Annotated in this window: 33 protein-coding genes and 1 pseudogene (1 of these 34 cut by a window edge); 15 read left to right on the top strand and 19 right to left on the bottom strand. The window is 46.6% G+C overall.

What is annotated here, in order from left to right; genetic code table 11:
- Nucleotides 1-73: 73 nt before the first annotated feature.
- The 3 genes and pseudogenes from AC2204_RS00635 to AC2204_RS00625 all read right to left on the bottom strand — a co-directional run.
- On the bottom strand, nucleotides 74-1,759 hold the full coding sequence (locus AC2204_RS00635) for an L-lactate permease (protein ID WP_318923366.1): 1,686 nt from the start codon (nucleotides 1,757-1,759) through the stop codon (nucleotides 74-76).
- Between the two features lie 726 nt (nucleotides 1,760-2,485).
- Complete coding sequence (locus AC2204_RS00630) at nucleotides 2,486-2,821, bottom strand: PBPRA1643 family SWIM/SEC-C metal-binding motif protein (protein WP_318923364.1); 336 nt, start codon at nucleotides 2,819-2,821, stop codon at nucleotides 2,486-2,488.
- 230 nt (nucleotides 2,822-3,051) lie between these two features.
- Nucleotides 3,052-3,368, bottom strand: a pseudogene (locus AC2204_RS00625) (transposase); the annotation flags it as partial.
- A 203-nt stretch (nucleotides 3,369-3,571) separates the two neighbouring features.
- Here AC2204_RS00625 and AC2204_RS00620 point away from each other — a divergent pair.
- Nucleotides 3,572-3,757, top strand: a complete 186-nt coding sequence (locus tag AC2204_RS00620; RefSeq protein ID WP_318923362.1) for a hypothetical protein — start codon at nucleotides 3,572-3,574, stop codon at nucleotides 3,755-3,757.
- A 525-nt stretch (nucleotides 3,758-4,282) separates the two neighbouring features.
- Nucleotides 4,283-5,257 (top strand): LysR family transcriptional regulator, encoded by a 975-nt coding sequence (locus tag AC2204_RS00615; RefSeq protein WP_318923359.1) that lies wholly within the window; start codon nucleotides 4,283-4,285, stop codon nucleotides 5,255-5,257.
- Here AC2204_RS00615 and AC2204_RS00610 read toward each other — a convergent pair.
- The gene (locus AC2204_RS00610; protein ID WP_318923358.1) at nucleotides 5,227-6,432 is read right to left on the bottom strand and encodes a cyanate transporter; all 1,206 of its coding nucleotides are present in this window, start codon (nucleotides 6,430-6,432) and stop codon (nucleotides 5,227-5,229) included. The genes AC2204_RS00615 and AC2204_RS00610 overlap by 31 nt on opposite strands.
- 154 nt (nucleotides 6,433-6,586) lie before the next feature.
- Between AC2204_RS00610 and AC2204_RS00605 the strand changes: the two genes are divergently transcribed.
- On the top strand, nucleotides 6,587-6,892 hold the full coding sequence (locus AC2204_RS00605; RefSeq protein WP_318923356.1) for an AMP-binding protein: 306 nt from the start codon (nucleotides 6,587-6,589) through the stop codon (nucleotides 6,890-6,892).
- Between the two features lie 291 nt (nucleotides 6,893-7,183).
- Here AC2204_RS00605 and AC2204_RS00600 read toward each other — a convergent pair whose 3' ends face one another.
- Entirely contained in the window at nucleotides 7,184-10,105 is a 2,922-nt protein-coding gene (locus AC2204_RS00600) for a ligand-binding sensor domain-containing protein (protein ID WP_318923355.1), read from the bottom strand.
- A 321-nt stretch (nucleotides 10,106-10,426) separates the two neighbouring features.
- Between AC2204_RS00600 and AC2204_RS00595 the strand changes: the two genes are divergently transcribed.
- From AC2204_RS00595 to AC2204_RS00570, 6 genes are all read left to right on the top strand, one after another.
- The gene (locus tag AC2204_RS00595; protein ID WP_318923354.1) at nucleotides 10,427-12,241 is read left to right on the top strand and encodes an extracellular solute-binding protein; all 1,815 of its coding nucleotides are present in this window, start codon (nucleotides 10,427-10,429) and stop codon (nucleotides 12,239-12,241) included.
- Between the two features lie 85 nt (nucleotides 12,242-12,326).
- A complete protein-coding gene (locus AC2204_RS00590) occupies nucleotides 12,327-13,412 on the top strand; it encodes a microcin C ABC transporter permease YejB (protein WP_318923353.1) in 1,086 nt (361 codons plus the stop codon).
- 2 nt (nucleotides 13,413-13,414) lie between these two features.
- Complete coding sequence (locus AC2204_RS00585) at nucleotides 13,415-14,431, top strand: ABC transporter permease (RefSeq protein ID WP_318923351.1); 1,017 nt, start codon at nucleotides 13,415-13,417, stop codon at nucleotides 14,429-14,431.
- Nucleotides 14,432-14,446: 15 nt separating this feature from the next.
- On the top strand, nucleotides 14,447-16,039 hold the full coding sequence (locus AC2204_RS00580) for an ABC transporter ATP-binding protein (RefSeq protein ID WP_318923349.1): 1,593 nt from the start codon (nucleotides 14,447-14,449) through the stop codon (nucleotides 16,037-16,039).
- A gap of 247 nt (nucleotides 16,040-16,286) precedes the next feature.
- Entirely contained in the window at nucleotides 16,287-17,831 is a 1,545-nt protein-coding gene (locus tag AC2204_RS00575; RefSeq protein WP_318923348.1) for an alanine/glycine:cation symporter family protein, read from the top strand.
- 200 nt (nucleotides 17,832-18,031) lie between these two features.
- A complete protein-coding gene (locus AC2204_RS00570; protein WP_318923347.1) occupies nucleotides 18,032-20,290 on the top strand; it encodes a peptidase U32 family protein in 2,259 nt (752 codons plus the stop codon).
- A 214-nt stretch (nucleotides 20,291-20,504) separates the two neighbouring features.
- Here AC2204_RS00570 and AC2204_RS00565 read toward each other — a convergent pair whose 3' ends face one another.
- Nucleotides 20,505-21,185, bottom strand: coding sequence for a response regulator (locus AC2204_RS00565; protein WP_318923346.1), 681 nt, complete (start codon nucleotides 21,183-21,185; stop codon nucleotides 20,505-20,507).
- A complete protein-coding gene (locus tag AC2204_RS00560) occupies nucleotides 21,178-22,782 on the bottom strand; it encodes a sensor histidine kinase (RefSeq protein ID WP_318923345.1) in 1,605 nt (534 codons plus the stop codon). Before AC2204_RS00560 ends, AC2204_RS00565 begins: the two co-directional genes overlap by 8 nt.
- 299 nt (nucleotides 22,783-23,081) lie before the next feature.
- Between AC2204_RS00560 and AC2204_RS00555 the strand changes: the two genes are divergently transcribed.
- Nucleotides 23,082-24,404 carry an anaerobic C4-dicarboxylate transporter gene (locus AC2204_RS00555; protein ID WP_318923343.1) on the top strand — a complete coding sequence of 441 codons (1,323 nt, stop codon included), beginning with the start codon at nucleotides 23,082-23,084 and terminating at the stop codon, nucleotides 24,402-24,404.
- 98 nt (nucleotides 24,405-24,502) lie between these two features.
- Here the strand turns inward: AC2204_RS00555 and pfaD are convergent, their stop codons facing one another.
- The 4 genes from pfaD to AC2204_RS00535 are packed head-to-tail and all read right to left on the bottom strand — an operon-like array spanning nucleotide 24,503 to nucleotide 41,640.
- On the bottom strand, nucleotides 24,503-26,140 hold the full coding sequence (gene pfaD, locus AC2204_RS00550; RefSeq protein WP_318923342.1) for an eicosapentaenoate synthase subunit PfaD: 1,638 nt from the start codon (nucleotides 26,138-26,140) through the stop codon (nucleotides 24,503-24,505).
- A 16-nt stretch (nucleotides 26,141-26,156) separates the two neighbouring features.
- Nucleotides 26,157-31,916 carry a hotdog fold thioesterase gene (locus tag AC2204_RS00545; protein WP_318923341.1) on the bottom strand — a complete coding sequence of 1,920 codons (5,760 nt, stop codon included), beginning with the start codon at nucleotides 31,914-31,916 and terminating at the stop codon, nucleotides 26,157-26,159.
- Complete coding sequence (locus AC2204_RS00540; RefSeq protein WP_318923339.1) at nucleotides 31,913-33,955, bottom strand: PfaB family protein; 2,043 nt, start codon at nucleotides 33,953-33,955, stop codon at nucleotides 31,913-31,915. Before AC2204_RS00540 ends, AC2204_RS00545 begins: the two co-directional genes overlap by 4 nt.
- Nucleotides 33,955-41,640: a phosphopantetheine-binding protein gene (locus tag AC2204_RS00535; RefSeq protein ID WP_318923338.1), complete on the bottom strand. Its 7,686-nt coding sequence runs from the start codon at nucleotides 41,638-41,640 to the stop codon at nucleotides 33,955-33,957. Before AC2204_RS00535 ends, AC2204_RS00540 begins: the two co-directional genes overlap by 1 nt.
- Nucleotides 41,641-42,395: 755 nt before the next feature.
- Here AC2204_RS00535 and AC2204_RS00530 point away from each other — a divergent pair.
- Entirely contained in the window at nucleotides 42,396-43,250 is an 855-nt protein-coding gene (locus AC2204_RS00530) for a 4'-phosphopantetheinyl transferase family protein (RefSeq protein ID WP_318923337.1), read from the top strand.
- Between the two features lie 73 nt (nucleotides 43,251-43,323).
- Here AC2204_RS00530 and AC2204_RS00525 read toward each other — a convergent pair whose 3' ends face one another.
- Nucleotides 43,324-43,725, bottom strand: coding sequence for a thioesterase family protein (locus AC2204_RS00525; protein ID WP_318923336.1), 402 nt, complete (start codon nucleotides 43,723-43,725; stop codon nucleotides 43,324-43,326).
- Between the two features lie 429 nt (nucleotides 43,726-44,154).
- On the opposite strand from AC2204_RS00525, the gene AC2204_RS00520 reads away from it, so the two are divergent.
- From AC2204_RS00520 to oleD, 4 genes are all read left to right on the top strand, one after another.
- On the top strand, nucleotides 44,155-45,204 hold the full coding sequence (locus AC2204_RS00520; protein ID WP_318923335.1) for a 3-oxoacyl-ACP synthase III: 1,050 nt from the start codon (nucleotides 44,155-44,157) through the stop codon (nucleotides 45,202-45,204).
- Nucleotides 45,205-45,389: 185 nt separating this feature from the next.
- The gene (locus tag AC2204_RS00515) at nucleotides 45,390-46,292 is read left to right on the top strand and encodes an alpha/beta fold hydrolase (protein ID WP_318923333.1); all 903 of its coding nucleotides are present in this window, start codon (nucleotides 45,390-45,392) and stop codon (nucleotides 46,290-46,292) included.
- Nucleotides 46,293-46,345: 53 nt separating this feature from the next.
- The gene (oleC, locus tag AC2204_RS00510; protein WP_318923331.1) at nucleotides 46,346-48,112 is read left to right on the top strand and encodes an olefin beta-lactone synthetase; all 1,767 of its coding nucleotides are present in this window, start codon (nucleotides 46,346-46,348) and stop codon (nucleotides 48,110-48,112) included.
- Complete coding sequence (oleD, locus tag AC2204_RS00505) at nucleotides 48,102-49,244, top strand: 2-alkyl-3-oxoalkanoate reductase (protein WP_318923330.1); 1,143 nt, start codon at nucleotides 48,102-48,104, stop codon at nucleotides 49,242-49,244. Before oleC ends, oleD begins: the two co-directional genes overlap by 11 nt.
- Nucleotides 49,245-49,351: 107 nt before the next feature.
- On the opposite strand, the gene purC is transcribed toward oleD, so the two are convergent.
- The 7 genes from purC to AC2204_RS00470 all read right to left on the bottom strand — a co-directional run.
- The gene (gene purC, locus AC2204_RS00500; RefSeq protein WP_318923329.1) at nucleotides 49,352-50,455 is read right to left on the bottom strand and encodes a phosphoribosylaminoimidazolesuccinocarboxamide synthase; all 1,104 of its coding nucleotides are present in this window, start codon (nucleotides 50,453-50,455) and stop codon (nucleotides 49,352-49,354) included.
- A 259-nt stretch (nucleotides 50,456-50,714) separates the two neighbouring features.
- Entirely contained in the window at nucleotides 50,715-51,863 is a 1,149-nt protein-coding gene (locus AC2204_RS00495; protein WP_318923328.1) for a flavohemoglobin expression-modulating QEGLA motif protein, read from the bottom strand.
- A gap of 96 nt (nucleotides 51,864-51,959) precedes the next feature.
- On the bottom strand, nucleotides 51,960-52,574 hold the full coding sequence (locus tag AC2204_RS00490; RefSeq protein ID WP_318923326.1) for a trimeric intracellular cation channel family protein: 615 nt from the start codon (nucleotides 52,572-52,574) through the stop codon (nucleotides 51,960-51,962).
- A gap of 230 nt (nucleotides 52,575-52,804) precedes the next feature.
- Nucleotides 52,805-55,267: a trimethylamine-N-oxide reductase TorA gene (gene torA, locus AC2204_RS00485; RefSeq protein ID WP_318923324.1), complete on the bottom strand. Its 2,463-nt coding sequence runs from the start codon at nucleotides 55,265-55,267 to the stop codon at nucleotides 52,805-52,807.
- A gap of 23 nt (nucleotides 55,268-55,290) precedes the next feature.
- The gene (gene torC / locus AC2204_RS00480) at nucleotides 55,291-56,475 is read right to left on the bottom strand and encodes a pentaheme c-type cytochrome TorC (RefSeq protein WP_318923322.1); all 1,185 of its coding nucleotides are present in this window, start codon (nucleotides 56,473-56,475) and stop codon (nucleotides 55,291-55,293) included.
- 49 nt (nucleotides 56,476-56,524) lie between these two features.
- Nucleotides 56,525-56,698, bottom strand: a complete 174-nt coding sequence (torE, locus tag AC2204_RS00475) for a trimethylamine N-oxide reductase system protein TorE (protein ID WP_318923320.1) — start codon at nucleotides 56,696-56,698, stop codon at nucleotides 56,525-56,527.
- Between the two features lie 371 nt (nucleotides 56,699-57,069).
- On the bottom strand, nucleotides 57,070-57,671 hold the 3' end of the coding sequence (locus AC2204_RS00470; protein WP_318923318.1) for a methyl-accepting chemotaxis protein. The gene runs 1,267 nt beyond the window's last position; 602 of the gene's 1,869 nt are visible here — the last part of the coding sequence; its start codon lies beyond the right edge, outside the window; the stop codon is at nucleotides 57,070-57,072.

Here is a 57,671-nt window from a genome sequence, read left to right as displayed (position 1 = left end):
ATGATTACAACGTTAATTTGAAGGCGTTCCTTTACAGGTCAACTCAAAATTCTGTTTTATTTATACGCATCAATCAAACCAGAGTACTCATGATTGCCGCCACAATACCGTACATAATCATAGGAACAACGGTACGCTTGATAATGAAGCCTTCTTTGTTGGCAATGCCCAGGATGGTTGAAACCGCAATGATATTATTGATACACACCATATTACCCATCGCGCCACCGACAGACTGAAGGGCAAGGATTGTCGTTTGTGGTAAGCCAACATTGATAGCAATGGTCTGCTGGATTGCTCCAAAGGTCAAGTTTGATACCGTTGCAGAACCAGAGAAGAAGGCGCCTAATGCACCCAGATAGGCCGCGACATACTGCCAGCTGGTGCCCATTAAATCAGAGAAGGCTTGTCCAGTGGTCATAATTGGCGAGTTTTCACCGCCGGTCATCATTAATTTCACCATGATCAATGCACCAACCAGCGCAATGAATGGCATTTTTATGCGGCTTCCAGTTTCGGCAAACATCTGCTTTACAAGATTGCCCCGTAATTTAAACAGCGGGATTGAGATCAGTACAACCAGCAAGAACGGGATCAGCGCCGGAACATAAAGGGTTTTATAAGCCCAAGTAACATCAGTACCCAAAATATGGCTTAGCTTAAGGATCAGTGCCTGGCTGATACTGAACTCGCCAAGCGGCCCCAGCGAGACACTGAACATTTCAGTACCATCGGTAAGCATCGCCTTAATACCAAATTGCTTAATGCGGGTGATAATCAAAATAGCGATAAGCAAAATGGTTGGGGTCATCGCTTTGAATATTTCAAATCCAGTCACCTTTTCGTCAGCAGAAGCAGAAGCTGTTGATGGCTTATCCTGGGTATTACTCACCGCCATGTTAAAGGCTTGATTATCAGCCAGCAGTGCTGCTTCGCCAGCAACTGCGGTTTGTCTTATGGCGACTGGGTCTTTCTTAGTCAGGCCAAGGTTAAGGCGGGCAAATACCACTGATAATGTCAGTCCAATAGCACCGCCGACAAGGGCTGGGAACTCATAATTCACTTGCGCTAAAAGGAAATAAGGCACAGTACATGAGAGAGTACTAAGTAATACGAATAAGTAGTTACGGCGGATATCTCCCCAGCTGACAATAAAGCGTAAGGCCATAGGAGGAATAATAAATGCTGCGACAAAGTGAATTAAAGCGGTAATTCTACCCGTTTCGAGCAGTGTTGCGTTATCCAGCCCGAGGTTAGAAAAACCGAACCAGGTTGGTGTACCAACAGCGCCGAATGAAACCGGCACCGAGTTCATCACTAACGCCAGCATTGCAACTTTGAGTGGATTAAAGCCTAAGCCAACCAGAATCGGGGCTGCAATGGCGGCAGGAGTACCAAAACCGGAAGCACCTTCAAGCATGAATGCAAATGCCCAACCGATAATCATCAGCTGGGAAACCTGGTTGCGGCTGATCCCTTCCAGCCAGCGGCGAATAACATCTTCGGCACCAGAAAGGTAAGTCATACGGTTAAGTAAAATAGCACCGGCAACGATTGAAATTGGGGTGATAGCAGAGAGGATGCCGGCTACGATATTGGCGTTAATTAAGGTGATATCAGTATTGAAATAAAACAGTTGTAATACACCGACCATCAGAGCGGTGATCGGTAAAGCAATATGTGATGGCACGCCGTTTTTTTTCGTCATCATCCAAATGAGGATGATAATCGGCGTTACAGATACAAATAGGGACGTCATTGGTATACCCACTCCGTGTGTTGAGGCCTGCTTCCAGATCACCATCAAGTGCAATGAACTTGTTGGGTTAAGCGGCCTTGCTATCGTTATTGTCGTTTTAGTTACATCGTCAGAAACTGAAGTTGTTTACTGACAAGCTGTTTTCTGTGGGGAAGACATTCTAAAGCGCAATTTCTATAAGGCTATTCCTCTTCAGAGGCCGAAGATTTAAAAAGATGTTGTAATTGTTGTGTTAACACAGATGTTAAATTTTGCCGTTTTCAATAACTTTATATAAAACATATAAATAGAGGTTTGTGTGATGAGGGGGCGTGTTTGGATTGGGTGACGAATGGAAACAGTTATTTTCACAATAGAAGCCAATGGGGTGGGTGGAATATGACCAATCTTCGGCCGTAAACGGCTTGGTTTAGAGTACTGTGAAAGATATGCGGCAATAACGTGAGGTAATATAACTACATTTTTCGACATGTTTCTATTTTTATGCTTTTTTGTGTTATTTACTTACAAGGTAGTGGGCAAGGAGATAATGCTGAAAGAGAGAGCCAGCAGAGATAATGAAGGTGAATAAAAGAGAGACGAAATTTAATCAATGTTACCGGTTTGTTTTATTGTATTTGAAAAAAATGTAGATGATTAGTGTGAAAATCTGCGAGTACCTCGTCATAAGGGGTTTACTGTATAACGAGGTACTCTGGTGGTCTTTGCAATAAGTAACGGGCGGTTTTATTTACCGCAACACTTCTTGAATTTTTTACCGCTACCACAAGAGCAAGGATCGTTGCGGTTTGGTGTTTTATCAAACGTCGTCGTTTTAGGCTTATTCAGAAGCGCTTCCAGATCGACGATATTTTCTTCCACATCAGCATTGACTTCGATGTTAGCAAAAATGCTGTTCTCTTCCAGAATCGCTTCAACTTCAGCTTTTCGTTCTTCACTAGCAACGATCAGAGATAATGGAAAGTCTTCAGAACCAGGCTTAGCAGCACGGTTAGTGTTGAAGCCATAGCTTGAGTGTTTTGGCTTCTTCTCGATACGACCTTTGAAGAAAAATTTAGACATGACGAGTTCCTGTATACCTTGAAGGGACCTAAACGCTTAACATCAAACGAGTTGGGTCACTGAAGTAAGGTGTTAATAGAAAAAGCCTGCGTTGTGGGCAGGCTTTTATAAATTAGGGGAATGAAGCACAGTATCCACTAAATGACATTATAATAGTGGCGCTGTATTTTGCTCATTACCAGAATTGTGCTGAATGGTAGCGGTAACGCCTGTTTCTAGCAAGTGTTTGGTTGCACCTCGACAGTCTTAGCTCGTTTACTGATACAGGTGTAATCAGGCGAGCTAAGAGGCACATTCATAAGCTTTAAAATGGAATTGATAAAACCTTGCAGAGCGCGCAGTGGAAGAGAATAAATCCCTTTAATCATTAAAGCTGTTTCAATAGCAGTATCCGTATACTGAAACCCACGACCACGCTTCCGTGATGTTCGGTGCATATCCAAGAGTCGATAGCAGAGTCATCAACCCAGAATGTAATTGAACCGAGTTGCTCCAGTGCCTTGTTGTACTGCTTCCAGTTTGTGATTTTGTTCTTTAACTTGCCCACTGCTGACACCTGAAACATCTGTGATAGATGATCTGATCACTGATAGCAAAAGAGTTCACTGATTTAGTCAACAACGCTTGTTGAACCTACTGACTAGCTAACAGGTTGTGAAAAACAAAAAGGGTGCCGATGAATGTGTTTTATCGGCATTCTTTTAAGTGGTTTCAATGTTGTTTGTCATACGATATTGGGAAGTTAGCAGTATGGAACGCGATTTCGAAACTGAAATCGTAGGTGTAGAGGAACAACTGAGAGTGGCAATGCTCCACTCAGATATGAATGCACTGAGCAATTTATTGGCGGAAGGATTGGTTTTTATCAGATTGGACCAGCCAATAGAGGCCCACCAGCAACTTCACCTCCCTAGAAATCTGACTGGCCCTGAATAAGGTCACCAGTACACAACCCCACCACCAAGAACCATATGTCTGCAGATTTGTTCCATCAGTCTCCTACCAGATGTCGTTGGAATCGATAAAGTGTGCTGTGTTGCGTCTTGTCCATTCAAAAGATTGCGATAATCTTGTTTGTGGTGGTGCTCATTAAGCAGTCAGCCTGAATTTGGGTCGTTTAAAAAAGAGCAAACCATTCGAAGCCGATCTGTTGTTAAAAGTGGTTTAACTTGAGTGCGGCTTAAAGAGAGCAGATGCAGCATATGATTGAAATTAAATCAGTTATTTCACGCAGACCAATTAAGTTTTAGTTGAAATATGAGGGAATCATTCAGGTTTGGATGTGGATTTGTGTAATAAACTAGCGCTCGCAAAAATTGTTTATTTGAAAATAGTTTCAAAGTAAAAGTTTCTAGCTGCGCATAATGTAATTAAATATTCTTTCAATTTTCTTGGTGAATGAACTCTTGAGTTGTATTGATTACGTTATGGGTTTATCAGGTTTTTTCAGGACGTAAATGTATGACTATGGCAAAAAAAACAGCTCTTCGACAGAAGCTAAGAAAGCTAGACTTTCAGGCACTTGAGGTATTCTACAATATGTACACTTATCAAAGTGTTACTGAGGTTTCAGAGGTCTTGTCACTAAGCCAGTCAACTATCAGTTATAGCCTGAATCGTTTAAGGACGGCTTTTGATGACCAGCTCTTTGTTAGTTCAAGAGTTGGAATGAAGCCGACCTATAAAGCCACTCTTTTAATAGAGAGTATAGGTGAGATTTTAGATAAGATTTCTACCTGTGGCGCCGAAAATCAATCATTTTCACCACACGAAACCAATACGGTATTTACTATTTTTTCTCCAGAGTATTTCGAAATACTCGTAATTCCAATGCTGTTAAAAAAAATCAATGACGAAGACCTTAAAATAAGTATTGAAGTCATTCGGCCAGAAGATAAAGTGCCGTTTGAATCAATAGCAGATCAAAAGATTGATGTTGGAGTTGTCCTTAGTCAGGGTTATTACCCGCATAGCCTCCAACACCAGACAGTTCTCAATGATAAACTGGTGGCTGTTTTTGATGGAAAGGAAAAGGAAAGCGGCAGTTCGGTATTGTCGCTGGAAGAGTTCTCAGAGAGAAAACAGATTTTCCCTTCTCCTTGGCTTAACAGCAACTGCATGATCGACACTTGGCTAAACAAGCAAGACCTTCAGAGAACCATTGCGGTTAAAGCTAACGGTTACTATTCGGGCATAAAAATGCTGACGGGCTCGAAAATGATGATGATGCTGCCAGAGAAAGTTTATAAAAAACTATCGCAGCAACACACTACCTTGCATGCAAGGCAAGCCCCGAAGGGCTTGCCAGGTTTTAGCCTAGATATTATTTGGAGTCCTTCTTCTTCGGATACCCTTGCAAATATCTGGCTACGAGAGCAAATCATGATTGCCTGTAAAGAGATCAATCAGGAGCAAGTGTCCACGTTTTTAAAGTGAATTTCGTATTCCGCGGGTTTGAATCTGATTGCCATAAAGATCATCAGCGCGGCGACAGAAGCTAGAATCGCCCATGCATTAGCAAAACTTGATGAGCTGTCTTTTATGTAACCAGCCACTAGAGGTGACATGGCGGCTATCATATAGCCAATACCTTGTACGAATGAGGTTAGTTTGCCTGCCTGAGACGGATTGTCGACATGATCCATGGTTACAATGAGGCTCATAGGGAAAAGGCCACCAATGCCCAAACCTAGGAGTGTCGCCCATACTAGGGCCAAAGATTTTGGCAGAGTGATTAACCCGCAGAACCCGACGATAATGCAAACGAGCAAAAAGATTAATATACCGCGTCGGTCTATGTTTCTGCTCGCGATGGCAGGAATCAATAGGCCAGCAACAACTTCAATAGATGTTAAAAAGGCGAGGATCAGGCCTGATTCTTTGTTTTCCCAACCAAGGTCAAAATAGTATGGAGGTAGCCAAGCAAGAACACAGGTATAGGCAGAAGTGCCTAGTCCGAAAAATATGCCTAGCAGCCATGCCCTTGGCGTTTTATGAATAGCCTCCTGATTCTTTGTATCTACATCCTGGCCAACTTGATCTTCTGTGTAGGCTCTGACTCCAAACCAAGAAATGAAAGCAACAATCGCTAATCCACCCCAAATAGAAAGCCCGAATCGCCAATTGCTGCTGAACTCTACGATATAGGGTGACGCAGAAGCTGATAGAGCTGCACCGCCCATGATGGCCGTAACATAAACGCCCATAAACAGTTCAATAGAGTTGGAGAAGTGGGTTTTGATGATTTTTGGAATCAAAGCTTGTATCAATGCGATCCCGATACCGGCAACAGTTGCGGTAATCAGTAAGTCAGCTGGATTTTGAGCGTAGTAGCGGTACGACGTAGCAACAGAGATAAGCAGCAAAGAGTATGCAATTAAACGATGTTCCCCTACTTTTTTCCCAAGCCTGATCCCGACAAACATTGCTAGACCCATGGTAAAGACCGGTAACATGGTCAGTAAAGACACCATGGTGAACGACAATGGAATGTCAGAACGAATGGAGCTAAGCACAGGGCCTATAGAGGCCATTGAAGGTCTGAGGTTTAACCCCACCAATATTAGTGCTACTAATATTAGTAACCTGCCTTTGTTTGTTATTTTAGTCAAAATCTTATCTTCCTTATTATAAAAGCCAGCTGCATTAAACCTCATCTTAAGATTAAAGGGTATTTAATTATTAGATAAGCACTTTTAAAATTTGATTTGCGAATTCCATAATTTAAATCAGATAATTCCACTGATTTAATAAGGAATGTTAAGCATGAATTTTCAATTGAACCTTCAGAGCTTATTTTTTGATAGTATGAAGAAAAACAAGGAAAGCTTTGTAGTATATAAAATCGCTTCCAGATATAGCTATGACGAATTAAAAGAACGAGTAACAAGATTGTCATCTTCACTTACTACAATAGGTGTTAAAAAAGGCGATGTTGTAGCAATAGCAGACTGGGATAGCCATAGATACTTAGAGCTCTACTTTTTTGTACCTATGATTGGAGCAACCCTGATGATGTGTAATATCAGTCTTTCCAAGGAAAACATTGAATACACCCTTAATCATAGTTAAGCGAAGTTTTTATTTGTGAATTCGGATTTTAATGAATCCATCGAGAATTCAAGGGAAATATTTTCAAATCTAAAAGACTATATTCTAATTGATGAATTTAACCACAACGCAGGCTTTTATAAATTAGGGGAATGAAGCACAGTATCCACTAAATGACATTATAATAGTGGCGCTGTATTTTGCTCATTACCAGAATTGTGCTGAATGGTAGCGGTAACGCCTGTTACTAGCAAGTATTTGGTTGCTGCTGTTTTCCTGGCGTTAGAATAGAAGATAAGCTCAAGGCATTCATTAAGAAGTCACTAGGGCCTGCTTATTAGACTCATGAACAAAAATCCCATCGCGACCTGCTTTTTTAACCTCAAATAATGCCTTATCGGCACAGCGAAGCAGCTGAGCAAAATCGTATGAAGTATCAGAATTTACGACTCCGATACTTATAGTGACCGATAAATCCTCTGCAATTCGACTGTAGTCTTGCTCTTTAACTAATAAGTTGATTTTTTCACATAAAGAGTACACGTGATGTGGCTGCCAACCAATAATACCCATTACGAACTCTTCTCCTCCCCAACGGGCAATAAAACAGTCATTTTGACTGAACTGCGCAAGCCTCTTACCAACGGTTCGTAAAACCTGATCACCGGCCAGGTGAGTATAGGTATCATTGATTTTCTTAAAGTGGTCGATATCTAACATCACGACTGATAGCGGCTTATTTTGCAAAGGTGATGAAGCAATCTGGTCTATCCACTCATCAAAAGCACGACGATTATACAAACCGGTTAATTGATCTTCCCTTGCCTGTTTTTCAAAAGCCGATGCTTGAACCTGAAGTGCTTGGGTTTTTTGCTCAACCTCATATTTTAGTTTTAATTCAGATTGTCTGAGACGGCGTGTCCGCCACCTGAAGGACTGGGCAAAAGTAAAGAAGACCAACAACGCGATTCCAAGCTGGATGCTCTTTCTTTGCCACCAGTGGGGAAGAATACGAAATGAAAAGCTGGCCTGGTTTATTTCATTCGGGTGGTAAGGGTAATAGGCATTAACCACAAAGCGATAATGCCCGGGGGCAAGGTTTGTATATTCGGCAAAGCCTTGCGTACCTCGTTCAATCCATTCTGATTCTAGCCCTTCTAACTTCGTACGGTAACGTATGTGCTGAGAAGAGATATAACCCAGCCCGACAAAATCAAATGTCATTCGCTGGCTTCCTGCGGGTAAAACAGTGGGCTGCTCATTTGCTAAGTTCAGCCATGTTTGATCACCGCGTACTCGTTCTATGATCGTCGGGAATTTTGGGGACACGAGTTGTTTGAAACGCAGCGGGTGAGTGGATGCGATGCCTTTCGCGGTCGCAAACCATAACTGACCTGAAGCATCGATGGCTGCGGTCGGGTTCGAACCACCATTCAGCTGGGCTGTTGCCATTCCGTCGAGTTCATTATAATGATCGAAATTGATCCGAAATTCCGTACCATCGGCAATGGCATTGGCTTCATCTGTCGATACCCGCCAGAGACCACGATTAGAGGTGAGCCAAAGAGAGCCATTTCGATCAGGGATAACCTGAAATAGCTTATCAATCGGAAGACCATTTTTCTGTCCGATAATGCTTAGTTTTTGGTCGGAAAAGCGGTAACGGATAAGCCCCCTGTCGGTGGCCATCCACATGTACTTTTTTTGGGCATAAAAGCCGAATACGAACTCAGCTTTTTCAAGTGGTTGAAGATTTAGGGTTCTGATCTGGTTTTGATTAATGACAGCGACACCACCCCCGGTTCCAACCCAGACTTGCCCCTGTTCATCCAATGTCAGTGCCATAATGAAATTACTCGGAAGACCATCATTCGTCGTAAAAAGTTGGTGTGTTGTGCCATCACTGGAATACCGGATCAGCCCGGCCATTGTACCGATCCACAGCTGTCCCTGACTGTCTTCCGCAATGGCACGAACAACATTGGATGGTAACCCTTGAAGATCAACATGCCTTAGCGTTTGGTTATCGAAGCTGAACAGGCCGTGATTATAGGAACCGACCCATACACCACCTTTTTGCCGGGGACCTAAGCTCATTACCGAGAGCGTTTCAGGTGTCAAACCGCCTGATGTTGGAGGGGAATAATTACGGAGTTGTTTGTTGTGAATAACACTCAATCCTTTGCTGCTTCCCGCGATGATTTCGCCGGAATCCAAAGCGAGAACGGTTCGGATATAATCGCCTGCCAGTCCTCTGGTTGTCCCCCAGTTACTAAAAGATGCCTGACGTAAGCGGAGAAGTCCGGTGTGGGTACCCACCCAGATTGAATTTTCACGATCCTGATAGAGGGATAAAATCTGGTCATGGGCAACCCCATTGAACTCAGTGAGTGAAGAGACGTTGTTCGCGTAAAAACGATAAATACCCTGGTTAAACGTGCCAAACCAGTAATTATCCTGCTTATCAATAAGGATGTTGGAAACAAAAATATTATTTAAATTGTCATGAAGACGAGAAAGTCGACCTTTTTCATAGCGCCAGACACCGTTTTCGCCACCAAAGATAATTCGTCCCTGTTTATCTTCTACGGCAGAATAAACAGAGAGGTTCTTTAGCCCATTTGACTGGCTGATATTGTCAATATTGCCGGACGAAATGAGGTACAAACCTAGGCTCGTTGATGCCAGCAAATCACCATTTTGACGCAAAGAAAGGTTGTATACTGTCAGTCCAGGTAAAACGACCTGGTCTGCAGCGTGGTCGTGAGCACGAAAAATAAGGCCTTCTCCTCGTAAACCGAGCCAGATACCGCCGTCAGGTTGGCGGATAACGGCGTTGACAAGGCTTTTGACCTGGGGGAGGGGGTGCCAGTTGTAAGGTGTTCTGTAAATCAGGCCCCCTCGGGCATCACCAGCAAGCAACCCGCCATCAGGATCAGCGTAAAGGGCTTGAACACCTGAATCGATCAGCGCGCTTTCAGCGCCTCTGGTAAAGAGTTTAAATTCTCGGCCATTAAAGCGGGCAATACCTTCCCAGGTTGCAAACCACAGATAGCCATCTTGTGTTTGGCTTATCGCATTAATGCTGTTGTGCGGCAGGCCGTTTCGGCTGGTCCACGTTTCGACAAGGTATTCATCCTGCAGGGAAGCGAATGAAGAAGATATCCCTCCCAAATATAGCCCGATCACTAAAAAAGTGTTGATGAGTTTGGCTAATGAAGAATTTTGCAGCATGTCTGTTGGTCCGTTACGACATTATCCCTGCGGATAACAAAGCGAAAAATATTAGCATACTCAATCAATTGAGCATATTTCTGCTCTAATGAAAAATCAAAATATGTGCTGTTTTTACCGAATTTTTTACTCAAGACAACCAAAGAGAGCAAAATATCAGCAAATTCTGTCGATGAAATTTCACGGGCATCCATTGTGATAAGGAGAGAGGCCTTTATTGTTTGGCGTTTGTCGAATCGTGATTACTGTCCTATCGTAGAATAATGAAAAGTAAAAAGAATTTGATATTCAGGGTTACGGGGAAAGGAGTGGGAGATGATTATGCGACGGAATTGGGCATTTGTATTTTGTTTTATGTTAACAAGCGTTCAGCTTGCTGCTTCTGAAGTGATTGAATCTACACACCTTGTCGGATTTGGTGAGGCAAAATACCCCAGTGATTTCTCCCATTTTGACTATGTAAACCCGGACGCACCGAAAGGGGGGATGGTCACTTACGCCCAGGTTGGTACCTACGATAGTTTTAACCGTTACGCGACCCGCGGTGTTTCCGCAGCACGTGCAGAAGCAATGTATGACACGCTGTTTGTTGCGGCGGCTGATGAAATAGACAGCTATTATCCGCTCATTGCACAAAAGGTCCGTTATTCAGATGACTACTCCTGGATGGAAATTGATATTCATCCCAAGGCCCGTTTTCACGATGGGCATCCAATTACCGCAGAAGATGTAGCGTTTTCCTTCAGTAAGTTCATGGCGCAAGGGGTGCCACAATACAAGGTTTACTATAAAGATGTGAAATCGGTGACAGCAGTATCCGCCGGTACTGCTCGGGTCGAGATGGCAAAGCCGAACCGCGAAGTGTTGCTTTCTCTGGTACAGAACCTGACCGTGTTACCCGCTCATTACTGGAAAGATAAAGATCTGGGGGAGCCGCTGAGTGAACCGCCGCTGGGTAGCAGCAGCTATAAAGTGGCTGATTACAAACCAGGACAAAGTGTGACGTATGCGCGGGTGAAGGACTACTGGGCCGAGAACTTACCCGTTAACGTTGGCCGGAATAACTTCGATACCATTCGCTATGACTATTACCGTGATGAAACGGTCACACTGGAAGCGTTTAAAGCCGGCGAGTATGACGTTCGTGAGGAAAACGTAGCGAAGTTCTGGGCGACCATGTATGAAGGGCCAAATTTCGACAAAGGGTATATTCGTAAAGAAGAGATCCCCCATCAGATCCCTCAGGCGATGCAGGCTTTTGTTTTTAATACCGAGAGTCCAGTTTTTAGTGATTCAAGGGTGCGCGAGGCGTTGAACTACGCCCTGGATTTCAAATGGATGAATAAAACCTTGTTCTATGATCAGTACCAGCGTACGCGAAGTTTTTTCCAGAATACCGATTATGAAGCCCACGGGTTACCGTCAGAAGCTGAACTGGCTGTGCTGGAACCGATTAAGGACATAATACCGCCGCGTGTTTTTACCCGTGATTATCAGCCGCCGATGACCGATGGTTCCGGCCGTATTCGGGCCCAGATCCGCAAAGCGTTGCCGCTGCTGAAAGAGGCTGGCTGGGAGCTTAAAGATAAGGTGATGGCCAATGTGAAGACCGGCGAGCCGTTTACATTTGAGCTGCTGATTTATAGCCCGAGTACGGAACGTCTGGCGATCCCGCTACAGAAAAATATGCAGCAGATGGGGATCGAAATGAAAATCCGCACGGTGGATACCACACAATATATTAAGCGGGTGCGCGATCGTGACTTTGATATGGTCTCCGCCGGATATGGTGCCAATCCATACCCCAGCCCAAACCTGTTAATTGCCTGGAATAGCAAATTTATCGACAGTACTTATAACACTGCCGGTGTGCGGGATCCGGCGATTGATTACCTGACCGAAAAAATTGCCGACAACCAGCAAAATCCGGATGCGTTGCTGGCGTATGGGCGGGCCTTGGATCGGGTGCTGCAATGGAACTTCTTTGTCATTCCTCAGTGGCATATCAGTAAGTTCAGGGTTGCAAGCTGGGATAAGTTCTCTCGTCCAGCGATCAGGCCCAAGTATCAACTCGGGCAGGATACCTGGTGGATTGATCAGGAAAAAGCCCTGAAGCTGCCAGAAAAAAGGCGTTAGTTATCATTATTGATACCCATCATGCGTTGGAAATACAGCCTGTAATTTCAAGCATGAAGGGTATATAGCCCTTAAGATTGTGAATATGACAGCATATATTTTTCGTCGTCTGTTACTGGTTATTCCTACGTTGTGGGCGATCATCACGATTAACTTCTTTGTTATTCAGGTCGCGCCTGGCGGGCCGGTCGAGCAGGCCGTAGCACGGCTTGAAGGACACTCGTCCGGCATAATGGAACGCTTTGCCGGCGGTGGTAAGGAAGTTCAGCTTACAGAGCCCGGTGATGCGAGCTCCGGTTATCGCGGATCGCGGGGTCTGGATCCGGAAGTCGTTGAGGCGATCAGGAAGCAGTTTGGATTTGATAAACCTCTGCTGGAGCGCTACCTCGACATGTTGAAAAACTACGCCACCTTCGATTTCGGCGAAAGCTTATTTAAGGGCGGAAACGTGATTGACCTGATCGTAGAACGCTTGCCGGTCTCTGTTTCCCTTGGCTTGTGGAGCACGCTGATCATCTACTTTATCTCGATTCCGCTCGGGATAGCCAAAGCGATAAAGCACGGCTCGCGTTTCGATGTCTGGAGTAGCGCGCTCATTATTGTCGGGTATGCCATACCGGGGTTTCTGTTTGCAATTTTACTCATCATTGTCTTTTCCAGTGGCAATTATTTCAGCTGGTTCCCGCTGCGGGGACTGGTATCACCAGATTTTGCCCAGATGACATGGTATCAGCAGATAGCGGACTATTTCTGGCACATGACATTACCCATTCTGGCGATGGTAGTCGGTGGCTTCGCGACCCTGACCATGCTGACCAAAAACTCCTTTCTGGATGAAATTAATAAGCAATATATCGTCACTGCCCGTGCCAAGGGGCTGGACGAACGCAGCATTCTGTATCGCCATGCATTCCGCAATGCGATGCTGATCATCATCGCCGGTTTTCCCAGCGCATTTATCAGTATTTTCTTCACCGGCGCGATGTTGATCGAGGTAATGTTCTCGTTAGAGGGGATAGGTCTGCTTGGGTTTGAATCAACCATTCAGCGTGATTATCCGGTAGTTTTCAGCTCCCTCTATATCATGACGTTGTTAGGCTTGCTGCTGAATATTATTTCAGATCTCACTTATACCCTAGTCGATCCACGCATTGATTTTGAGGGGCGCTAGCGATGAACCCGATAACAAGGGAAAGATGGTCACGGTTTCGGGCCCATAAGCGGGGTTACTGGTCGCTGTGGATTTTCTCTGTTCTGTTTGTGATCTGCCTGTTTGCTGAGGTGGTTGCCAATGACAAGCCGCTGGTGATTAATTTTAAATCAGACTGGTATTTCCCAATCGTTCAGCAGTACGCCGAGACCGATTTTGGCGGCGAGTTTGAAGCAGAAGCGGACTTTACGGATCCCTATGTGGTCGAGCTGATTGAAGCGGACGGATACATGATTTGGCCATTGATCCCGTTTCATTATGACACCATCAACTACAACTTGTCGGGACCGGCGCCTTCGGCTCCAGACCGGGTAAATTGGCTGGGAACCGATGATAAGGGACGAGATGTGCTGGCCCGCATTATTTACGGTTTCAGGGTATCGGTCCTGTTCGGGTTTGCTTTGACCATTATTTCCACCTTGATTGGTGTCGTTGTGGGCGCTTGTCAGGGCTATTACGGCGGCTGGCTTGATCTGTTTGGCCAGCGGTTTATCGAAGTCTGGTCGGGGATGCCAACCTTATTTTTACTGATTATTCTGTCGAGTTTTGTTGAACCTAACTTCTGGTGGTTGCTCAGCATTATGGTGTTGTTCAGCTGGATGACGCTGGTGGGGGTGGTGCGGGCTGAGTTTCTTCGGTGCCGTAATCTTGATTACGTACGGGCGGCGCAGGCGTTGGGGGTGAGTGATAGCCGGATCATGTTGCGCCATATGTTGCCAAACGCCATGGTCGCGTCACTGACAATGATGCCTTTTATTCTCAGTGGCTCGGTTACCACATTAACATCGCTCGATTTCCTTGGGTTTGGCCTTCCTGCCGGTTCACCCTCACTGGGTGAATTACTGGCTCAGGGCAAAACCAATTTGCAGGCACCCTGGCTAGGGCTCTCAGCCTTTGTGGTGCTGTCGATAATGCTAAGCTTGCTCGTCTTTGTTGGTGAAGCGGTTCGTGATGCCTTTGATCCGCATCATCAAAAATAATACCAGAGAGGTGCTATGACAGACGCATTGTTATCCATTGAAAACTTAGCGGTAGGATTTAAGGGTGGGCAACAGGTTACCCAGGTCATTGATGAGGTAAACCTGACGATTTACCGTGGTGAAACCCTGGCCTTGGTGGGAGAAAGTGGTTCCGGTAAGTCGGTGACAGCCAATGCGATCCTGCGCCTGTTGCCTAAATCGACCACCCGCTACCTTAGCGGCAGTATAAAATATGACAATATTGATATGCTGACGTGCAGTGAGCGGCAGATGCGGGGGCTGCGGGGAAACCGTATCGGCATGATCTTTCAAGAACCGATGATGTCACTGAATCCGCTTCATAGAATTGGGCGGCAGCTATGTGAAACGCTGTCGATTCACCGCGGAACGCGCCAGCGTCAGGCAGAAGAAATTGCGCTGAACTGGTTGAAGAAAGTCGGGATTCGCAATCCCGAAAGCCGCATTAACGCATTCCCGCATGAACTGTCAGGAGGGGAACGTCAGCGGGTCATGATCGCCATGGCACTGATCAATGAGCCTGAATTGCTGATTGCGGATGAACCGACAACCGCACTCGATGTGTCGGTGCAGGCGCAAATTCTAGCCTTGCTGAAAGATCTGCAACAGGAGCTCGGTATGGCGATGCTGTTTATCACTCACGATTTGAGCATTGTTCGCAGCATTGCTGATCGTGTCTCAGTCATGCAGCTCGGCAGCGTGGTAGAGACAAACACAAAAGAGATTATTTTATCGACGCCGAGCCATCCCTATACCCGTCTGCTTATTGAATCCGATCCGAAAGGTGAACCGATTCCGGTTGAGCCAGATTCACCTGTTTTGTTTGAGGCAAACGATCTGCGAGTCTGGTTTCCGGTTAAAGGCGGAATTCTAAAACGGTTAAAAGGGCACATCAAGGCTGTTACCGATATCACTTTTCAGCTTCGTAAGGGCCATAGTGTCGGTCTGGTTGGCGAAAGTGGTTCAGGTAAATCGACCACCGGAATGGCAATATTACGATTACTGAACAGTGAGGGCAGTATTGTTTTTGACGGCAAGGATATCTCCACCTTTGATCGAAAAAAGATGCTGCCATTGCGTCGGCGTATGCAGGTAGTTTTCCAGGACCCATTTTCAGCGCTTAACCCTCGGATGTCTGCAGCACAGATCATCGGAGAGGGGCTGAAAGTTCACGAACCCATGACCCCGGAGCAAGAAGATCAGGCTATTTGTCTGGCAATGGAAGAGGTGGGATTGGATACGGAAACGCGTCATCGTTACCCGAATGAGTTTTCCGGCGGACAACGGCAGCGTATTGCGATTGCAAGGGCCCTGGTGCTTAAACCGGACTTTATTTTGCTTGATGAACCGACATCATCATTGGATCGCACGGTTCAGTTTCAGGTGCTCGATTTACTCAAATCATTACAACAAAAGCACGGCTTGAGTTACCTGTTTATCAGTCATGATCTAAATGTCGTTAAATCGCTGTGCCATTACACCTTAGTACTCAAAGACGGCCAGGTTGTAGAGCAGGGAGATACTGCAACATTGTTCAGCCAGCCGCAAGAGAGCTATACAAAACAGTTAGTTAACTTGTCCAGTCTTTGAATGTTAAATCTGCAGATGACTCTTTTTATCGTCGGTGATAAGTATCGGTAATATCCAGGTAGTATGAATAGCGATGTACCACCCTGGTTAAGTTTTAATCATTAGTTGTTATCGGTATGTTGCCATACCGTGCCCGCGGTCACGTCCTCAGAAGTTAAAAAGACAAAGTGATTAACAAATCGATTACATTCCGACTATTATGCTGCCTGACATTAACCAATAATGTATTCAAGACAGGGAGATTTTAATGCAGTCGTTTGTTGATTTTTTAAATGGAATAATATGGAGCCCGGTGCTGATATATCTTTGTTTAGGCGCGGGTTTGTTTTACTCCGTGACTACTCGTTTTGTTCAGATCAGGCATTTTAGCGAGATGTGGAGGCTTTTACTCTCAGGTAAGAGTTCCGATAAAGGTATTTCCTCTTTTCAAGCTTTAGCAGTTTCTTTATCGGGACGTGTAGGTACAGGTAATATTGCAGGTGTTGCAGCGGCTATCGGTTTTGGTGGTCCTGGTGCAGTGTTCTGGATGTGGGTTGTTGCTTTCCTGGGGGCTGCGACAGCGTACACAGAATCCGCGCTTGCGCAGATCTACAAAGAAGAAGATGAAGACGGTCAGTTTCGTGGTGGTCCGGCTTATTACATCGAAAAAGCGATGGGCCAGAAGTGGTATGCATGGATTTTTGCCATAGCAACGATCTTCGCCTGTGGTGTACTTTTGCCTGGTGTACAGTCAAACAGTATTGGTAATGCGATAGAAGCTGCATTCGGCACCGGTGAAATGATCGAAACAGCCGTTGGCACGTTTAGTTTTGCCAAGATCGCGACCGGGACGATGATTTCAATTATTCTGGGCTTTATCATTTTCGGTGGTGTTAAGCGTATTGCGAACTTCACCCAGATTGTTGTTCCTTTCATGGCGCTGGCTTATATCATTGTTGCTTTCGTTATTATCCTGCTGAACATCAGTCAGGTTCCGACTGTTTTTGCCCTGATTGTGGGTGATGCCTTTACGCCTATGGCTGGTATGGGAGCTGCCATAGGTTGGGGGGTTAAACGTGGCATTTACTCTAACGAAGCGGGTCAGGGTACGGGTCCTCACGCAGCAGCAGCGGCAGATGTACAACATCCTGCTCAGCAAGGTCTGGTACAGTCGTTCTCAATCTACATTGATACACTGTTGGTGTGTTCGGCAACTGCGTTCATGATTATTATCACTGGCGCTTACAATGTTCATGGCGGTACGGAAGGTGTCTTCCTGGTGCAAAACCTTGCTTCAGAAATCAGTGCCAATGGTCCGCTATTTACCCAGATGGCGATTGAAAGCACGATGCCGGGTATCGGCAAGCCGTTCATTGCATTTGCACTGTTCTTCTTTGCCTTCACTACTATTCTGGCGTATTACTACATTGCGGAAACCAACATTGCTTATATCCGCCGTACGTTTAAAGTGCCGGGCATAATGTTTATCCTGAAAATTGTACTGATGGTGGCTGTTTTCTACGGCACCGTTAAAACCGCAAATCTGGCGTGGGCGATGGGTGATGTTGGTGTTGGCCTGATGGCATGGTTGAACATCGTCGGTATCGTTATTATCTTCTTCATGTCAAAACCGGCACTGATAACGCTGAAAGATTATGAAGCACAGCAAAAAGCCGGTGTGACTGAGTTTACCTTTAATCCTGTTAAGTTAGGGATTAAAAATGCTGACTTTTGGGAGAAGAAATATAACGCTCATGAGAGGCCACAAGCTGGTGACGTCGTTGAAGGTGAGCCGGTTAAGTCGCCAGTTTAACCATGTAATCAACACACTTAGGATCTAACAGTTCAAAGAAAGGGTTAGCCGATGGTTAACCCTTTTTTCAGGCCGCAGAAACGCTGGCTGTTTACGGCAAACGCAGCCGCTATTTGGCCTTTTATAGACAATGAAGAATAGATACGGGTAAAATACGTCCCACTGAAATAGAGTGAAAGCGACAAGTGGGTTATATCGCAATGAAAAACAAATTTGAATTATTGGCACCTGGTGGCGATATTGAGTCTATAAAAGCCGCAATTGTAGCAGGAGCTGATGCGATATACTGTGGTCTGGATAATTTTAACGCCAGAAATCGAGCAACAAATATAACATTTGATAATTTAAATGGCATCGTGAGACTGGCCCATAAAAATAACTGTAAAATTTTCCTAACATTAAACATCATTATATTAGAAAGTGAAATCCCAGCGATTATACGATTACTTAATAAGCTGGTAAATACAAAGATAGATGGTGTAATCGTTCAGGATTTAGGTCTTTTTTATCTGTTAAAAAAACATTTCAAAGATCTGGATGTACATGCATCAACACAGGCTAACACTCATAATGAAGGACAAATTTTCTTTTTAAATAAGCTGACTGCAAGCCGAGTGAATTTATCAAGAGAGTTAAATATTAATGAAATAAAACACTTAGCTCAAGTTGGACATGAAAACAATGTCTTAATGGAAGTATTCGTTCATGGTTCCTATTGCATCGGCTTTTCTGGGCTTTGCTACATAAGCTCTGTCCGTAACGGTAATTCAGGCAATCGTGGTCGTTGTAGCCAGCCGTGTAGGGATAAGTATTTAACGACATCGGTAGGTAAAGACTATCCGCTTAACCTTAAAGATAACTCGGCTTTTTCTGATCTAAAAGAACTTGCTGACGCTGGTGTTTACTCCTTGAAAGTAGAAGGAAGAATTAAAAAATCTCACTATGTCTATACAGTCGTGGATAACTGGAGAAAACAGATCCAAAGCTTCTGTGATAATAATGAGTTACTTAGTGATAACACTGAACTATATAAAGTGTTCAACCGGGACTTTTCAAACTCGTATTTAAAAGGGGATATTAATAAAAACATGTTTATTGATAACCCTCGTGATCATTCAGTGAAGCATTTCTCTGAAGTCTATGGTTGTTCGACAGATGAAAGTGTTCAAGAAGTAAAACAAAAACTTTATGACGACAAAACCGAGATCATCACCACGGTTGCGGAAAAAATAAAAGATTTAAATATCGATAAAATTCCATTGACAATTGGTGTTTCTGGAAAGGTTAATAGTCATCTGAAAATATCGGTGAAGACACCAGACTATTCATTTGATGTGGAATCTGAAAGCAAACTGATCGACGCTGATAAATACACTATAGATTATAACAGTATAGAAAAGAGGCTTAAGACCTTAAGCGATGCTGAATATTGTGTTGTTGCATTAGATATTGAAAATCTTCAGAGTGATCTTTTTGTTCCATTTAAAGAGCTGACGAAAATAAAAGACAGAATTGCATTTCTTCTCAATGGATCAAAAGAACGTGTGGCCCCGGTTGAAATGCCGGTCTTAAAGAAACCAGCATTGCCGAAACCGGATCAGTTAAAGGCCAAGCCGACTCTTTCGGTACTCATTTCTGCTAAAAAAGATGTCGAGCTTTGTAATGCCACGTCAGCGAATATCTATTACCAGCTTCCTGAATCTATTCGCGGTGAATATTCTCAGCTTGTAGAACTTTTTTCAAACAATGAGAGTCTAATTCCTTGGTTCCCTTCGATTTTAATCGGAGAAAACTATACCGCGGCGATAGAATTTCTTGAACAGGTAAAACCAAAGCTCATTGTAACGAACAATACCGGAATCGCTTACAAAGCCTATCAAAATGGAATTAACTGGATAGCCGGGCCATACCTTAACATTACAAACTCTTTCAGTCTTTTATGCATGAAGGAAGAGTTTAACTGTTGTGGTTCATTTATCTCCAATGAAATAAATAAAAAGCAAATAAAACAGATTGTGAGCCCAGCTAACTTCACGCTGCACTACAGTATCTATCACCCGATTTTACTGATGACCAGCAGGCAGTGCTTTTTCCATCAGACGACAGGATGTAAAAAGAAGCATTTTGATGCAAAATGCCTTAAAAAGTGTAAAAAATCCGCATCAATTATTAATTTGAAAGAAGCTTCTTTTGTCATCGATAAGCAAAAGGGTGATCACAATTGCATCTATAGCGATAATAACTTCCTAAACACTGAGATTCTCACAGATTTGCCGGAGATGTTTACGAGTTTCTTTATTGATTTAAGGGATATAACAACTGAAACGTATATCGGGAAAGATAAAGCAAGTGTTATAAGGCTTTTTCAGAACCTCTTAGACGGAAAGTCTGGTTCAAAATCAGAACTTGAGCAAGTTGTTTATCCAACAACGAATGGTCAATATATAAAGGGATTATAATCGGATCCAACAGATAAGCATGTAGCGAAGCGGCCGAAAAAGGCCGCATTTGATGGTATGGCCACAATCAACAAGCAGAGAATCTTGGCATGAACACATTTATCAGCTAACTGTCGACGTGTTTACGCTTTTCCTGTGGCGCTTACTGAAAGTGATTTCACTTTTTACATCTCCCTATCGCGGCAACGCATTTCTTCATCAGGGGTCTTCGCGGTTAATCAACCATCTGGTACAAGCGGCGGGGTCTACCGCCGGTATTGTAGTTTAACACGAGGCGGATTGTCCCTTCCGACTCTATAAACTCTAGATAGCGTCTTGCCGTAATACGGCTGACGTTCATGCGTTCACCAATTTCATCGGCAGAGAAGTTATGTAATTTCTCTGTATGCAAAATTGCTTTCAATGACGCGAGGGTGGTGACATCAATGCCTTTCGGTGTCTGGCGTAATTGTTTTGCAGGCGCTTTACGTAAGATTTGATCGATCTCTCCCTGATCAACGGTAGCAGCACGAGAGAGTTGCTGTTTGTATTGTCTGTAATCGTTCAACGCCTGCTTAACACGAGACATACGAATTGGTTTGACTAAATAGTCGATCACACCCAACTGAACGGCTTTTTCGACCGTGGCCGTTTCTCGTTCAGCCGTTGTCATAATGAAATCACAATCTGCGTGTTGTTCACGTAGATGGCGAATAACATCAATGCCACTGCCATCAGGCAATGTTATATCGACAAAGATTAATGCCGGTTTGTATGCCTCGAATTGTGACAAGGCTTCTGAGCAGGTTTCACTGACGGCCACTACCGTAAAGTCAGGGTGTTGATTGATAGTCGATTCGAGGGTATAGCTTGCCCGAAGATCATCCTCAAGCAGCATTACAGTGGTTTTAGTCATAATTAGCGATTTCATTTTTGTCTAAGTAAATGCTGAACAGCGTAGTGTGTTGCTCTGTCCGTTCCCAATCAACACTTCCGTGAAAGTAATTAACCAGTTGTTTGACCAAGTACAAGCCGATGCCGCTTTGCTCGTCGTTATGCTTTGAGCTTACTCCGAACTCTAAAATGTGTTCTGAAATATCTTCGGGTATGCCTGCACCGCTGTCTTGAATCTCTAAAATGATGTGATGACTGCGATCGCTGAGGTACACATGTACTTCGGGATCGGCTTTATCCCGGTTTTGCCATGCTGCGAGCAGGGCATTATCGATCAGGTTACCCAGCATAGTAACGAGTTTTTCCGAGATATTCTTCTCATAACTTGATAGGTTGGTATCTACATCAATAGTGTACTTTACGCCAATCTCTGATGCCTTATTGAATTTTGCCAGCAATAAACCGGCGACGGCACTGTCTGCTACTGACAGCACGATGTTACGGATAATGGATTGATAGCGGTCAGTTTCTTGTTGGATAAAATCAACCGCTTCATCGTACTTACCGATTTGCAGCATGCCTGAAAGTACATTGAGCTTATTGGAATACTCGTGTGTTTTGCTGCGAAGCAACTCCGCGTAATTTTTCAGGTAGGTGACTTCGTGTTCAAGCTCGCTGTGAGCAAGATCGGGGTATAAGACGATAGCATGCCCCAGCAGACCTTTAGCGGTGTTGATTGGATAGACGTTGGCTTTGTATTTCAACTTGCCAATACTGAGTTCTCCTTGGTGGAATACCCCCTGATTAGTGAGAACCAGATGACTTAACTGTGTTGAATAGCGTGACAGTGGGTGATTCACATAGTCGTAGCGGTCGAGTATTCCCATAGAAAGCATCTTGATTGCACTGTTATTAATCGTGGCTATATTCATGTGACTATCGACCGCAATAATGGCGTCACGAATACTGTCAAGTACCATTTCATGTTCGCGGAACTTGTTCACGATAAACTCCGGCTCATAGTCGAGGAAGGTGCGTTTCATCTTGAACACGAACGAGACTGTGGTACCGATACCAAGCAGATAGACGATGCCGATAAGCAGACCGATGTGACCATATTGCTGTAATAAAATATCGAATGTTTTCTCGGATAAATAACCAATACAGATTGCGCCGATGACTTTCCCGTCTAAATAAATAGGGGAAAAGTTACGGATAGCTTTGCCCAGCGATCCTGATGCGACACTACTGTATTCGTTACCGCTCTCCAGCGCCGGATAAATGTCATCACCGATAAAATGCTTGCCGAGTTTATCGAGAGTCGGGTGGCTTAAACGCATGGCATTTTTATCGACGACCACAATAAAGGAGGCATCGGTACGGGCCCGGATATCTTCCATATAGTTTTGCAGGTCGTAATTTTGTTGCTTATTTTTGGCATCAACAGCACGGATAACCATCGGGTCGTGGGCGATCACGCGCGCCAGCTCCAACCCCCTTGCCGCAATGCCTTTCTGATACGAGTTTTGCAGTAAAAAAAAGATAGCGGTGGTTACAACGATAACAATAGCAGAGGTGGTAGCAACGGTGATTAAGGCCAGATAGCTCTTAAGTTTCATGACAGGCCTCAGAATAGCAGCGCTCGTGAAGAGGCAGTATAGCGGGCTCGCTGCCGGAAGTAATGTGTGCTGAATCAGAAATAATGACGTTCAGACCACTTAATGTACGGTACGCCTGATCAAGCTGCCGTGTACAAAAGTTACAAAAGCCAAAGATAGTTACATTAATGGGGCTCTCAATAATCCCATCAATAAGTGTTGTTAGACTGCAGGCATAATTTTAATGCCCCTACGCCTAATAGAGGAATAGTGTCTGTACTGGCTGTTATTTTTGTAATTATGATTTTAAGGATGAAAAAATGTTTTATATTCATATGATGCTGCTGCTCGCTGTCATATTTATCGGAATCCGACACGGCGGCATAGCTTTTGGGCTTCTCGGTGGATTGGGAGTCTCGGTCTTAGCGTTCGTTTTTGGTGTTGCACCTGGCACGCCCCCCATCGGTGTGATGTTGATTATCTTAGCCGTAGTCTCAGCTTCTGCCACCTTGGAAGCGACGGGCGGTTTAAAGCTTTTGGTCAAATACGCAGAAAAAATGCTGCGTAAGCACCCTAATAAAATTGTTTTTCTTGGTCCGCTTAGCACTTATGCATTAACGGTTCTTGTTGGTACAGGCCACTCTGTTTATCCTCTTCTTCCTGTTATTTACGATGTAGCCTACAAAAAAGGGATCCGCCCGGAACGCCCGATGGCGATGGCATCGGTTGCATCACAGATGGGGATTACAGCCAGTCCAATTGCTGCGGCCGCAGCAGTGGTTATGGCCACTGCCGTTGATAATAATCTTGATATAGGCTTGCTCGATGTACTTACGGTGACGATTCCTGCCACTTTGGCCGGTTTGCTCGTTGCCTGTACCTGGAGCCTTCGTCGAGGCAAAGATCTCGACAAAGATCCCGAGTTCAAAGAGCGCTGTCAAGACGAGGAGTTCCGAAAGGAGCTAATCGATAACGATGCGGAAACGGAAGAGGGTTCAACCGAAGATAAAAAGGCGAAAACCGGATTAACTGTCTTCGTTCTGGGTATTGTCTCGGTTATTTTTGTCGCGATGTTTGGTAAAGATCTCGGCTTGCTTCCTGACGGCGTTAAAATGTCTGTCGCCATACAGTTCTTAATGCTGTCGGTTGGCGCAATCATTTTGTTAATTACGAAAGTCCAGCCCAAGAAAATTGTCACCAGTCACGTGTTTATTGCGGGTATGACTGCCGTTATTATCATCTTTGGTATTGCCTGGATGAGTGACACGATTATTAGCTATCACAAGCCTTACTTAATAGAGATGGTACGCGATATCGTTAACCTTCACCCGTGGACATTTGCCATCGCGATGTTCGTGGTCTCTATTTTCTTGAAGAGCCAGGCTGCAGTACTGACCATCATGCTGCCACTGGGCTTTTCTCTCGGGATACCCGCTGAAGTTATCATCGGTGTATTGCCGGCGTGCTACGCCTATTTCTTCTTCCCGTTCTACCCAAGTGATCTGGCGGCAATTACCTTCGACCGCTCGGGCACAACCAGAATCGGTAAGTATATTTTGAATCACAGCTTTATTATTCCAGGCTTTATCGGGGTAACGACGGCTACAGTTGTCGGCTACTTCCTGTCAATCGCGATTAATTAATCGTGGATAAACCTATGCCGTGAATGACGAAGCGGCCTTCATTTGAAGGCCGCTTTTTTTATACTCGCATCCAGAAACTCGCTTCTGGAATCTTACTCTTAAGCCATTTTCTCTGTCGGCTTCCAGCGTGCAAGTTCGGCCGGCAGTCTGATGCCTTGTGAAGCCAGCAGGTTGATCCGTGCAAGATAGGCGGCACCGTGCATCAGGTGCTTGGCGAGATCGACGGCACGACGATCCTGATAGTTATCAAGGTAACTGCCTTTTGCCCAGGCGTTGAATGCGCCCAGTGCAGGGCCGGCCCAGATTTGATAATCCATCTCGCGGCCTGCTTCACCGGTGTTTGACCAGCGGCTTGAAAGGCCAAGATACCAGCGGAAGATCAATGCCATCTTACGTTTTGGATTGCCTTCGGCACGAGCGATTTGCTTTGGATCGCGCTCGTTAAAGTGAGCCACCGTACCGGCCCAGATCTCATCAAGGGTCGAGCGGAAAACCTGAGTTTCCAGCTTATGGCGCTCATCGGCAGGGATCGCTTCGATAGAATCGTAACGGGTGTAGATGTCATACAGCTTGTTGGCACGCATCGGGAATAAGGTGCCGCGTTTAACCACCTGCAGCTTCACGCCCATTTCGAACATATCGGCAGCCGGTGCCATGGCGACATCGGCCATTTCTGTTGTCGCAAGCAGTTTACGCGTGTGCTCACTCGCGCCCGCTTCGATACAAGCCTGGTTGATAGAGCCTGTGACGATATAAGCAGCCCCCATGTTAAACGCTGCCAGTGCCGCATCAGGGGTACCGATACCGCCACCCGAACCCACGCGTAGCGGAGTTTTAAACTGGTATTGAGCCTGGATTTCTTCTTTCAGAGCCAGGATCGTCGGCAGAAGCGTTACCAGCGGGCGGTTATCGGTATGACCGCCTGAATCGGCTTCAGCGGTTATATCGTCAGCCATTGGTACGAGCTGAGCCAGTTCCATTTGTTCAGCAGTAATACGGCCTTCATTGACCAGAGCCTGAAGGAGCTTCGCCGGAGCCGGTTCCATAAATTTACGGGCAACTTCGGTACGGCTGACTTTCGCAATCACCTTGTTGGCAATTTGGATTTCACCTTTTGCATCACGGCTCAGACCTGCGGCACGGTATTGCACGATTTGCGGGGTAAGACCTAAGAAGGCAGATGCTTCAACAGTACGTACTTTATGTTTCAGGAACAGCTCAACACTGCCACGCTCCAGTGCGGGCTCGCTCGGGCTGTGGATCAGGTTAAAGGCATAAGGGCCGTTCGGCAGTGCAGCCTGAATACGGTTAATTGCTTGTTCCACCCGTGACGGGATCAGGCCTGCAGCACCAAATGAACAGAGGATCCCCGCCTGGCCCAGCGCAATAACCAGTTCTTCTGAAGATATCCCATTGGCCATCGCACCGGCATAGTAAGCGTATTTCACGCCATGAACACGGCGGAAGTCACTGTCACCTAAGCTTTGGGTGCCAAGGGCCGGCGCAAAAGCGCTGACCGGATGGGTGTTAGCAGCACTGGCGCTTTCGCCAGAAACCAGTTCGGCCTGCTGACTGATCCCCAGACCTTGTTCCGGGTGATTAACCAGATAGCAGCCCCGGCTAAGATCTTTCAATATCTTCGCGATTGAGCCTGTGTCGAAGTGAATAGCATTTTCTCCAACCTGCCACGGCCACGGTGATAGCTTTTCGTTATTTATGGTTGTTTGCATTGTCATATTGTTTATTCCTAACTCAAGCTTCTTCAATACAGATAGCGATGTCTTTCACTTCGTAAATACGCAGGCCGTCTTTACTTAGGTTGGCGTCACCAATGATGATCTTCTTACCGTCTTCATCTTTAATCGCGGTGATATGGACATCCAGTGACATTTGCTTGTTAAGCGGGTTGATCTGACCGCGATATTTCCATTTCACTTCTGACTGGATCTGGCCAAATTTCGGTGAACGGAATCCGGCACCCAAATCTTTGTTCAGGGCGTAGGTTTGCATCAGCTCGATAATCGCTTCAACACCTAATGATCCCGGCATAACCGGATCTTGATGGAAGTGGAACTGGAAGAACCAGTCACTCGGGTCGATAGTACGCTCGGCATACAAGTAACCTAAGCTAGCTTTACCGCCATCGCTGGTGATATCCACTTTGTCGATGAAGTTCAGGCGACCGCCGGCTAGCTGGTAGTGTGGTTGTACTTCGCCAGCAGCTGAAAGCGGCGCGTTGAAGTAACGGCTTTCTTTATCCAGCAGGTTGATGCTCACATCTGGCGTACGGTTGTTTTCGATGTGCCATGGTTGCGTCACTTTACCGTTATCCAGCCCCAGTTGATCTTTCAGTGCTGCGCCTTTGAAGTAACCAAATACCGCTTTACCTTCATAGAAAGGTATACCGTCAGTACTTAGCTCAAAGCTGAAGCTTTGCACGATGTTGGTACCCATCATGACCGTTGAAAGCAGGCGAGAGTCGTTAACGATAGTTTTGCCGCGTAAGTCGACATTGCGCAGCATTTTGCCGCTGCCATCCAGGTTACGGAAAAACAGCTCTTGTCCCGGGAAGCCCAAGGTCGTGCCCATGTAGCCAGAAATGAAGCCGTTTGGCTGCAGTGAGATCTCCATTAATACCGAGTAAGGCATCAGTGCCTGATGGCTGTTTTCGTCAAAGTACCAGGCATTTTCAGGGACTTCGTATTCAGCAATACATGACGATGGTGTTTTGAAATCACCACGGGTACCGTTCACTTCAATGACACGGGTAGTCAGCTGCAGATCACCACACGGGGTACGTGGCGGGATCATGCCGCGATAGATTGAGAAGTCAGGGCCGAAACATTTTTCGATGTCACCGGTTGCAAACTCAAACATGTGGTACGGCGTGAACGGTACCGTGTCTGGCGTGCGGTTCGGGTAATCAGGTGTCATTGGTGCTTCAACGTGCTGAAGCGGAATAACACCTTTGTTCGGTGCTGTGTTCAAATCTGCAATTTGTGCCATCAGCGGCGCATTGGCAGAAGCTTGTTGCTGAACGGCTGGCTTTTGACGAATTTCTTGAGTAACAGCGTCTTGAACAACTGCTGTTTGAACAGGCGCAAAAGTCGTTTGCTGTACATCAGCCTCGGTGGCTTCAATGTAGCGGGTACATTCTGTTTCTTCTTTGATCATTACACCCAGGTTCTGGAAATCAACCACGACTTTGCCATTAAGCAAGATATCGATATTTGCTTTCGCGTAAGGACGCGGGCTCAGACCAATTTCAGTTACTTCCATACGGTAGATCAGTACAGCAGATTGTGGCAGAACCTGACCGCGGCAACGTACTTGCTGTGGTGCATTTTCAAGCGGCTGGAAACGGCCATTCTGTACTTGTGTATGCATACCCAGGTACATCATGTAGAACTGAAGCAACTGGCCACAGCCTTCCGCCATCAATGAGCCAGCCATTACTGAGTCATCTTTGAAGTGGCAAGGGAAGTACCAGTGATCCGCTTCTAGTTGCTTGTGACCTTCAATCAGACCAAGCCCCCATGTACCACCTTGCGGATCTACATGACTGACTTGCTCGATCATCATGAATTTTTCTGAGCTGAAACACAGTGAAGGCTGTGCACGATCTGAAACATGACTGTCACCGAAGCAACCCGCAATATTGGCGCTAAGCAGATTATGCAGTGTCTGGTAATCGAACTGGGTCTTCTGGCAGTGCAGAAGGGGGTTAAAGCGCTGCTTAACCGCCAGGTTTCTGGCTTTAATTTCGTCTTCGGTGCGGATGACACCTTTACCGTCGGCAAGCTCTTCGTCAGTAAAGAAGCCAGCACAACCGTTGTCCATTTTCAGGATCATCTTATCGCCGACGAAGCATTCGTAAGAGAAGAAGAACAGTAAGGTATCGCCGTTGCGGGCAAAGTTGTTGATCGAAATATCGTAGCGCAATGTATCGCCACCACGAGGCAGGTCGCCCAGGAAGGTGAGGGTACAATCAAGCAGACGGTAAACACGCTCGCCTTTGTTTTCAAAGTCGATACCCAGATAGCTGATCAGCATCAGGTCGCACTGGCCTGATTCTACAGCAACGGCCCACGGGATCTGACCGTCTACCAGGTACGGTGCATCGACAGGAATATCGTATTCTGTGGTCATGGTACTTGGTTTGTACTCAAGCATGGTGGCATCAAGCTTGGTGACGCGCGATACCAGCAAGTAGTCTGTGGTTGGCAGCCTTACACGACGAGAGTAGTTATCGATAATCGCGTAATCCGGACCAAACACATTGGCGATATCGCCTTCAGCGTATTCCACTAGGTCGTCGTAATCCCAGATACAAGGCTTACGTACAGGTTTAGCGATCGGCGTTGCCATTACATTCTGTGATGGTGTCGCGACTGCTGGCTGGTGATGAATGACCTGACCGGTTGCCGCGCCCATTTGCGCGGTGACTTCGTTAAGCTGCGCCTTTAGCAGGGCATCAGCCATCTTCAGCCCTTGCTCTCGGTTTTGCAGAAAGGCTTGATGTACCTGTTGTGCCAGCAGCTGATTTTCAGCAAATGAAGGGCTCTGGAATGAAGTTAAATCATGCTGGTTTTTAGCGGATAGGACCTTTGTCATATTGCGTTGAATACCTGTAATCGGCGTCTGGTCTGATGTTGCCAGAATCGGGGATACTGATGGAGTTGCAGCGGCTTGCGCGATTGTTTTAGCCTGTGTCTGTACACGCGGCTTCGCGTTAGCGACTTTCTGCTGGATCTGCTGAAGTTCAGGCAGATCCGTTGCCACGATATGTTGATAGATATCACGGCCACCGAGGGTAACTTGCTTGATCAGCTGACGCTTTGAATCTGCCGGCAGTTCACTCTCAAGACGTACTTGAAGCGACGATCTCTCTGTGGCGGACTGCGTTAGCAACAGTTGTGAACACTGATTTTCACTGACGTTGGCGACAATGGCGGCTTTGCTATCAAAGTCAGATGCTGTCTGATTAAGGCTTAACAAGCCATGAAGCATGCTCGCCATACCTGATGCGGCATAACAGTGTCCTAAACGTTGATTCGCCTGAGTTTGCGAAGCACGAGCCAGCGGGAACTGCACAGTGTCTGTGCTTTCTGGTGCCTGGTTTAGCTCCAATAAACTAACGTTATTGGCAGCAATACCAGTCTGCGACAGTAAGCGATCAGTGACTAAACGACTTTTACTGGTTGCACTAAAGCCTAGTGCACTGATTTCGCCATAGCTTGCACTATTGCTTGTGTTTTGGCTCCGCTGCGTTTCTTTGTCGACCAGAACAATGGCACCGGCACCTTCACCCACGTTCCAGCCACTATCTTGCGAGTTAGCAGCAACGGGTGTGATGCTGTTTTTCAGAATAACCTGTTCAGCACTGCCGCTCAGATCGACGGCGGCAATAACCACCGCATCCAGTGATTCCTGCGCCATCATATTCTGTGCGACATCGATACAACGTGCGACCGATTGTTCAGCGGCAGAAATCGTAAAGGCCGGACCGTTGAAGTCCCACAGCGAGGCAATGCGAGATGCCATGATATTACCGATGAAGCTGGTGTACTGGTTCAGCTTGGCAGCATCAAGCACACTGTCCATTGCAATGGCTTCAAGTGCCTGGTATTCGCTATCACTCAACGCTACACCCATGTTGCTCAGACTGTCGGCAAGTTGGGTATGTAAGTTAACGCGGCCACGGAACTGGTGCATTTCAAGCTCGGTTTCCATTGCAACCAGAACGGCAACTTTCTGCCCTACTTCAAGCTTGGCATCCCGGATCGCTTCATCTGCGACTTTCATCAGTAAAAGCTGCTGAGAAATCAGGCGGTCATCTTCATTCGGCGGTACTTTAAAGCGTAAGAAATCCAGCTCGAACTGATCAATGTACGCACCGTGCGGCACGGTATGTAAGCCAAATTGGCTCAGTAGTTCCGGGTGTTGATCTAAGCCCTTCCAGCGTTTCTTCGGCAGTGCAACGAAAGCATCAGCCCCGGTTTCAATCGCATGATTAAGCGCATTGATGGTTTTTAACGAACCAAAGTGGGACGCTAAACCGGTGATTTTCAGATGAGGCGGTGATGCCGGTTCGCCAGAGGCTTGAGCGACTGGTTTTGCGGGCGAATCTTTCCATGCTTCTAACAACAGGTGAGCGTTACAGCCTCCGAAACCAAATACCGACACACCAGCGCGTCGCTCAGGGTTACCTGCTTTATCCGGCCATGGCTGAACCTGGGTTGGCAACGTGTGCGAACCGAACAAGCCGTCAGGTGAAGAGAGCGGGGTTGAGAGGTTGATACTCGGTGGCAGTACACCTTCTTTCATTGCGAAGATCATCTTCATGATCCCCGGCATGCCTGCCGCCGTCAGCAGGTGACCTAAGTTGGATTTTGCCGAACCAATTAATGGTGCTTGTGTGCCGTTCAGCTTGCCAGTAAAAAAGCGCTCCATCGACGTCATTTCGACTTTGTCACCCAGCGGCGTACCTGTCGCGTGACATTCAATGACTTCGATACTTTCTGGTGACAGGTCGGTAGCTTCATAAGCCCGTTCGAAAGCTTGTACCTGTCCCTTGCTGTTCGGGCTTAGGACAAACTGACCTCGGCCATCATTCGATAAACCAATGCCACTGACAACCGCATAGATATGGTCGCCATCGCGCTCTGCATCTTCAAGGCGTTTTAGCACTAACACCCCAGCGCCTTCGCCGGCAAACAGACCTTTACTGTTGGTATCGAATGGCACCGATACACCGTGATCCGGGTAGGCGTGGAAGATTGAAAAACCCATATTGATGAAGAAAGGGTCGGCACCCGAAACAGCGCCAGCCAGCATCATATCGGCTTTGCCTGTGCTCAGATAATCACAAGCTAATTTCAGGGAATAGACCGAGCTGGCACATGCAGCATCAAGGCTTAACTGCGCGCTACCAAGGCCCAGAGCATCGGCAACCAGCTTAGAAGCATTATGCGCCGCCGCACCATTGGCCGGGTTCAGGCTTACCGCGTGATCGTTCGATGGGCTTAATGAAAAGTGGTTATTCGCCAGTTTCGTTTGTAGTGCCTTCTCTACCGCCGAGTGGTAAAGCGGCAGGAACAGATCATTAGAACGCGTTGTCGGGAACGAAAGGGCACCCATGATCACGCCGGTACGCTCAAGTACTGCAGCATCTAACGGGATACCCGCATCGGCTAATGCTTTGCGGCTGGTGTCTAGCGCCCAAAGAAAACTTTCATCTAAGCCGACAAATTTTTCAGCAGGTAAACGGTAACCGCTGGCATCAAACGTGAAGTTCTGGATGTAGCCGCCTTTATCACAGTAAAAGCGGTCTGATTCGCCTTGCTGGCCCTGGTAGGCGTCAGGATTGGCGCCTAATTTTTCAGGGCTTAACACGCTGCGGGAATCTTTTTTGTCCAGCAGGTTTTGCCAGAAAGCCTTCGGCGTATCCGCATCAGGATACTGGTTGGCTAAACCAACAATGGCGATTTTTGTTTGCGTACGAGAACTCATACTGGCTCTCCTTTTAAAGTTATCTCTGGTGTCGACGCCTTCACTTGATGTTGTTCCAGCCCCTTCAGAAGGGGATCAAGTGACAGAGGAACCTGGTGGCTGATTAACTGACCGATACATTTGAGCAAGGTGAGAATATCGTCGCCGCCCTTGGCGTTGGCCGCGACAGTACAGCTTTCGGTCGTCACATGATCGGCGCGATTAATTTTATCGATCAAGGTGCAGGTTTGTCTGTCTGCACCAATCTCAACAAACAGACGGGCACCTTGTTCACGCGCACTACGGATCAACGCGGTAAAGTCAAGCGTCGAGCAGAACGTATCGGCAATCGAATCGGCAATACTCTGGCTATCAATATTAACAAGAGTATTATGACCAGCGGCGGCACTGATAAAGCGAATATGCTCAGGTAGCGCTTCACACAAAGGCTGGTTATAAAACTCAGTCACTTGCCGGTGTTGGCTTAATGCCGGCGTGGTGTGCATGGCAGTTACCCGGTTGGCTGCAATACCGCGTTTACCGAGTTTCTTGAGCAGGGCCCGGCAGTCATTTTCACAACCGGCCAGTACGCAAGTATCACCTTGAATAATCGCAAGATAAGCGTGCGGGAACTCAGGAAGCAGTGCTTCAATGGCTGCTGGTTCACTGCGAACCACAAAGCTGTTCCAGGTGATTTCGTCACCGTCGCTTAACTGCCAGGCTTCACGTACTGCTGTTAATTCACCTGAGATAGCGGTGGTAAATATCGGGCTGGTTTGAGTCATTTCAATTAATGCGTGAGGATTTTTCCAGACGCCTAAACTTGCCCACATCGATGCTTCGCCTTTGGAGTAACCCAATGCGAAATCCGGTTTAACCGCGAATTCTTCGCACAATAGCTGGGTTAACAGGTAACTGCTGCCCACACCGGCAATGGCGAGTTCGCTCAAACTCATCTCGGCAGCAATGTCGCCGTATGTCTTCTCGGCTTGCAGCATCTCTTTGAGATTGCCTTCTCGTTCAAGGCGAGCGAAAAGCTCGGGGAAATACTGATGAAATTGGCGGAACATACCAGGGTAAACGGTACCAACACCCGGATACACAAAAGCTACGCCGCCTTTGCTGTTGGGTGCCGGTGAAAAACTGCTACCTGCGGGTGTTTTATAATGACTTTTCTCAGCCATTATTTTTGGCAGAGCATGACTAATCGCGGTAATTTCCTGCTCAATAGCGGCGACGGAAGCACCTTGCAATACGATGGCAGGCAGCGACGGAGACGTTGAAGCATCAGCCTGAAACTGTCTCAGATTTGCAGCCATCAACTCAATCAGTGAATACGAATCATCTGAGAGTTTATTCAAGCGTGTTGTTAACTGTGCCAGCTGAGTTGATAACACTGCTTCATTATGACCGGTTATGACAAAGAAAAGTCGAGACGCTGAGAGCAGTGATTGAGCTGTTTGTAGCCCAGTTGCTTGCGTTAATACCAAGCTGCTTGTGCATACATCTGCATTGAACGTTAAACTCGTTACACGAGCTTGGTGCGGCTCAGTAAACCAGTAATGGCTGATGTTATCTTTATCAGAGCGAGTGTTAAGCGTGCGACTGGCAAGAGCTTCAACCATTTGGTACAACGCAGAAAATTTTTGCTCTGCAGTGAGTGCATCAAAAGTCTGTTGGTTGCTTAAACTGGCTTCCTGGCGACGTGATTGAGCCAGCGCTTCTTCTATGCAGTCAACAGTTCTATGTGCTGAACTGGCACTAAAACCAGACAAGTAGGCATGAGGATGAATTTTGTTTTGTGCTGCCGTTAAACCCGCAAGCATCAATAACTTTGATTGTGCTTCACCGTGTTCGCCATTTACGCAAAATTGAACGACATTGCCTTGGCTGATTACTTGAATAGCGGTTTGAAGGGCTGTTTCAAAATTATCACCGACTGAGATGATTTCAACGGGTGGTAATGTAGAAAAGCAATCGGCAGAAAGCCCAGCAGCATGCGCTGGCTGGGCTAAAAGAGCGATGCGCAACGGCATCGCTTTATTAGAAGAGTCGGCCACTATGACAGAAGCTCCTTTTCTGGCTCAGACTTCACCAAAAATGCCTCGTTTAGGCCTTTGCTGATCGTTACTTTTGCGCCATTCATTACGGCACTTAAACGACCATCTTGATGGTAAAGCGAGATGTTAGCTTGTAGTGAACGCGAAGTATGTTTAATCACTTCTAGTTCTAACCAACCCTTGTCACCCGCTTGCATGGGTTCATAAGAAACAAATTCACCAATCGCAGAAGGCAGGCTGGCTGCGCCGTACTTCAATCTTGCCCAAACCAGCATGGCCTGTAGCAAGTAGTCTTCAGCAAAAGGCTGGCAACCGCCCGTATGCTGAGTCGGTACAAAAGCACCACAGTCGGCATCAGTAATGGTTGGCAGCTGGCACTGTGCCAGTAAACCTGCGTCATCAAAACGTTCAACCGTCTGGATACCTTGCAGCCTTGGACCATGGAACAGGGTGCCATTACTGTACAACGCATCAGCCGTTGTGACGGGGTTGTTTGAACCCGCCGCAAAGGTTTTAGCCGGTGCAGGTTCAACCGAACCAGCGGTGTGTTCTAAGACCAACATTGCTTGATACTGTGGTCGACCCTGGCAGCTGATCAATGCGTTGATTTGATCGTCAGCTTTAGTTTCAGGTGTCAGTGTCAACGTCAGTATTTGCACCTCATCGGTATCAAAAATTACGCCTTTAAGCAGTTTGTAGTTGCGAACGCTGACGTTCGCCCCTACCAGTTGTTCTGCTGTTTCACGCATCCATTGGATGGCACACACTGTCGGTAACACGGGGTTACCGGCAATGCAGTGGTCCTTGAGGAAAGGCATCGCCTTTGGGTCAAGGTCTCGTGTCACAGTGATGCTTTTATTCAGCGGACTCTTTGCTACCAGCACAGACTCCGCATCAGGCTTTTTTACAGCGTTTTCCTTGTTCTCTGAACCTTGCATGCTCGTACCTACAAGCAGTTGAATACCTGTTTCACTCAGAATCTGCGAGCTGAAAAGCTCAGCGCCAGCTTGTAGAGGGATCACGTACACACCACGGTCGGTGAACATTTTCTTAAGCGCCGGATTAACCATGCCGCCATCCCACGGTCCCCAGTTGAAGCTCATTACTTTCGCTTCAGGGTAACGAGCCGAGAACTGAAGTGCTGCTTTGTTCAGGATGTCATTAGACATCGCGTAATCGCTCTGGCCTTTGTTGCCGTAGAATCCTGCCGCAGAAGAGAACATCGCTAACAGTTTCAGCTTGCTGCTATCTAATGCATTGAGTACCGCTTCAAGACCGCCAACTTTGGTTCCGTAAACGAGGTTCAGCTCATCCAGTGTTTTGTCTTGAATATGTCGGTCAGCCAGTACGCCAGCGCCGTGGATCAGGCCGGTGATATCACTGAACTGAGACAATGTTTTAGTCACAGATCCACTGTCTGATACATCAAGGCTCAGGTACTCAGCGCTTGCGCCAACATTGGTAAAGGCTTGTAGGGCACTGTTGATTTCAAAGCTGCTTAAAACAGGCTTAAGCAATGCATCCACTTTCTTCGGTGTTGGTTTATCACCCGAGGCCTGAAGGTTAGCAATAGCAGCCACTTTCAGTTCGCTCTCCTGCTTGCCTTGTGCCCATTTCGGCAGTTCGCTCGCCGTGATGTGCTTACTACGACCTGCAAGGATGAAGTGTGACCGGCACTTTTTAGCCAGTGTCAGTGCACATTCAAACGTGACGCCTTTTGCGCCGCCCGTTACCAGAACCTTATCGGATGTGGTGAGCTTTGCCGCAACATTTTTCGTCTGAGCTGTACCTGCTTCTGTAGCAATTAGCGTTGAACGTCCAGATTCGCCCTTTTGGGGTTCACAAAGCCCGATCTCAACCGTGTGAGTATTGATATCAAATAGCTCAGCAGTGACGGCTTCTGCCAGATGGCGAGCATCAAGAGCAGGTGCAACATCCAAAGCACGACAGAACACGTTCGACCATTCGTGACTTAACGTTTTAGTCAAACCGGACAGTGCCGCCTGGTTTAGTTCAGCATTAACTAGCTGCTCGGTATCAAGGTAGCCAAAGCCACCATCAATACGGCTGACAGTGAAGAAGCTACGACGGCTTGATGCTGATGCCGTGTTTAACTGATCGTGAAGCAATTTAGCGAACAAGAACGCAATTGAAATGCTTGATTTCGCATCGGCATTCAATGCAATGTCTGCATTGTCAGATTGCATGTCAGTTGCAAGAGGTTGCAGGTGAATGAACCCGCCAATCGCTTTGTGCGCGCTTTCAATCTCAGCAATAACAGCTTTCACGCCAGTTTCATCAACACTTGCTAGCGGGTAGCTGGTGATTTCGCTGTTCAGTGGTGAAGCGGCAGATAGAGGACTACGTACAACGGCGACTTGAAGGCCGTGAGCACTTAGTTTTTCTGCCAGAACGCCGGCATTATGACCATCATCGGTGATCACGATACATGCGTCTTTGGAAAAACAGTCAGCTAATTTATCTACCGCTGGTAACTTTTTTAGCGCCACCTCGCTGTGAGGAGGAAGTTCTACCGTTGCAGTTTCGACCACGTTTTCAGGAGCAGCTTCAACGACTGGAGCCGCTGTTGCAGATGACGTGCCTGCTAGTTTGCTTTGCATGTAAGTAACGATTTCGCCCAGTGTACGACACTCAGCCAAATCTTCAGGATTCAGTTCAGGTAAGCCAGGTAGCTGGTCTTGAACGGTACCCAGAATTTCAACCCGCTTGATAGAATCGATACCTAAGTCCGCTTCCATATCCATGGCAAGATCGAGCATTTCAGCCGGGTAGCCGGTTTTGTCTGCAACGACATCTAACATGGTGCTTTGCACGTGTGCAGCATCGAGGCCACTTGCCGCAGGTGCTGGTGTGGTTTCAACCGCAATGACCGGTGCTGCAGGCAGCTTGCTGTTCATGTAGTCAACGATTTCACTCAGTGTACGACACTCAGCCAAATCTTCAGGATTCAGTTCAGGTAAACCTGGCAGCTGATCTTGAACCGTGCCGAGAATTTCAACCCGCTTGATGGAATCGATACCTAAGTCCGCTTCCATATCCATGGCAAGATCAAGCATTTCAGCCGGGTAGCCGGTTTTGTCAGCAACAACGTCAAGCATAGTGCGTTGAACTTGTGCAGCGTCCAGACCGCTTGATGCAGGAGACGATACCGCCGCCGAAGCTGCAGATACTGTTGCTGCAGGCAACTTGCTGTTCATGTAATCAACGATTTCGCCGAGTGTACGACACTCAGCCAAATCTTCAGGATTCAGTTCAGGTAAACCTGGCAGCTGATCTTGAACCGTGCCGAGAATTTCAACCCGCTTGATGGAATCGATACCTAAGTCCGCTTCCATATCCATCGCCAAATCAAGCATTTCTGTCGGGTAGCCGGTTTTGTCTGCAACCACTTCCAACATGGTGTTCTGAACTTGCACAGCGTCTAAGCCGCTTGTTGCTGCTGGTACCGCTGCGGCAACTGGAGCAACGACAGATACTGTCACTGCAGGCAGTTTGCTGTTCATATAGCTGACGATTTCGCCCAGTGTACGACACTCAGCCAGATCTTCAGGATTCAGTTCAGGCAGAGTAGGGAGCTGGTCTTGAACCGTACCCAGGATCTCAACGCGCTTAATGGAATCGATGCCTAAATCGGCTTCCATATCCATTTCCAGATCCAGCATTTCTGTTGGGTAGCCCGTCTTGTCCGCAACAACGTCAAGCATGGTGCTTTGAACTTGAGCCGCATCTAAACCGTTAGAGCTTGCTGCTGGTGTGATAACTGGGGCAGCTTCAGCAACAACAGGCGCAGGTTGAGCACCTAGCTTGCTGTTCATGTAAGTGACGATTTCGCCAAGCGTACGGCATTCGGCTAAATCTTCAGGGCTGAGTTCTGGCAGGTTAGGCATTTGATCCTGAACCGTCCCTAGAATTTCAACGCGCTTGATGGAATCGATACCTAAATCGGCTTCCATGTCCATTTCCAGATCCAGCATTTCGGTAGGGTAGCCCGTTTTCTCAGCAACCACTTCCAGCATCACTTTTTCAGCATCGGCTGTTTGTACCGGAGGAGCTGGTGCAACAGTTGGAGCCGGAGCTTGTACCGGAGCAACTGCCTTCACTGGTGCAACAGCAGGCGCTGCTTGTTGAACCGGTGCCGTAGCAACAGTCTGCATTGCTACGGCTTGAACTGGTGCTACTGGTTGAGCCGTCACTGTTGGTGCAATCGTTGATTGCGGAGCTGATGTTGTCAGTGTGGAGATAACCGCCTGTGACGTCAGCATACCCAACGCAGAGTTGTTGCTGTTCGCTTGAAGCTCAAGGTAATGTGCGTGAGCTTTCAGGGTCTCAGCCTGATGCTGGTGGAACATTTCCATTGAACGTTGCAGGCTATCTGGAATAGCGATACCAGACGCAGCCATTTTGGCTTGTTCTGTCATTAACGTAGTGAAAGTGTCGCCGTATTGCTGCGGGATCGCGAGGAACTGCTGATGAAGCTCTGCCGCTTGTTGTTGAGCAGCAAAAAATGCATGCAGTGACGCATCACCGACAGGAAGTTGTGCTGTTGTTGCCTGTGCAGTTGTAACGGCTTGACGAGGCTCTTGAGCGACAGCTTGAGTAACAACTTGTGTTGCTTCTGGAGCAGTAGCTTGCGCGCTAGCAGCTACAGGCACTTCGCGGATTTCGGTTTTAATCACTTCTTTTTCCACAATCTTCTCAACGACTTTTTCAACGATTTCAGTTTGCTTGCTGACGGTGCCCGTTTCTAATGACTTAGCCATTTTTGCTCGGGTCGAAGCACTGATGTAGTTCGTTGCATTCAGTTTGATATTCATTGGTGATGCAGCAGCAGGCTGGGCGATATCGGCCTGATACGGGTCGATATTGCCTAGCGAGATCCCCGCAACGGCCAGCTGTACCGATGCCAGACGCAGTTGCTGATCACTGTCGCCTTTAGGGTTCGGGTTGATACTGATCGTACAAAGCTCATCGGCTTTATCAGTTAGCGTTTTTTCAACCAGTTTCTGCAGAATATTCTTAGGTCCGAATTCTACAAAGACACGTGCGCCGGCGTCGTACATTGCTTCAAGCTGAGTGCTGAAACGTACTGACTGTAGCATGTGCTGTTTAAACGCTTTCTTAATGACTTTGCCGTCATTCTTATAAAGCTCGCCTGTTGCGTTTGAATAAAGTGGCAACGCAGGTTTGCTGAATGTCGACTTATCAATGGCGGCAGCGAATGGTTTCTGCGCGTGGGCAACCAATGGTGTGTGGAAGGCACCAGATACCGGCAGTGGAATGGCTTTGAAGCCTTGTTCGCCTAATGCTTTAGCTGCAAGCTGTGCCTTTTCAGTCGGGCCTGCAATAACCAGCTGAGTCGGTGCGTTATAGTTGGCGATGCTTACGCCATCAAATTCGCTGATACACGTTTCAACCGCTGCTAGTTTATCTGCATCAAGAATAACGGCGTACATAGTACCGCTATCGCCTTCTGCTGGCGTTGCTGCCATGGCGTTGCCACGAGCAAAAGCAAGCTGGTAGTAATCATCTTGAGAGATAACACCAGAAGCACATAGGGCACTTAGCTCACCAAAGCTGTGGCCCGCAACCATGTCTGCTTTAAAACCAGCCTGAGTCATTAGCTCATACTGGCCCATAGAAACCACGCCAATAGCGCTTTGTGCATTCGCAGTATTGGTTAATGTCGCTTCTTGAGCTGCAGTGTCTTGCTGAGTAAACGCAGGAATTGGGAAAAGCACCTGTGATAGCGGCGTCTTGTTGTTTTCACCAAATACCTTATCGGCATTTGCTAGCTGCTGGCGCATTTCTGGATAATGACAAGCCAGTTCACGACCCATATTAAGGTACTGTGACCCCTGGCCTGCAAACAGTGCAGCAACTTTGGCAGAACCGTTTTCAACCACAAGGCCAGATTCACGGTAGCTTGTACCGCTTGGTAGCTGCCAATGTGCTTTAGTCTGACTTTCAAGTGTCGAGATGGCCTGAGCCAGCTGAGCCTGAAGCTCTTCATTAGTTTTAACCACTAAGCCTAAACGTGCATGAGATGCTTCAATGCTGCGTAAGCCATACGCGTCAGCAAGCGCCGCTAAATCCGTTTTCTGGCCAGAGATGTTGGCTGATGTTTCTTTCAGGCTTGCGATCAGTGCACCGCGAGAAGCGGCGCTGAACAGCAGTGTTTGTGGCACCTGGCGCTGACGGTACTTGTCACCACGGGCATGTTCTGGTGTGTATTCTTCCATCACAACGTGGAAGTTTGTGCCACCAAAACCGAACGAACTGATCCCCGCGCGACGAGGAGTACCATCAACACGCTGCATCCACGGACGAGTCTGGGTGTTGAGGTAGAAAGGAGAGTCCTCAATATTCAGTTTAGGGTTCGGGCTAGTGACGTTGATTGTTGCAGGCAATACTTTGTGGTGCAGGGCAAGCGCTGCTTTGATTAAGCCTGCTGTACCTGCGGTAGATTTGGTGTGACCAATCTGAGATTTTACCGAACCTAATGCGATGTGCTGTTTGGTGTCATTGCCATCGCTAAATACAGAGTTCAGGCCATTAAATTCAGCAACATCACCTGCTGCCGTACCTGTACCATGCGCTTCTAGCAGGCCAAGCGTATGCGGGGCAAAACCGGCATCATCATACGCACGTTTGAGCGCTTTTGCCTGACCTTCAGGGCGTGGCGCATAGATACTCTTGAACTTACCGTCTGAAGAAGCACCTACGCCTTTGATCACAGAGTAGATACGGTCGCCATCACGCTCTGCGTCTTCAAGACGTTTTAGGGCAACCATACCGATACCTTCACCAATCATCATGCCTTTAGAATCAATGTCGAATGGCTGGATAGTTTCATTGGTGGTGAAAGCCGGGGTTTTTGAGAAGCTCATGTACATGGTTGGTGAGTTATCGGTACACACACCACCGGTGATCATCATTTCGCTGCGGCCTTCGACCAACTCGCTCAGGGCCATCCGCAGCGCCGCAAGAGAGCCCGCACAAGCGGCATCAACGACACAGTTCATGCCACCTAAGTCGAAACGGTTTGCGATACGGCCAGCGATAACATTACCAAGAGAACCCGGGAAAGAGTTTTCTTCCCAGTGAATGTATTGATCCTGGAACTTCTTGATCAGCATTTCGCTGTCTTCGTCGTTAATGCCGCTGCTTTTGAATACTTTCTTTAGAACAGGGTATTGAAGACGCGCATTCAGGCTCTGGCTGATCTTCTGACCACCGCCTACACCTAATGTAATACCGATTTTGTCTCGGTCGTAGCCTTCAGGAAGCTTGGCATCAGCCAGTACTTCTTTGGCAACAATCAGAGAAAGCAGTTGTGACGTATCCGTTAACTCAAGAATGTTTGGCGGAAGACCGAACTCCATCGGGTTGAAGTCGACTTCTGGCATAAAGCCACCGCGCTTACAGTAAGATTTGTCCGGCGTGCTCTTATTTGCATCATAGTAATCTTCAGGACGCCAGTGGGTATTAGGGACGTCGGTTATTGCGTCAATTTTCTCACTGATCAGATCCCAAAATTTATTCAGGTAACGGGAGTTGGCAAAGATACTTGCCATGCCGACGATGGCGACAGGCATATCTTTAAGGCGTTTATTGAGTCGCTTATCTTCTTGCGACTCGGGTGTTGATTTTGGGGTTTGGCTCATAATGAGTCTCCACTGGACATCCGTGGGTCGGGTGTCATATTTTCGGGCTGGGCTTTAATACGAACTGAGCGGTAAGTTGAGGTAGCTCCGGAAAAGCACGGCCAAAAGGTGAGCTTGCTGCGGGTAAGCAACAATCGTGAGTATAATGCTCGCGAGAACAGTGCTCGTGAGTAAAGTTGTCGTAAGTGCTGCGACTCGTGCGGAATTACACCAGTCATGCGGTAGTAGCGCTTTCAACCGTAAAGGTAGTGTTCATTACAATCCTGCTGAAATTTCTGCTTCGATTATCAAAGAAGGAAATACCTATCATTTGCAATGAAAACCAGCTAAATCTGTTAATGGTTGAGCAGAGTACCTGAGGTCGCATTTTGATACAATCGGCTGATACTGAGGTTGTACCTCTTCCGACCAGTTAAAAATGTTAAATTTCGATTTTTTGTAATAAGTTGATAATTAAGTTATTGATTATATTTTAATTATTATCCATTTTTAGTGTAAATACTCAAGTTTCAGTGAAAATGTGATGCACGCCTCAATTAAGTGAATAAGTATGATGTAATGCTTGTTGCCTGCGGCTCTGTGCGAGTGGAGAAAGAAAAATCGGCTAGAAACAAAAGTCGTAAATTAAGCCTTTTGTACCCCTGCTTGTTGTTGAAAGCTGCGCATGCTTTAGTACATAGGACCGGCTTAGCGCTGTTGTTTCAAAAGCAAAACAGTCACAATAGAACCCACTATAACCTCGCAGGATTCTCTCTTTGTCATCTTTTCCTCTTGTTCAACTCTGGTTTTGTCCACTTACTCAGCTTGATGATGCCGGTCCTTATATTGACAGCCTGCGACGTTGGCTAACAGAAGACGAGCTGACGAAGGTGGATCGCTACCGGCTGCAAGATGCGAGGACTCGGGCGCTCTATGTCCGCGGTGTTCTGCGGGCGGTATTGTCACGCTATGCGGCACTTTCACCGGATGAATGGCGATTTGAATATGGAGAGAAAGGGAAACCAAGGTTGTGTGCAGAGCTGCGGGATCAAACCGGGCTGGAATTTAATCTGAGCCACAGCGGAGGCTATCTGTTATTGGGAGTAATAAGAGCGGGAAGTGAAAATGTAGAATTGGGGGTGGATATAGAGCATGCCAGAACGAGTACTGATATTTACCCGATCCTCAGTCACTACTTTTCGCCTCAGGAGGTTACGGCGTTATTACATCTTCCGGAAAATCGACAAAGGCCGCGCTTTTTTGACCTATGGGCATTGAAAGAATCGTATATTAAGGCGACGGGGCTGGGGCTTGCGACATCGTTAAAATCTTTTGGTTTTGACCTTTCTGCAGCAAGCAAAGAGACTTTGCCAATACAGTCTGCTGCAGGGCCTGACTCTCCCTTTTATTCAGAACCTGTTGTCAGTCAGCTTGAACTGTATCGAGGGATTGGATTGAACTTTGCTGATAATGGCTCTGACCACAGTTCCGCCAAAAAAGTCGAACCGGACCCGTGGCAATCCTGCCTCGGTCGTCTGAATGAAGAGTATCGTTTTGCCGTGACGCTGGGTGGCAGTGCCAAGGCAATGGCATTAGAAGCAAGGTTAATCAGCCCAAAGGATCTGCTCTAAACGATGGCGGGGATGACAGTTGTTAGGCCATTCCCGCAAAAGGGGGACATCTTGTTGTGTGAAATGGGGGCCGCTAATCCGCCATCATCGATGCCAAAATCTCTTCTGGAACAGGCTGCAACCGTTTCTCTTTATCGAGACAGACCATTTCAATATCACCGATAACCGCAGGTCTGCTTGCACCCGGACGCCAGACTTCTTGTCGCCACAGGGTCTTATATTTACCGTCTAACTGGTAAGAAGTTCTAATATCACAGATTTCGGCAAACTCGACACCGTCCTGAAACGTCATATTGGCTTTATACACCGCAAAACCTAACCCTTGCTCATTCCAAAGTCTGGCTAGCTTGTCGCTATCAATCACATGCTCACGTGCGCGTTCGAAATACTTAAGAAAATTAGGGTGATATACCACACCTGAATGGTCGGTATCTTCATAATAGATTTGCACGGGGTGATGATATATCTTGCTCATTATGGGTTATATCTCTCAATCTAATCAGGCTGGGATGCCAAGACTTATCTTGCTAATGTTAAATCAACAAGCAATAAGACGTGCACTTTACCTTACGCCTGTCATGAACTTAATATTTTTTATACTGGTCATATGAGACTATACCAAATACATCAATGATCAGATCAATTCAGCGAGAGTTAACCTACTTTTAGGCAAGGCAATAAATTGCCAATATAGTGGCTCTAAACTGATATTTATCAATGTAGTATAAAAACATTTTAAACGCGCCCAGTGGTGTTCTGAATAGTTAGATAATTCATGGAATTGATATTACACCCTGTAATATGACATTTTTATTGAATCATCTCCTTTTTCTTGCTCAAATGGCGCACTAATGACGAAGATCGGTACTGATTTTGCCGAGATAGTGAGTAGTTATATAGTTGAATGAAATATTCCCGCGTTTTTATCAATAGTCTGGCTTACGAGCTAGCACCACAAGTGGTATTGAGCTCTGAGTTAGAATCCCGTTTAGCTCCCTTATATCAGAAATTTCGTATTCCTATGGGGCAGCTTGCCGCACTGACCGGTATAGAAGAGCGCCGCTGGTGGCCCAAAGGACATAAATTGTCGGATGGTGCTCTGGCCGCAGCCCGCAAAGCCATTGATGAAACAGGTATTCAGGTTGGCGATCTTGGGGCTGTTGTCTACACCGGGGTATGTCGCGATCAACATGAACCCGCAACAGCGTGCCGCATCGCGGCTGAACTGGGTGTCCTGAACGACACCGCTATTTATGACATCAGCAATGCTTGTCTTGGGGTACTGTCTGGGATTTTAGATATAGCAAACCGTATTGAACTGGGTCAAATCAAAGCAGGCCTGGTGGTTTCTTGTGAATCCGCCCGCCATATCGTTGATATCACGATTGATCATATGCTGGCTGAGCCAACTATGCAGAATTTTGCCCAATCTTTAGCCACCTTGACCGGAGGCTCTGGGGCGGTTGCAGTTCTACTGACGGACGGTAGCCTGCCTCTGCACAATACCCGTCAGCATCAATTGCTAGGTGCCAGCCATTTATCTGCACCTGAACATCACCAGCTTTGCCAATGGGGCCTGCAAGAAGTCGGACCTCAGCTATTTCGTGAATTTATGCGTACTGACGGTGTTACCTTGCTCAAAGAAGGCGTGAAGCTGGCACGTGACACATGGGATCATTTTCTCGATCAGCGCGGCTGGGTAGTCGAGCAGGTTGATAAAGTGATCTGTCACCAAGTTGGCGCATCAAACCGCAAACAGGTGCTGAATGCGCTGAACATTCCTGTCGGGAAAGAATTTCCGACCTATAAGCTGATGGGCAATATGGGCACGGTTTCTTTACCTGTTACTGCTGCGATGGCACACGATCATGGTTTCTTGAAATCAGGCGATAACGTGAGCTTCTTAGGTATAGGCAGTGGGCTTAACTGTATGATGTTAGGTCTCAAGTGGTAACAATTAATCTCTTAGCTATTTTGTTCAATATCGGCATCGAAAGTGCTCATTTGTACTTACAAACTGCGCGCTTTCTCTTTGCTCTTAAACAAAATAGCGTTGAGCTGAATCGTTACCTGTTACGCTGAAATAGTTACAAAACACAGGATGGTTCATTTCCATGCTGAGGATAGTTAGGATTAGTCATGTTAGACACGTTATTTCCCTTTAAGCGCAATTTTCTCAGCAGAAATGGCCATAAGCTGCATTATGTGAATGAAGGGCAGGGCGAGCCGGTTGTTATGGTTCACGGTAACCCGAGCTGGTCATTCTATTACCGTAATCTGGTCACTGAATTAAGTCAGAACCACCAATGTATCGTGCCTGATCATATTGGCTGTGGTTTATCTGATAAGCCAGACGATGCTGGCTATGACTACACGTTAAAAAACCGCATTGATGACTTAGAAGCATTACTTGAGCATTTAGAAGTGCGTGAAAACATAACCCTGGTTGTTCATGACTGGGGCGGTATGATTGGTATGGGGTATGCAGCGCGTTATCCTGATCGGATTAAACGTCTGGTGATCCTGAATACAGGCGCTTTTCATCTTCCAGAATCAAAGCCATTTCCATGGCCTTTGTGGATCTGCCGCAATACACTGTTGGGTACATGTTTAGTGCGTGGCTTTAACGCTTTCTCATCTATTGCCTCTTATGTGGGTGTTAAGCGCAAACCGATGAGTCCGGAAGTTCGTCAGGCTTATGTGTCGCCATTTAACTCTTGGACGAACCGTATTTCAACATTACGTTTTGTGCAGGATATCCCGTTAAGAAAAGGCGATAGAAACTATGAGTTAGTCTCTGAGATCGCAGCAAGTTTACCGAAGTTCTCCCAAGTACCGACTCTGATTTGCTTTGGCTTAAAAGATTTTGTGTTTGATAAGCATTTCTTAGCGGTTTGGCGTAAAAAAATGCCACACGCAACAGTCCACGAATTTGCAGACTGTGGCCACTATATTTTGGAAGATGCGAGCGAAGAGGTTGTACCGCTAATTGCAGAATTTATGAAAACTCCAGACGCTATGTCGAGTGAGTTACATTCTTGAAGGTTAGAGGGCATGAAATTGGTGCCCCTTTTGATTCAAGTGAGGCACCCGATTTGGAACTAACCGACTCAAACCAAGCAAATATCTGTCGCCACTTAAGGCAAGCAGCGGTTGAAACACCCTCAGCACTGGCTGTGGCGGTACAGAAACGATCATTGGCAGGAAAACTGCGTTATGAAGAGCTGAGCTTTGGTCAGCTTGATGCTGACAGTAACTGTATTGCCCAGGCTTTAAATGACTACGGCATCAAACGTGGTATGAAGGCGGTGTTGATGGTAACGCCGAGCCTCGATTTCTTTGCCCTGACGTTTGCATTATTCAAAGCAGGTATCATTCCTATTCTGGTTGACCCTGGAATGGGGGTTAAGAACCTTAAACAATGTTTTGATGAGGCCATGCCTGATGCGTTTATTGGTATTCCGAAAGCGCATATTGCGCGTTGTCTGTTTGGTTGGGGTAAACCGGATGTACGTCGTTTACTGACGGTTGGCGGCAGTGACATTTTTGCTAACATATTCGGCGGAACAACGCTAAAAGCGCTGCTTAAACGTAATCGGGTGATCAAGCCCCGTAGTCAGATGGATCAAGCAACCGATTATGATATTGCCTTGCTCCAAAATGATGAAATAGCGGCTATTTTGTTTACCAGCGGTAGTACCGGTACGCCAAAAGGCGTGGTTTATACCCATGCAATGTTTGAAGCACAAATCAGGGTGCTGAAAAACGATTACGGTATTTCTCCCGGCGAGCGAGATCTTGCCACATTCCCGTTATTTTCCCTCTTTGGCCCGGCATTAGGCATGGCCTCTATTGTTCCTGATATGGATGCGAGCAAGCCTATCACGGCTAATTCGGAGAGCCTTTTTGCGGCTATTGAGCAGTATCACTGCACCAATATGTTCGTCAATCCAGCGTTGATTGAGCGATTAGGACAAGCGGGTGCAAGTCGAGCTACCCCCCATCGCTTACCAAGTATTAAACGTGTTATTTCTGCGGGCGCACCCGCTACCATTTCGTCTATTTCACGTTTTAGTAAAATGTTGAGTGATGGCATCGAGGTACTTAATTCTTACGGTGCGACGGAATCATTGCCACTTACCATGATCGGTAGTGAGGCGTTAATGACAACCACTGACGTGACCGATAGCGGCGGCGGGATTTGTGTCGGGTTGCCCGTTCAGGGCGTGGATATTGCGATCATCGCGATCACCGACGATCCGATTGCTGATTGGGATGACAGTCTGAGGTTGCCAGTCAATCAAATCGGCGAAATTGTGGTTAAAGGCCCGATGGTGAGCGGACATTACTATCACCGTGACGCTGCCACTGAGCAGGCCAAGATCGTAGATGGTACGGTGGTCCGTCATCGTATGGGTGACTTAGGTTATCTGGATGAGGAAGGGAAACTCTGGATGTGTGGCCGTAAGGCGCATCGCGTTGAAGCAAATCGTGCCAATTCTGAGTATGACCAACAGCCTTATTTCTCTATTCCGTGTGAGCGTATATTCAATACTCATCCTCGTGTGAAACGTACCGCGCTGGTCGGTGTTGAACGAAATAGTGCAAGGGTTCCTTTGTTGTGTGTCGAGTTAAAGAAAGGGGTAAAGATAGACGATATTGCCGCTTTCTTTGAGGAGTTGAAAGTCATTGGAGCAAAATATGAACAGACACGCGGCATTGCTGATTTCTTAATTCATCCCGCTTTCCCTGTTGATATCCGCCACAACGCAAAGATTTTCAGAGAAAAACTGGCAGTTTGGGCACAAAGAATGCTGTCTGAAAAAGAACCGAACAAGGAGTCACCTGCTGGTGTTAAATGATAAAACAGATGATCAGCCAACACCGGATGAGATGAAAGTTCTGACGGCCTTGGCCTCTTCGGCTAGACACGCTTTTGTTACCGGTGCTGGCGGGTTTCTTGGCAAAGCCATTTGCCGGTATTTGCGGAAAGCAGGTATTGCGGTAACGGGATTTGCCCGCGGTGATTATCCCGAACTTGAGCAAATGGGTATCACCATGGTCAAGGGCGATATTAGCAATAAAACGATGTTGATGAAGGCGATGCAAGGCTGCGATCTGGTTTTTCATGTGGCTTCAAAGGCGGGAGTCTGGGGCTCAAAAGAGGATTATTACTCCCCCAATGTCGATGGTGCACGTAATATTCTCGATGCCTGTCAGGCACTGCGTATCAATAAACTCGTCTATACCAGCACCCCAAGCGTGACGTTTGCGGGTTTTGATGAAGCGGGAATTGATGAATCCGCCCCTTATGCCGATAATTATCTGAATTATTACGCTGAATCGAAAGCGATTGCCGAGCAGATGGTGTTAGTCGCGAATGGCCGTCTTCTTGAAAATGCAAATTGTCTTGATGTTATAGATAGCCTTGAAGGCAGTGCTTGCCTTAAAGGAACAGAGCGACAGTTAAAGACCGTGGCATTGCGTCCCCATCTAATCTGGGGGCCGGAAGACCCCCATTTAGTCCCAAGGGTGATTGACCGCGCTCGCGCTGGCAGGCTCAAGCTGGTGGGGCGTGAAGATAAGCTGGTTGATACTATTTATGTCGATAATGCCGCCTACGCGCATATTCTGGCAGCGCTAAGGCTGAGTGATCCCCAAGCGGTGTGCGCGGGGAAAGCGTATTTTCTCAGTAATGATGAGCCGATCACCATGGCAGCCATGCTCAACAAAATCCTCTCCTGTGCCGATTTACCGCCTGTTCGCAAGCGAATACCAGCATCACTTGCCTATGGGGTAGGTGCCTTACTGGAATGGATTTATGGCTGGTCAGGTAAAAAGCAGGAACCTGTGATGACCCGTTTTGTTGCCCGCCAGCTTTCGACCTGCCACTATTTCGATATCAGTGCCGCGAAAAGGGATTTGGGCTACGTGCCTGTTGTCAGTATTGAGCAAGGAATGAAGCGGCTTAAAGCATCCCTGAACAGTTGTTAAACGGCTTATTTGTGATTGCCATAATACAAAAAAACCTGCTCGATGAGCAGGTTTTTTAGTTTGTGGAGCTGCTGAGTCTAATTAACTAAATCCTAGTCAATTAAACCCTAATCAACCAAACCATAGTCTTGGCGAAGAATCGCCACGATTTCCGCTTTAGGGTTTTCACTCAAGGTAATCTTATTGCCAGTGATTTTTTCCGCAATGCCGGTGTAGATTTTAGATACCTGCATCAGCACTTCCTGAGGCAGCGCATTGTCACGGGCAAGCGCTGCACGCTCTTCCATACGATCTTTATTGAGAAGAATATCGGGATCAGGGAAGTGGTTAAGCAGCAGTTGACGGAAATCCTCTTTGGAGTTCTCAATGATTTTACCGTCACGGTAAGCGGCTGCGTCCCAGATACGCGATGAATCAGGGGTACCGACTTCATCCATATAGATCAGCTTTTCCTTGCCGCTTGCATCTGTCACGTAACCAAATTCAAATTTTGTATCAACGAAGATCTGGCCCAGTTTTTCCAGCTCATTGCTGATGACGTTGAAGCCTTCTTTAAGCAGGGTTTCATAATAATCGATATCAGCAGGGTTGCGGAAGTTGAAAGCCGCAAAATTTTCTTCGATATTCTTACGGGTGATATTCACATCATCAACGGCCGGAACACCGGGTATGCCTTCTAGAATGCCCTTAGTCGACGGTGTGATTAATAGCTCTGGCAGCTTCTGATCTTTACTCAAGCCTTCTGGTACTTCAATACCACAGAAATCACGTTCGCCTTTTTCATACGCACGCCACATTGAGCCCGTGATGTACTGACGACAGATAGCTTCAATCATGACCGGCTTTGCTTTCTGAACAATCCAGATAAACGGGTGGGGAATGTCTAAAATATGACTGTCAGCTAACCCATTTTCGCGGAACAACTTAAACCAGTGATTGGATATAGCGTTTAATGCCGCGCCTTTACCGGGAACGCCCTTCAGACCGCCCTCGCCATGCCAGATGCAGTCAAAGGCTGAAATACGGTCACTGATCACCATGATGGCCAGCGGCGCATCGGGTGCCACATCGTAGCCTTTTTCTTCAATCAGGCGGCGGCTGTCGGCGTCAGTCAGCCAGTAGACCGAACGCACTTTACCGCTGTGAACAGGTTTGTCGGTACGGATCGGCAGATCATCATTTACAGCAAGGACTTGATCAGCAAGGCTCATGGTGAAATTCCTATTTTCAAAAATCAATACGATGGTAAAGCATGCGATTAACGGCTAACAACCGACAGAGCGGTTAGCCGACTTCTGAGGCAAATGATACCAGAACTAGCCACCGCTGCCAGTAAAAAAGCAAACGTTTGCTTTTTTGTTTCGATCAGAGTGGAAAAGCATTGTTACTATTTGTAAAAAGATGACTAATACTCCTCGGATCGTCGAGGAGAAATTGGACGCTCTCGACGTTTATATATTATTCAGCCTATTACCGAAGTGCTTGGGTAACAAACTGATATATTGGATTTGTCACCTGTGGATCAGTGATCGCAGGGCTTATCAGTTTAGGTGCGAGCAATATATCTTGTTCAATAAGGCGTTTGATTTGAGGGATATATTTCAGTTCGGTCTTACCGCACAGCAGATAGTTAAAGTCGCTCCCCATTTCGTTGTATGCATTGAGGATTTCACTGAAGCCTTTTAGGTATAAGTAGTCTTTCGTGAAGCCACCGCCCCGATAAACCCTTGCAGTGATCGTAAATGCTGTTAAGTCATCGGTATTATAATGCTCTTTAAGGAGTAGGAAGGTGGACCGAAAATCTCGCTCTTTAATCATTGATTCTACTGCGACGACGCGTAGTGCCAATGTTCTCAGGCGCTTGATACTAAAGTGACCGGAAAGGTATTCACATAAGATAGCTAAACCTTCTTGGGTGGTGGTGTTCACGGGACAGCCTAAATTCAAGAGCTTGAGGGGTTGAGATCTTGCGTTTAATGTTGTGAGCAGATGTACACCCAGCTCATGATGGGCAAGCGCATTGAGCTCTTGACGTGATAGCTTGGCTGCGCTGTTTATTTTGACGTTGTTGCCTACCACGAGCGCATTTGCGATCATGTTATCACTGATAATCAGATTGTATTCATAGCCGTGTTGCTCTGCAAAATCACGCATGAACGCTTCAATTTTTTTTGCATCGTAGCTGGCAGCGTCTTCTTCTTCATTCGGCAAGTGCAACAAAAAATTAGCGTTCTTAATATCCTTAATGCTCGGTTCACCATAGTATCGGAGTGAATTATACAAGAAGTCATTTTCACCTATCGAGCTGAGCTGATCGAGCTTATCAGCGTAGGACTGAATGATGTCAGTATAGAGAAGTTTAAGGTCGTCATTGAGGATCCTTTCGACTGGCAATTCATACAACGCACGCTTGGCTTGATGAGCATCAAACGGGTTACTTTGATAGCAAAAATTAGGTTCAATAGAGTAGTGGTGAGCAAAAAAACGTTCGCGCTCTTGTTTATAATTGCTTGGGGTAACACTGTTTAGAATATCGAGGTCTTGTACCAAATTACAAAGTTGGTCATCGATTTCAGTTAACACTCGATGTGGTTGCTTGCCGGAAATAATCTCGTCCATTATTACTCTCCATCCTTTGGTTGCATATCGGCCGTTTGTATCAGTTGGTTACTGTTTGCACTTTGTTTTTCATATAAAAATAACGATGAAAGGCGGTTATTTTAAAACTAAAAAATCTGGAAATCTGACATGCTTTACCACCACATATAGCCGCATAATGACAATGAGTGTCATACAAAAAATGGATGCGATATAATCAATAAACCCTATATTGTGCATCACAATATACAAGCTACTGCCCAAAATAACGGGAGTCGCATAGAGTTCGGTGTTGTTAAACATGTTCACGCGATGGGCGAGAATATCTCTGATCACGCCACCAAAAACGGCGGTGACCATTCCCATAAAGATGGCAACATAAGCGGCATAGCCTGTTGAATGCAATTTAGCGGTTACCAGAACAGAAAACAGCGAGACACCGATGGTGTCGAATAAAATCACCATCTTTTCTATTTTTGACTTTCGTATCTCGGTTATGAGAAAAAAGCCGGCACAGCTGCTTCCCAGTGCAACCCAGAAATAGGTAGGATCACGAATCCAAAAGACTTGATCGGCATTAATGATAATGTCACGAAGCGTTCCGCCACCGAGGGCCGTTACCCAGCCTAGCAGCAATACGCTGAGAATATCTTTCCCCCTGTTTGATTCAACCATTACGCCACTGAGTGCAAAAGCAACAATGCATACCATTTCAAGGATATAAGCCAACACATTCAGACTCTCTCTTATTTGTTATAACATCAATTTACGCCTCAATATCAGAATCATCAACCATTGATGGATAGTTGAACTGCTGACTATTGTTAAAAATACGAACGTGAAAAGAGGGACATATGGGTGGGTGCAGGCATGAGCGCGGGCAAAGAATAACGATAGTAAAAAAGCCGCCTGTATTAAAGAACAGGCGGCTTTTTCGTTAGCTACATAATATCAGGTTTGCCTTAATTAACTTCTAGTGGGCCACCGAATGCAGTCACCGGGGGAACTACGCCAGTATATTTCTCAAAATTAACCAGACAGGTATTTGCACTGGTTGCCTGCGCAAGCTCTGATGAAGGGATATCCTGAGTCAGGGTATTCGGATCGCCATACGTACAGATGGCACCGACTTTTTCGTTCAGCGGACCATACCAGGCTCCTTCCTCAATTCGAACCACCCCCGGCGCGTAGCTGTCGGTAAGAACAGCGCCAGCCAGCAGTTGGCCACGGTCATTAAATACGCGCACCAGATCACCGTCTTTAATGCCTTTAGCGGCTGCATCTTTCGGGTTGATGTAAATTGGCTCACGGCCTTTAACGGCGTAGGTTGCACGGTATTGTTCCGATTCACACATCTGTGAGTGCAAGCGCTTGTCCGGGTGGCAAGACTGCATCCAGAACGGGTGTTTCTCCGATCCGGGACCACCGTGAGAACGTTCGCTCTTTTCGAACCACATTGGGTGGCCCTGACACTCTTGGTAACCAAAGCGGTCGATCTTACGGCTGAAGATTTCGATAAAGCCTGATGGGGTACCTAGTGCATTGATTTCCGGATCTTCGCGGAAGTCAGCATGGCGAACCCATGGTTTACCTTCGCCAAAGTCGAGTACCCCTTTTTCCCAGAACTCATCGAATTCAGGCATCTCAAATTTGCCTTTGTTCGCATCGCGGCAGTCGGAGTACAGTGAGCGTACCCATTCCATCTCGTCCATACCACGGGTGTATTCCTTGTGGCGACCGAAACGGCGGGACAGTTCGGTGAAGATATCAAAGTCAGTTTTTGACTGATACAGAGGATCAACCAGCTTTTGCATCGCAAGCAAGCCGCGGCCGCTGTATGAGCCGTAAACGTCGATATCATTGCGCTCGAACTGGGTACAAGCCGGCAGAACAATATCAGAGAAACGGCATGTTGCGGTCCAGGCGAAATCAACCGTTACCACCGTCTGCAGCTTCTGGAAAGCCTGCTTCATGCGGTTACGGTCCTGATGGTGGTGCCAAGGGTTGTTACCGCTGATCACCATCATTTTGTAATCGGGCAGTTTTACTTTTGAGCCGTTGTATTTGATCTCTTTGCCGGGCTCAAGCAAACAGTCGATCCAACGCGCGACCGGGATAGTGCGGCTGTAGCCGTTGAAATCGTTGTTGTCCCACTTTGGCTTCTGGCCCTGATCCACGTTACGCGGGAAGCCGCCGGGTGCGGCAAAGCCTGTCGACGGAACGCCGATTGAACTGTAGTGGTGACCATAAGAGACACCGCCGCCAGGCAGACCAATCTGGCCAACCATTGCCGCGATAACGGCACCCATCCAATATGGCTGTTCACCATGCTGCTGACGTTGAATAGACCAACCAAACAGGATCTGAGTGCGATCAGACACCAGCATACGGGCAAAGTCGCGAATTTCATCAGCGGTTACGCCACAGATCTCGGCTGCCCATTCAGGGGTTTTCTCGATCTTATCTTTACTCTCACCCGTCAGGTAAGGGACAAAATCATCAAAACCTAAGCAGTAAGTTTGAACAAACTTTTTATCATAAAGATCTTCAGTGTATAGCGTATGCGCAACGGCCAGCATGAATGCGACGTCAGTCTGCGGGTTAATGAACATGTGATCGTTACCTAAGTAACGTTGCGTTTTGTTCTTAACCGGGTCAACCGACAGTACATTGATTTCGCCTTTCGCCACTTTGTCTTTCAGTTGCTCCAGGTATGCAAATGACTCGTGGGTTTCACAGTTCCAGCCGACCTGCAGGTTCTTAACCGGATCGGTTGCCCAAAGCACAATGTTCTTACTGTGGTCGAGAATTTCAGACCATGAGGTACCCTGGGCATAGACTTCCGTTGAGCCTAAAACATACGGCAGTACAGTCTGGCCGGCACCGGTAGAGTAATCACCGACTTTAGTGATGTAGTTACCGTGCATACCCACAGCGCGCTGCATGTGACTGGTACAACTGTGGAACTGACCGGTCTGGCGCCAGCCGGTTTGACCTGCGTGAAGTGCCCAAGGACCGTAATCTTTCTGAACGCGCTCAAGCTCACGGTAGAACAGGTCTAATGCCTCATCCCAGGTAACGCGGATGAAACGGTTATTACCGCGGGTTTCACCGCTGTACTTGTGCTTCTTCAGCCAGTCAAGGCGCACCATCGGGTAACGAACGCGCGACGGGCTGTAAATGATCCCCTTAATGCCATCCAGCATTTCGGTCGGGTATTTATCCATTTCCAGCGGTTTGATTTCCTGCACCTTGCCCGCATAGATGTGGGCACGGAACGCACCCCAGTGTGAACCTGATACTTTCCAGGTTCCGGTTGTTTCTGCGGCAATTGCTTTTGACGAAGCTAACAGGCTCGGGCCAATGACAGATACGGCGCTGGTTGTTGCAATGCCTTTAAGAAAACTTCTTCTGCTAACAGACATACTCTTATTACTCCATCAATCGCTTAGTGTTTAGCTTCAGAAAAATCTGATGAGTGTTTTTGCAGGTACTTCAATACCAGGGCTTTGCTGTCGGTGTCGAAGTTCACAAAGGCCATCATGCCGTTGAACATTCCTGGCCAGGTGTTAGCATCGAAGTGATCTTCTGCTGGCTGGGTGTGACACACTGAACAGTTGGTCTGATAAGACTGCTTTGCTTGTTCCCAGACAGGTTGAACATCAGCAAGCAGCGCTTCTTTCTTCATCCACAACTTGGTATTAATGCGCTGCCAAGGAAGACCGGTCAGTTCGTCTTCTTTGATTTCAAATTTCTCGATCAGGGCATCGTTTTGTGCTGTTTCTTTGAGTAAAGATCCAACCGGGATGTTCATACCGAAGTCTTCCTGGATCACACGACCAAAGCCTTTTACTTTGCGCCAGCCTGCGACTTCTACCAAAATAGCATCACCGGATTGATCAACAACTTTGACACTTGACGCCGGGTTCAGCAAACCAGCCTCCGTTGCCATGGCTTTGTCTTCATACAGAGGAAGATGACGAACGCTGACGTAGTCCCTGCCTTCTTCGTACTTGGTATTTGCTGCAAGCTGTTCAAGCTGGTCGATCATGCCGCCGGTGCTGTCCATATTATGAGGAAGGTTATGGGCGATACCCTTATGGCAATCCAGACAGCTTTGGTCACGTTCAGCCGCTTGTTTCATCTGGATACGGGCAGTTGGTCTCATCTTCTCGAAATCCATGCTGTCATAGTTATGACAGTTTTTGCATTCAAGAGATTTGTTGGCAGAAAAGCGATCCCATTCGTGCTGAGCAAGCGTAATTCGTTTTTCTTCAAACTTTTCACGAGTGTCGATGACACCAAATACTTGGGCGAAAACTTCTTTACTTGCTTGCATTTTACGGGCGATTTTTGCTGTCCAGTCATGGGGTACGTGACAGTCAGGACAAGTCGCGCGCACACCGGAATTATTTTTCCAGTGAACCGTTTCTTGCAGTTCCTGATAGACATTGTTTTCCATGCTATGGCAGCTAATACAAAACTCTTCGGTATTTGTTGCTTCTAGCGCGGTATTAAATCCTCCCCAGAAGATAACACCGGCGATGAAGCCGCCTAAGGTCAGTACACCCAGGCTAATATGCAGACTAGGGCGAGAGACTGACGCCCAGACTTTGGTTAAAAATGATTTCATGATCTGTTCTCTTTAAAATAATTTCAGTAAATCCAGCATGTTTTTTTGATTAACCATGACCAGGAGGACCTAAGAGAAAGATCTGCATCATCCAGACAATAAAACCGTACCCGCCTACAGCCATTATGCTGAGAATAGGGAAGAGGAAAATGGTTATGAAAAGGAAGGATTGCCACTCCCTTGAGCGCTTTTCCCCGCTTTCTTGATTCGTAACACTACTCATAATACCACCTGCTATTTTTATTTATAAATAGAATCTTTAAGTCGCTTTATATTTAACAAATCTATCTGTAACGAGATCATAGAGTAGTCATTCAGTGGTATTCAATTAGTACTTAAGTATTAAATTTAATATTTGTTAACTTTTTGACCCCATACAAAAATATAAATGAGTTAATACTTGGTGTTAATATTTATTGCAATTATAAGTAAAATAAAGAGTGAATATGAATAAATGTATAAGTGGTGACTTGTTAGGGTTTGGTTAATTTCGATCTGATTTTGTAGCGTTTTCGTGTGCAGGAAATATCTGCTATTTGAATAATAAAAAAGGCCGATACTCGGCCTTTTTTATTCGCTAGTCGATAAGTTTAATTAGACGATAAACTTATTCATGATGCTATCTTGTTCCCGTACAGTATTAATCTGAATGTCCATCGCGGCGTTGGCACCATCTGCCGCGTCAGCTACTTGCACCGAAAGATCTTTAATCTTAAGGGTATTACTGTTTATCTCTTCGGCAACAAGGCTTTGCTCTTCAGCGGCAGAGGCGATTTGCATATTCATATCGCTGATCTGCTGAATCGCAGTTCGGATACGCTCCAATGCTTCGTCAGCCTCTTGTGCTTTGATCACAGTACTACTTGCTGTTTCTTTACTTTGTCCCATCACCGCCACGGCAGAACTTGCCCCCGATTGCAGTTGCTCAATCATCTGGCGAATTTCTGTGGTCGACTGCTGAGTACGCTGAGCCAGGGTACGAACTTCATCAGCAACCACAGCGAAGCCACGGCCAGAATCACCCGCACGTGCAGCTTCAATGGCCGCATTCAGTGCCAGCAGGTTGGTTTGATCGGCAATCTCGTTAATTACTTTTAAGATGGTTTCAATATTCCCGGTGGCATGTTCGAGCTGTTTAACCACCTCGACGGCCTGGTCGATTTGAATCGACAGGTCAGAAATCGCTGTTGAGGTGT

This window comes from Photobacterium sp. (assembly GCF_057456235.1).
The sequence above is the reverse complement of the archived record's forward strand: the minus strand, read 5'-3'. Positions and strand labels throughout refer to the sequence as shown.

Excerpts from the sequence above, each read along its gene's own strand:
- AC2204_RS00635 (WP_318923366.1), bottom strand. The coding sequence starts at position 1,759 with ATGACGTCCCTATTTGTATCTGTAACGCCGATTATCATCCTCATTTGG.
- AC2204_RS00630 (WP_318923364.1), bottom strand. The coding sequence starts at position 2,821 with ATGTCTAAATTTTTCTTCAAAGGTCGTATCGAGAAGAAGCCAAAACAC.
- AC2204_RS00620 (WP_318923362.1), top strand. The coding sequence starts at position 3,572 with ATGGAACGCGATTTCGAAACTGAAATCGTAGGTGTAGAGGAACAACTG.
- AC2204_RS00615 (WP_318923359.1), top strand. The coding sequence starts at position 4,283 with ATGACTATGGCAAAAAAAACAGCTCTTCGACAGAAGCTAAGAAAGCTA.
- AC2204_RS00605 (WP_318923356.1), top strand. The coding sequence starts at position 6,587 with ATGAATTTTCAATTGAACCTTCAGAGCTTATTTTTTGATAGTATGAAG.
- AC2204_RS00600 (WP_318923355.1), bottom strand. The coding sequence starts at position 10,105 with ATGCTGCAAAATTCTTCATTAGCCAAACTCATCAACACTTTTTTAGTG.
- AC2204_RS00595 (WP_318923354.1), top strand. The coding sequence starts at position 10,427 with ATGCGACGGAATTGGGCATTTGTATTTTGTTTTATGTTAACAAGCGTT.
- AC2204_RS00590 (WP_318923353.1), top strand. The coding sequence starts at position 12,327 with ATGACAGCATATATTTTTCGTCGTCTGTTACTGGTTATTCCTACGTTG.
- AC2204_RS00585 (WP_318923351.1), top strand. The coding sequence starts at position 13,415 with ATGAACCCGATAACAAGGGAAAGATGGTCACGGTTTCGGGCCCATAAG.
- AC2204_RS00580 (WP_318923349.1), top strand. The coding sequence starts at position 14,447 with ATGACAGACGCATTGTTATCCATTGAAAACTTAGCGGTAGGATTTAAG.
- AC2204_RS00575 (WP_318923348.1), top strand. The coding sequence starts at position 16,287 with ATGCAGTCGTTTGTTGATTTTTTAAATGGAATAATATGGAGCCCGGTG.
- AC2204_RS00570 (WP_318923347.1), top strand. The coding sequence starts at position 18,032 with ATGAAAAACAAATTTGAATTATTGGCACCTGGTGGCGATATTGAGTCT.
- AC2204_RS00565 (WP_318923346.1), bottom strand. The coding sequence starts at position 21,185 with ATGACTAAAACCACTGTAATGCTGCTTGAGGATGATCTTCGGGCAAGC.
- AC2204_RS00560 (WP_318923345.1), bottom strand. The coding sequence starts at position 22,782 with ATGAAACTTAAGAGCTATCTGGCCTTAATCACCGTTGCTACCACCTCT.
- AC2204_RS00555 (WP_318923343.1), top strand. The coding sequence starts at position 23,082 with ATGTTTTATATTCATATGATGCTGCTGCTCGCTGTCATATTTATCGGA.
- pfaD (WP_318923342.1), bottom strand. The coding sequence starts at position 26,140 with ATGACAATGCAAACAACCATAAATAACGAAAAGCTATCACCGTGGCCG.
- AC2204_RS00545 (WP_318923341.1), bottom strand. The coding sequence starts at position 31,916 with ATGAGTTCTCGTACGCAAACAAAAATCGCCATTGTTGGTTTAGCCAAC.
- AC2204_RS00535 (WP_318923338.1), bottom strand. The coding sequence starts at position 41,640 with ATGAGCCAAACCCCAAAATCAACACCCGAGTCGCAAGAAGATAAGCGA.
- AC2204_RS00525 (WP_318923336.1), bottom strand. The coding sequence starts at position 43,725 with ATGAGCAAGATATATCATCACCCCGTGCAAATCTATTATGAAGATACC.
- AC2204_RS00520 (WP_318923335.1), top strand. The coding sequence starts at position 44,155 with ATGAAATATTCCCGCGTTTTTATCAATAGTCTGGCTTACGAGCTAGCA.
- AC2204_RS00515 (WP_318923333.1), top strand. The coding sequence starts at position 45,390 with ATGTTAGACACGTTATTTCCCTTTAAGCGCAATTTTCTCAGCAGAAAT.
- purC (WP_318923329.1), bottom strand. The coding sequence starts at position 50,455 with ATGAGCCTTGCTGATCAAGTCCTTGCTGTAAATGATGATCTGCCGATC.
- AC2204_RS00495 (WP_318923328.1), bottom strand. The coding sequence starts at position 51,863 with ATGGACGAGATTATTTCCGGCAAGCAACCACATCGAGTGTTAACTGAA.
- torA (WP_318923324.1), bottom strand. The coding sequence starts at position 55,267 with ATGTCTGTTAGCAGAAGAAGTTTTCTTAAAGGCATTGCAACAACCAGC.
- torC (WP_318923322.1), bottom strand. The coding sequence starts at position 56,475 with ATGAAATCATTTTTAACCAAAGTCTGGGCGTCAGTCTCTCGCCCTAGT.
- torE (WP_318923320.1), bottom strand. The coding sequence starts at position 56,698 with ATGAGTAGTGTTACGAATCAAGAAAGCGGGGAAAAGCGCTCAAGGGAG.